The sequence below is a fragment of the Salinibacterium sp. SWN248 genome, from assembly GCF_015864575.1.
Taxonomy (GTDB): Bacteria; Actinomycetota; Actinomycetes; order Actinomycetales; family Microbacteriaceae; genus Rhodoglobus.
The window spans coordinates 576,143-633,813 of record NZ_JADYWW010000002.1; the positions used below are offsets into that span (position 1 = coordinate 576,143).

Annotated in this window: 50 protein-coding genes and 3 tRNA genes (2 of these 53 running past the window's edge); 18 read left to right on the forward strand and 35 right to left on the reverse strand. The window is 61.2% G+C overall.

The genetic code is table 11. The features are described 5' to 3' along the window. The 11 genes from I6E73_RS12610 to I6E73_RS12660 form a co-directional block, all read right to left on the reverse strand. Positions 1-936, reverse strand: partial view of a polysaccharide pyruvyl transferase family protein gene (locus I6E73_RS12610; RefSeq protein WP_307784309.1) — the 5' portion only. The gene continues 300 nt to the left of window position 1, outside the view; only the first 936 of its 1,236 coding nucleotides appear in the window; it begins with the start codon at positions 934-936; the stop codon falls past the left edge of the window. Beyond that, positions 933-1,913 (reverse strand): glycosyltransferase family 2 protein, encoded by a 981-nt coding sequence (locus tag I6E73_RS12615; RefSeq protein WP_197108150.1) that lies wholly within the window; start codon positions 1,911-1,913, stop codon positions 933-935. The genes I6E73_RS12610 and I6E73_RS12615 overlap by 4 nt, the downstream gene beginning before the upstream one ends. Positions 1,914-1,995: 82 nt before the next feature. After that, entirely contained in the window at positions 1,996-2,979 is a 984-nt protein-coding gene (locus tag I6E73_RS12620) for a lysylphosphatidylglycerol synthase domain-containing protein (RefSeq protein ID WP_197126034.1), read from the reverse strand. After that, a complete protein-coding gene (locus tag I6E73_RS12625) occupies positions 2,976-4,058 on the reverse strand; it encodes a nitroreductase family protein (RefSeq protein WP_197126036.1) in 1,083 nt (360 codons plus the stop codon). Before I6E73_RS12625 ends, I6E73_RS12620 begins: the two co-directional genes overlap by 4 nt. 76 nt (positions 4,059-4,134) lie before the next feature. Beyond that, complete coding sequence (locus I6E73_RS12630; protein WP_197126038.1) at positions 4,135-5,607, reverse strand: hypothetical protein; 1,473 nt, start codon at positions 5,605-5,607, stop codon at positions 4,135-4,137. Continuing rightward, on the reverse strand, positions 5,604-6,188 hold the full coding sequence (locus I6E73_RS12635) for a hypothetical protein (RefSeq protein WP_197126040.1): 585 nt from the start codon (positions 6,186-6,188) through the stop codon (positions 5,604-5,606). Before I6E73_RS12635 ends, I6E73_RS12630 begins: the two co-directional genes overlap by 4 nt. A 30-nt stretch (positions 6,189-6,218) precedes the next feature. Beyond that, positions 6,219-7,985, reverse strand: coding sequence for an ABC transporter ATP-binding protein (locus tag I6E73_RS12640; protein WP_197126042.1), 1,767 nt, complete (start codon positions 7,983-7,985; stop codon positions 6,219-6,221). Beyond that, a complete protein-coding gene (locus I6E73_RS12645; protein WP_197126043.1) occupies positions 7,982-8,779 on the reverse strand; it encodes an ABC transporter permease in 798 nt (265 codons plus the stop codon). The genes I6E73_RS12640 and I6E73_RS12645 overlap by 4 nt, the downstream gene beginning before the upstream one ends. After that, positions 8,776-9,771: an ABC transporter permease gene (locus tag I6E73_RS12650; RefSeq protein ID WP_197126045.1), complete on the reverse strand. Its 996-nt coding sequence runs from the start codon at positions 9,769-9,771 to the stop codon at positions 8,776-8,778. Before I6E73_RS12650 ends, I6E73_RS12645 begins: the two co-directional genes overlap by 4 nt. A 41-nt stretch (positions 9,772-9,812) precedes the next feature. Next, positions 9,813-11,399 (reverse strand): ABC transporter substrate-binding protein, encoded by a 1,587-nt coding sequence (locus I6E73_RS12655; protein ID WP_197126048.1) that lies wholly within the window; start codon positions 11,397-11,399, stop codon positions 9,813-9,815. Between the two features lie 165 nt (positions 11,400-11,564). Beyond that, positions 11,565-12,797 carry an amidohydrolase family protein gene (locus tag I6E73_RS12660; protein ID WP_197126049.1) on the reverse strand — a complete coding sequence of 411 codons (1,233 nt, stop codon included), beginning with the start codon at positions 12,795-12,797 and terminating at the stop codon, positions 11,565-11,567. A gap of 158 nt (positions 12,798-12,955) precedes the next feature. Between I6E73_RS12660 and tdh the strand changes: the two genes are divergently transcribed. The 4 genes from tdh (at position 12,956) to I6E73_RS12680 (ending at position 17,127) form a co-directional block, all read left to right on the forward strand. Beyond that, positions 12,956-13,981, forward strand: a complete 1,026-nt coding sequence (gene tdh / locus I6E73_RS12665; protein WP_197126051.1) for an L-threonine 3-dehydrogenase — start codon at positions 12,956-12,958, stop codon at positions 13,979-13,981. Positions 13,982-14,033: 52 nt separating this feature from the next. Next, complete coding sequence (locus I6E73_RS12670) at positions 14,034-15,215, forward strand: glycine C-acetyltransferase (protein ID WP_197126053.1); 1,182 nt, start codon at positions 14,034-14,036, stop codon at positions 15,213-15,215. A gap of 8 nt (positions 15,216-15,223) precedes the next feature. Then, complete coding sequence (locus I6E73_RS12675; protein WP_197126055.1) at positions 15,224-16,000, forward strand: GntR family transcriptional regulator; 777 nt, start codon at positions 15,224-15,226, stop codon at positions 15,998-16,000. Positions 16,001-16,095: 95 nt separating this feature from the next. Continuing rightward, positions 16,096-17,127, forward strand: coding sequence for an NADPH:quinone reductase (locus I6E73_RS12680; protein WP_197126057.1), 1,032 nt, complete (start codon positions 16,096-16,098; stop codon positions 17,125-17,127). Between the two features lie 24 nt (positions 17,128-17,151). Here I6E73_RS12680 and I6E73_RS12685 read toward each other — a convergent pair whose 3' ends face one another. The 4 genes from I6E73_RS12685 to I6E73_RS12700 all read right to left on the reverse strand — a co-directional run bounded on the left by I6E73_RS12685 (position 17,152) and on the right by I6E73_RS12700 (position 23,012). Continuing rightward, complete coding sequence (locus tag I6E73_RS12685) at positions 17,152-19,107, reverse strand: glycoside hydrolase family 13 protein (protein ID WP_197126059.1); 1,956 nt, start codon at positions 19,105-19,107, stop codon at positions 17,152-17,154. Then, positions 19,107-20,033: a sugar ABC transporter permease gene (locus I6E73_RS12690; RefSeq protein WP_197126061.1), complete on the reverse strand. Its 927-nt coding sequence runs from the start codon at positions 20,031-20,033 to the stop codon at positions 19,107-19,109. The genes I6E73_RS12685 and I6E73_RS12690 overlap by 1 nt, the downstream gene beginning before the upstream one ends. A 1-nt stretch (position 20,034) precedes the next feature. After that, complete coding sequence (locus tag I6E73_RS12695; protein ID WP_197126063.1) at positions 20,035-21,648, reverse strand: ABC transporter permease subunit; 1,614 nt, start codon at positions 21,646-21,648, stop codon at positions 20,035-20,037. A 131-nt stretch (positions 21,649-21,779) separates the two neighbouring features. Further along, a complete protein-coding gene (locus I6E73_RS12700; protein WP_197126065.1) occupies positions 21,780-23,012 on the reverse strand; it encodes a maltose ABC transporter substrate-binding protein in 1,233 nt (410 codons plus the stop codon). Positions 23,013-23,190: 178 nt separating this feature from the next. On the opposite strand from I6E73_RS12700, the gene I6E73_RS12705 reads away from it, so the two are divergent. The 3 genes from I6E73_RS12705 to I6E73_RS12715 all read left to right on the forward strand — a co-directional run bounded on the left by I6E73_RS12705 (position 23,191) and on the right by I6E73_RS12715 (position 27,040). Beyond that, on the forward strand, positions 23,191-24,861 hold the full coding sequence (locus I6E73_RS12705; protein WP_231600919.1) for a glycoside hydrolase family 13 protein: 1,671 nt from the start codon (positions 23,191-23,193) through the stop codon (positions 24,859-24,861). A 111-nt stretch (positions 24,862-24,972) separates the two neighbouring features. Then, positions 24,973-25,989 (forward strand): LacI family DNA-binding transcriptional regulator, encoded by a 1,017-nt coding sequence (locus I6E73_RS12710; RefSeq protein WP_197108197.1) that lies wholly within the window; start codon positions 24,973-24,975, stop codon positions 25,987-25,989. A 127-nt stretch (positions 25,990-26,116) separates the two neighbouring features. After that, on the forward strand, positions 26,117-27,040 hold the full coding sequence (locus tag I6E73_RS12715) for an ECF transporter S component (RefSeq protein WP_197126067.1): 924 nt from the start codon (positions 26,117-26,119) through the stop codon (positions 27,038-27,040). Here the strand turns inward: I6E73_RS12715 and I6E73_RS12720 are convergent. After that, positions 27,024-27,743, reverse strand: a complete 720-nt coding sequence (locus I6E73_RS12720; protein ID WP_197126068.1) for a hypothetical protein — start codon at positions 27,741-27,743, stop codon at positions 27,024-27,026. The two genes, I6E73_RS12715 and I6E73_RS12720, sit on opposite strands and share 17 nt — an antisense overlap. 127 nt (positions 27,744-27,870) lie before the next feature. Next, positions 27,871-28,461, reverse strand: a complete 591-nt coding sequence (locus I6E73_RS12725; protein WP_231600920.1) for a TetR/AcrR family transcriptional regulator — start codon at positions 28,459-28,461, stop codon at positions 27,871-27,873. Positions 28,462-28,602: 141 nt separating this feature from the next. Between I6E73_RS12725 and I6E73_RS12730 the strand changes: the two genes are divergently transcribed. Then, the gene (locus I6E73_RS12730) at positions 28,603-29,307 is read left to right on the forward strand and encodes a type 1 glutamine amidotransferase domain-containing protein (RefSeq protein ID WP_197126072.1); all 705 of its coding nucleotides are present in this window, start codon (positions 28,603-28,605) and stop codon (positions 29,305-29,307) included. 48 nt (positions 29,308-29,355) lie between these two features. Next, complete coding sequence (locus I6E73_RS12735; RefSeq protein WP_197126073.1) at positions 29,356-30,360, forward strand: NADP-dependent oxidoreductase; 1,005 nt, start codon at positions 29,356-29,358, stop codon at positions 30,358-30,360. 104 nt (positions 30,361-30,464) lie between these two features. Here I6E73_RS12735 and I6E73_RS12740 read toward each other — a convergent pair whose 3' ends face one another. The 7 genes from I6E73_RS12740 to I6E73_RS12770 all read right to left on the reverse strand — a co-directional run bounded on the left by I6E73_RS12740 (position 30,465) and on the right by I6E73_RS12770 (position 38,045). Beyond that, entirely contained in the window at positions 30,465-31,706 is a 1,242-nt protein-coding gene (locus tag I6E73_RS12740; protein ID WP_197126075.1) for a leucine-rich repeat protein, read from the reverse strand. Between the two features lie 154 nt (positions 31,707-31,860). Next, entirely contained in the window at positions 31,861-32,664 is an 804-nt protein-coding gene (gene heR, locus I6E73_RS12745; protein WP_197126083.1) for a heliorhodopsin HeR, read from the reverse strand. A gap of 83 nt (positions 32,665-32,747) precedes the next feature. Next, on the reverse strand, positions 32,748-33,311 hold the full coding sequence (locus I6E73_RS12750; RefSeq protein ID WP_197108220.1) for a GNAT family N-acetyltransferase: 564 nt from the start codon (positions 33,309-33,311) through the stop codon (positions 32,748-32,750). A 117-nt stretch (positions 33,312-33,428) separates the two neighbouring features. Then, on the reverse strand, positions 33,429-34,673 hold the full coding sequence (locus I6E73_RS12755) for an ROK family protein (protein ID WP_307783961.1): 1,245 nt from the start codon (positions 34,671-34,673) through the stop codon (positions 33,429-33,431). A gap of 28 nt (positions 34,674-34,701) precedes the next feature. Continuing rightward, the gene (locus tag I6E73_RS12760) at positions 34,702-35,703 is read right to left on the reverse strand and encodes a sugar phosphate isomerase/epimerase (RefSeq protein WP_197108222.1); all 1,002 of its coding nucleotides are present in this window, start codon (positions 35,701-35,703) and stop codon (positions 34,702-34,704) included. Positions 35,704-35,720: 17 nt separating this feature from the next. Then, positions 35,721-36,890 (reverse strand): Gfo/Idh/MocA family protein, encoded by a 1,170-nt coding sequence (locus I6E73_RS12765; protein ID WP_231600921.1) that lies wholly within the window; start codon positions 36,888-36,890, stop codon positions 35,721-35,723. Positions 36,891-37,001: 111 nt separating this feature from the next. Further along, positions 37,002-38,045, reverse strand: coding sequence for a substrate-binding domain-containing protein (locus I6E73_RS12770; protein ID WP_197108224.1), 1,044 nt, complete (start codon positions 38,043-38,045; stop codon positions 37,002-37,004). Between the two features lie 302 nt (positions 38,046-38,347). Between I6E73_RS12770 and I6E73_RS12775 the strand changes: the two genes are divergently transcribed. From I6E73_RS12775 to xylA, 3 genes are read left to right on the forward strand one after another with little or no spacing between them, the layout of a single operon-like run. After that, positions 38,348-39,868, forward strand: coding sequence for a sugar ABC transporter ATP-binding protein (locus tag I6E73_RS12775; protein WP_197126086.1), 1,521 nt, complete (start codon positions 38,348-38,350; stop codon positions 39,866-39,868). Next, complete coding sequence (locus I6E73_RS12780) at positions 39,865-40,917, forward strand: ABC transporter permease (RefSeq protein WP_307784310.1); 1,053 nt, start codon at positions 39,865-39,867, stop codon at positions 40,915-40,917. Before I6E73_RS12775 ends, I6E73_RS12780 begins: the two co-directional genes overlap by 4 nt. A 47-nt stretch (positions 40,918-40,964) precedes the next feature. Further along, the gene (gene xylA, locus I6E73_RS12785; protein WP_197126088.1) at positions 40,965-42,161 is read left to right on the forward strand and encodes a xylose isomerase; all 1,197 of its coding nucleotides are present in this window, start codon (positions 40,965-40,967) and stop codon (positions 42,159-42,161) included. Between the two features lie 96 nt (positions 42,162-42,257). Here xylA and I6E73_RS12790 read toward each other — a convergent pair whose 3' ends face one another. After that, the gene (locus I6E73_RS12790) at positions 42,258-42,782 is read right to left on the reverse strand and encodes a GNAT family N-acetyltransferase (RefSeq protein WP_231600922.1); all 525 of its coding nucleotides are present in this window, start codon (positions 42,780-42,782) and stop codon (positions 42,258-42,260) included. Between the two features lie 377 nt (positions 42,783-43,159). Beyond that, positions 43,160-43,303 carry a GPGG-motif small membrane protein gene (locus I6E73_RS12795; RefSeq protein WP_197108232.1) on the reverse strand — a complete coding sequence of 48 codons (144 nt, stop codon included), beginning with the start codon at positions 43,301-43,303 and terminating at the stop codon, positions 43,160-43,162. Between the two features lie 236 nt (positions 43,304-43,539). On the opposite strand from I6E73_RS12795, the gene I6E73_RS12800 reads away from it, so the two are divergent. From I6E73_RS12800 to I6E73_RS12810, 3 genes are all read left to right on the forward strand, one after another. Next, positions 43,540-43,752 carry a hypothetical protein gene (locus tag I6E73_RS12800; RefSeq protein ID WP_197126092.1) on the forward strand — a complete coding sequence of 71 codons (213 nt, stop codon included), beginning with the start codon at positions 43,540-43,542 and terminating at the stop codon, positions 43,750-43,752. Positions 43,753-43,862: 110 nt separating this feature from the next. Next, on the forward strand, positions 43,863-44,936 hold the full coding sequence (locus tag I6E73_RS12805; protein WP_197126094.1) for a replication initiator: 1,074 nt from the start codon (positions 43,863-43,865) through the stop codon (positions 44,934-44,936). 368 nt (positions 44,937-45,304) lie between these two features. After that, positions 45,305-45,982, forward strand: a complete 678-nt coding sequence (locus I6E73_RS12810; protein ID WP_197126096.1) for a hypothetical protein — start codon at positions 45,305-45,307, stop codon at positions 45,980-45,982. 833 nt (positions 45,983-46,815) lie between these two features. Here the strand turns inward: I6E73_RS12810 and rhuM are convergent. From rhuM to I6E73_RS12845, 7 genes are all read right to left on the reverse strand, one after another. Further along, positions 46,816-47,775: a RhuM family protein gene (gene rhuM, locus I6E73_RS12815; protein ID WP_197126107.1), complete on the reverse strand. Its 960-nt coding sequence runs from the start codon at positions 47,773-47,775 to the stop codon at positions 46,816-46,818. 192 nt (positions 47,776-47,967) lie between these two features. Continuing rightward, positions 47,968-48,041, reverse strand: a tRNA-Met gene (locus tag I6E73_RS12820). A gap of 25 nt (positions 48,042-48,066) precedes the next feature. Continuing rightward, a tRNA-Thr gene (locus tag I6E73_RS12825) sits at positions 48,067-48,138 on the reverse strand. Positions 48,139-48,237: 99 nt separating this feature from the next. After that, positions 48,238-49,845 (reverse strand): peptidoglycan DD-metalloendopeptidase family protein, encoded by a 1,608-nt coding sequence (locus I6E73_RS12830; protein WP_307784311.1) that lies wholly within the window; start codon positions 49,843-49,845, stop codon positions 48,238-48,240. Between the two features lie 134 nt (positions 49,846-49,979). Further along, positions 49,980-50,780 carry an inositol monophosphatase family protein gene (locus I6E73_RS12835; protein ID WP_197126109.1) on the reverse strand — a complete coding sequence of 267 codons (801 nt, stop codon included), beginning with the start codon at positions 50,778-50,780 and terminating at the stop codon, positions 49,980-49,982. An 87-nt stretch (positions 50,781-50,867) separates the two neighbouring features. Next, positions 50,868-51,983 carry an ion transporter gene (locus I6E73_RS12840; RefSeq protein ID WP_307784312.1) on the reverse strand — a complete coding sequence of 372 codons (1,116 nt, stop codon included), beginning with the start codon at positions 51,981-51,983 and terminating at the stop codon, positions 50,868-50,870. Between the two features lie 58 nt (positions 51,984-52,041). Next, a tRNA-Tyr gene (locus I6E73_RS12845) sits at positions 52,042-52,123 on the reverse strand. A 134-nt stretch (positions 52,124-52,257) separates the two neighbouring features. Here I6E73_RS12845 and I6E73_RS12850 point away from each other — a divergent pair. Genes I6E73_RS12850 through cls form a run of 3 tightly spaced genes read left to right on the forward strand, consistent with a single transcriptional unit; the run spans position 52,258 to position 55,493 of the window. Continuing rightward, positions 52,258-52,746 (forward strand): YajQ family cyclic di-GMP-binding protein, encoded by a 489-nt coding sequence (locus tag I6E73_RS12850; RefSeq protein ID WP_197108252.1) that lies wholly within the window; start codon positions 52,258-52,260, stop codon positions 52,744-52,746. Positions 52,747-52,758: 12 nt separating this feature from the next. Continuing rightward, positions 52,759-53,958 carry a sodium:proton antiporter gene (locus I6E73_RS12855; RefSeq protein ID WP_197126111.1) on the forward strand — a complete coding sequence of 400 codons (1,200 nt, stop codon included), beginning with the start codon at positions 52,759-52,761 and terminating at the stop codon, positions 53,956-53,958. A 59-nt stretch (positions 53,959-54,017) separates the two neighbouring features. Further along, the gene (gene cls / locus I6E73_RS12860) at positions 54,018-55,493 is read left to right on the forward strand and encodes a cardiolipin synthase (protein WP_197126112.1); all 1,476 of its coding nucleotides are present in this window, start codon (positions 54,018-54,020) and stop codon (positions 55,491-55,493) included. Between the two features lie 56 nt (positions 55,494-55,549). Here the strand turns inward: cls and I6E73_RS12865 are convergent, their stop codons facing one another. Continuing rightward, positions 55,550-56,908, reverse strand: a complete 1,359-nt coding sequence (locus I6E73_RS12865; RefSeq protein WP_197126113.1) for an FAD-dependent oxidoreductase — start codon at positions 56,906-56,908, stop codon at positions 55,550-55,552. Positions 56,909-56,964: 56 nt separating this feature from the next. Next, on the reverse strand, positions 56,965-57,671 hold the 3' portion of the coding sequence (locus I6E73_RS12870; RefSeq protein WP_197126119.1) for a polyprenyl synthetase family protein. The gene runs 370 nt beyond the window's last position; only the last 707 of its 1,077 coding nucleotides appear in the window; the start codon falls outside the window, past its right edge — the gene reads right to left on this strand; the stop codon is at positions 56,965-56,967.

The following is a 57,671-nucleotide window of genomic DNA, read 5'->3' on the forward strand; positions in this document are numbered from 1 at the left end:
ACATTCGCCGATGATGTAGCGAAGTTGTTGCGACGGAAGCTCGTCATCCACAAACAGAAGGTTAGGGTTCGCGCCCACTCGTTCAAAGATCTCGCGGCACAGGGGCAGGTCGTTGTTATGCGTCTTAGACGCATCGTCGCGCGCGCTGTGCGGCAGCAGCGCAACCTTGCGGCCTGACTCTAGAAGATGACTGATGAAGGATGCGGTCTGACCGATGTAGTCACCGTCGCGAGCATCCACCTTCTTTTGCAACACCACGCTGGGCGATACGCCCACTACGGTGCCTGACTCGAAGAAGCTCATGTCGAATTTCTTCGCCACGGCGGCGGCTTCGGTGCCATCAAGTTGAAGGGAGAATGCGTAGTCTGCACCGGCGTACAGGTTCTTCAGGCCAAGGCCCTCGGCGAACTCATGCGTCTTTGCACCACGCGTAACGATCGTATTGACCCTGGGCAAGAAGAAGCGAGCAGCCCGACGGTTGATGGGGTTCTTGAATGGCCCAATTGCTTGGGCACATTTGAACACCGGCGTCTTCACGAACATCGCCGGAAGGATCGACGCCACGTTGTAGAGCAAGAACTTCTCGCGGCCGTCTGTGAACGTGATGCCGCCCTGATCGAGCAGCACCTGCGAGCGAACCAAGGCACCGATTGCTTTGGAGTTCTTGCGAATCACCGGGCGGAGCGGGGGAAGGATGCGGTAGAGCAGTGCGAGCGAGTTGATCGCGACGCCCAGCTGCGCCGGCTTCGCGGCAACAATCTCAAGGTTCTTGTAGGTGTTTTGAGCGCGATCCTCTTCGGGATACATGCTCAAGAGAGTGAAGGTAACTCCGGGCAGCCGCGGTTCCAGAGTCTGGATCGCGCTCTCCAGCATTGCCGAAGCGCCCTTGTTGCCCGCTAGTGCGGACCCAATGATGGTGACGTGGGGAGCGGTCACTTTCCAGCCTCTCGCTTCAGTTTGGCTTGGGTATAGCCCGGGCCAAATTCAATTCGTTTCGTGCGCTCCATAGAGTCCTCAAGCAGGATGCGGTTGATTCGCATCAGGTCGGCGAGCAAGCCAAGGGCGAAGGCCAATAGTCCACCAACGAGGAGCGCCGCTCCCAAAATGAGCGACTGGATATGGTCGCCAGCCGTGCCAGACAACCAGAGAATCAGATAGCGCACGAAGGGGATGAGCGACGCAACGGTGAGCCCGGTGCCCAGCGGCAGGAAGAACGCCAAAGGACGGAACATCAGGTAGCTGCGAATGATGGCTCGCGCAGATTCGCCCACGTGCTGCCACATCGACGAGAACAAACGCGATTCGCGTGTCTTGGCGTTCGTCTCAACCGGAACGCTTGCGAGCCGCATGCGCTTGTGGCCGGCCTGGATGATCGTTTCCATGCAGTAGCTGAACTCGGTGACGACGTTGAGTCGAAGGAGCGATTCACGCGAGTAAGCGCGGAATCCGCTCGCGGCATCCGGAACATCGGTGCCTGCAGCCATGTTGACCACGCGGCTTCCGAAACGCTGAAGAAGGCGCTTGAACGGTGAGAAGTGCGCGATGGTTGCCGTTTGACGGTCACCGATCGCAATGTCTGCGGTTCCATTCATCAAGGGAGCGATGAGATCGGGGATGCGGTTCTGGGGGTACTGGTTGTCACCGTCGGTGTTCACCACGATGTCGGCACCCTGAGCGAGCGCATAGCTGACGCCATCGGAGAACGACCGGGCCAAGCCACGGTTGCCGGGATGACGCACAAAGTGAGTGACCCCGTGCTCTTTCGCCACCTCAATGGTGCGATCAGTCGAGCCGTCGTCAATCACCAAGATGTGTAGCTCGTCTACTCCGTCGATGTGTTTCGGAATCGACTCGAGAACGAGAGGCAACGTGTGCTCTTCATTCAGGCAAGGGATTTGAACGAAAACTTTCACGAGAAAATCATCTCCAAGTGCGAAAAGGCCACAAGACGGACCTTAGGTTGAGGCGGCAAAGCAGAAAGTTGGTGAGGGAACATTAAGAACCCTGAATGAGTTTAGGCGGTAAACGCTTAAGGGACAGCGTGAGCGCCGCATAGAACAGCGCAACAAAGGCGTCAGCGATGGTGCTGAGCAGACGGGAAAGAAGTGCAAGGATGACCGCTTGCGCTGGGGTCATGTACTGCAGAGCGAAGAGGAAGATAACGGCTTCGCGAACGCCAAGCCCACTAGGCACGAAGACCGCCAGGATGCCGATCGCGCCCGCGAGAACGTACGTTGCCCCCAGAGGAAGCCACGAGGCGGGCGTGAGATCGAGGAACGATGCGGCAACCAAGACGAAGCCGACCCCGTTGATGATGCGCGGCGCTACGAACGCAACGAGATACCCGCCGACTGCGCGTGGCGGGAGGAAGTACTCGCGAGGAAGATCTTGCTTGAGCACTCGACGCGCGCCGAAGTTGAGCACGGGATGAAAGAGCCTGCGGTCAAGAACCACGAGCAGCGGGATAAGGGCGAGCATCGGAAGAAGAAGCGTGACCGGGTTGTCTTGAAAGATCACCAGCCCGACGCTGACAAGCAAGATCGCGGCACTCGGAACGATTGACGAAACCTGAAGGAACACGTTCTCGTAAATGAACGAGATCACCATGATGCTGCGGCTGATGCCCCGCTTCTTTCCCCAAATCACCTTGTTCAGAAGGGAACCGACCTGGCCGGGAACATATTTGAGGAGCCACGACGCCGAATGCACGGCCATCGCTTCCCGCGGAGTCACGGTTGCCGACGCGCTCATCCGATTGACAATCGCACCCCAGAGCAACCCTGAAACCGGCACGGCAACCGCAAACAGGACAACCGCGGCAACCATCAGCCAGTTGAACTGGAGGTTTTGCGCTTGAACCTCGGCCCAATTGTCGGCCAGCGCGCGCCAAAAGAGAACGGCGACGAGCGCGAGCACAATAACGGTGAGCCCATACCGCAGAAGGCGTTTGGGCAAGCGCGAGGGAACGGGCGTTGTCATCGCAACTGGTTGTACGAGCGGAACGTATCGAGTTCCTTCTTTTGCGAGTACGGCACGAGACCCTCGGGGTGCGCATAGCCGACCGCGATCAGCATGATCACACGATCAGTGACATCAAGCCCAAGAGTCTTTTGCATTGTGGCTTCAAGCGGTTCGAAGTCGGGCCAGTTGATCACGCTCGAGCTGAGACCAAGAGTTTCGAGGCCATACATGAACGACATCGCTGCCAATGAGGAATCGATGTAAATCGCGTGGCGGTCTCTGGGGCTGAAGTAGCTCTCGAGTTTGCCAACAACGACGATGATCGTGGGAATGTTTTGCGCATAACCCGCGGAGCCGAAGGGCAACCCGGCGACCGTCTTCACCATTTCTGGGTCATCAAAGATTCGGAATTCATAGGGAAGGCGGTTACAGGCAGTCGGGGACTGGCGCCCGATTACTAATGCCTTGTCAACAAGTTCGCGCGGAACCGGCTTCTCGTCGAACCAGCGCACCGAACGTCGCTGCATCGCGAGCTCATGCAACTGCTCGTAGCTGACGCTGGAGAGGTTCTTCTTGACGTACGGAATCTTGTCGCTGGTCTGCGGCTGGTAAGCCAACTGCGCAAAACGGGCGCGCGCGGCATCCACAACAGGGTCACTGCCGGTGCTGGCCCGGAAGTACTCCGCCAAGACATTGTGGGCCCACTCCATTTCGCTCGACTCCATCGTGCTGGTGTCGGTTGCGCATTGCTGGGCCGCGAGCTCATAGAACTCGACCGTCTCGGTGATGTAGTCACGCGCGAAGATATCGCGCCGTGGTCTCATGACGAGACCCTTTTCGAGGCGGTGGATGTTGCGGCGCAGCTCTACACGGGAGGTGCGGTCTTGGTTCTTGTTGCGGTAGTAGTTGCGACGCCCCCGGAGCACGCCGGCCTGCTCGCGGTTGAAAGCAAGAAAGCCGAACATATAGAAGAAGTGCGCAAGGATGCGGCTCGAGCCGAAGGTCTCCAAGAAGACGCGATTGACGACCTCATAGGTCTTTCGAATCCACGTGATCGCCAACAAATTGGTAGCGATGGTCTTGAGTTTCTTCAGCAAGTTCTCTCCGCACTCCGGAACGTAAAAAGGCGTCGTGCCCGCTCACCTGAGCGCGGGCACGTGAACGCCACAGCAACTATATCTGCTGAGTATCTACGGGGGCTGACGCAGGGGCTTGCACCGCGGGAGCGGAACGTCGGCGCGACGTGCCCAATCCGATCGCGAGGAGCACGTAGAACAAGGCAACCGCGATGAGCTGAATCCACATGCGGTTGAGGGAGTCGCCATCCCCTACGCGATAAGCGGCATCACGAAGGTATGCCAAGAGGAAGCCCAGCGGGATAAAGCTCGTCAGCGGAAAGCGCAGGTTGACGCGGTTGGGCACAGCGATGAACGACGCCAGCACGAGCAGAGCAATCATGAAGATGAGCGAGAAGCCCCACGAACCAGCGCCCAGGATGGCGTTCTCGAAAGTCGCTGTGAGGCTTTCTTTGAGAATCTGTGGTTCGCGAAGAGCGAGCACGGCGAGCGCCAGCCAGAGCCCGACCTCGGCGAGCACCAACAGAAGACGGCCTCGCTTCATCAGCGCGTTCCACCTGAGCAATGGAATCACCGCGAGGATCGCTACGCCGAAGGCCAACAACCCCCAAATTTCGAAGGCGATCGAGAGACCCTGTGCGAGATAGATAGCAGCCATAAACGACTGCCACGCGATTGTGGCAACGCCAAGAACGGCCAAAAGAATCGACTTGTGGATTCTGCTTACCGAACCGTCGACAATGATCGGCAAGAGCATCAAAACGATAAGAATCGAGGATTCTGCTCGAACAAAAACAAGTGCGCCCACCGCGAGGGTCATTGCTGTGACCAGCGCCGCCCTGTTGACGGCGTCGGTTGAGACGAGCATCCATCCTCCGCCGACAACGACGAGCATGAACAGAGCGAAAAGCAAGTGGCCGTTGAGGTAGAAGGCGTGGAAAACGAAGCGGTTCATCGAGATAAGAAACAGCAGTCCTCCTCCGATAAGGAGAAGTAGGGCACGCTTGCTGAGTCGCGGCGACAGGGATTCCCAGAGCATCCAACCGAGCAGTGCAAGCACGAGCACCGAGATCAGTGGTGTGATCGACTGTATGTAGTATTCGCCGCCAAGATTCGCGACAGCGTGCAGTTCGGGAACACCGATCAATCGCTTCGGAAGGAGCGAAGTCGAGGCAATCGTGATGTTGTTGCTGGCAATCAGGGAGCCATTGAGCAGGTACTGGAGGCTGTCGTTCGACCACGCGACCTGAGGCATGGCGCGGAAGAACGCGACCGCCGCGACAACTCCAGCCACGATGATGCCGGCCCACAGGGGACGGATGGGCAGATCGGCGCCTTGAGAGCGTCGCCACAACCAGAGCGCACTCGGAACGCCGACCGTGAGACTCATTGTGAGCACCGGTGAACTCGTGATCGGCGTCAACACCTGCACTGCACCTATGCAGAGATAGAGCGCGAGACCGGCGACCGCGCCAAGAATGGGAACGCCTAGCCCGCGCGCGCCAGCAACGTGGATGAGGGCAGCACCGCCCAGAATCATCGAAAGAATGTAAACGACTTCAATAATCATTCGCTCAGCCCGCCGTTCGGCACAAGGCAACTATCGACAACGACGAGCGCCAAGCCTGTGTCGCTCTGTGTTTCAGCCGCAGTCTCAGCGTCGAGGGGAACATGGCCGACGGCTAGTTCAGGCGCGGAATCATCGGAGCATTCGCCACGGATGTAGAACCAGTCTTCGAGGCGATGGCCGTGGCCGTCACCCAGAAACTTTTGTACAGACGCGTTTGCCGGATTGGCCCGGAGTTCCTCAAGAGTTGTCAGCTCGTCGAGCGAATCAGAAGCGAGCGAAACGGTGCTGGCCTTGCCAAACCCCAAAATGAAGGCTCTCAAACCGATGAACGCAGTGTCGTCGTCTGCCGAGATCAGCACCTTTGCGCCAGGCTGCTGCTCTGAGATCGCCCACGACAGCCCGTAAGCCCGGTCGACCGCAGCATTGCGCTGTGCGATTTCGACGATATCGGAGCTCGGTTTGCGGCTGATCGCTTCGTAGTTATCGGGGGCGACTTCATCGATCCCCAAGAACTGGACGGTGTTCAGCACAATTGCGATCGCGAGCACACCGATCATCGCTAGCCGTGCAGTACCCATCACGGGTTAAGTATATAGAGGGCGTTGTGGAGCCTAGACCGCGCGCTGGCCCGGAATCGCCTCGAGCAGTTCCCGCGTGTACTCATGCTGCGGGTTCGACATCACATCGTGGGCGGTGCCCGCTTCGAGCACCTTGCCCGAGCGCATCACGGCAATGTGGTCAGAGATCTGGCGGATGACTCCGAGGTCGTGCGAGATAAAGAGGTAGCTGAGCCCGAATTGCACCTGAAGGTCGACTAACAGTTGCAGGATTTGCTCTTGCACCGAGACATCCAGAGCGGAGACGGGCTCATCGAGCACGATCAGTTCGGGGCCGATAGCGAGCGAACGCGCGATGGCGACGCGCTGACGCTGGCCGCCCGAGAGTTCGGTGGGGCGACGCTGTGCGAGTGAGGGGCTGAGACTCACGTGTTCCAGAAGTTCCCGCGCCATCTCAGCGCGGTGCGTGCGGTCGCCCACTCGGAACGCGCGCAAGGGCTCGGCGATAATCCGCTCAATCGACATCTTGGGGTCGAGCGAGCCGAACGGGTTTTGGTAGACGACCTGCACGCGGCGACGCAGTTGACGCAAAGCTTCGCCCGAGAGCGAAGTGACATCGGTGCCGTCGAAGCTGACGGTGCCCGAATCGGCCGACGCGATACGAGCCGCGATGCGGGCGGTCGTCGTCTTGCCCGAACCCGACTCGCCCACGATCGAGAAAGTCGAGCCGCGAGGAACCACGAACGAGACATCGTCCACGGCGCGCAACACTTGCGAGCCACCACCTTGGCGGCGCAGAGCGAAGGTCTTGACCAGGTTCGAGACCTCAAGAATGTTGGTGGCTCCAGCGGCATCCGCCCCGCTGTGTGCAGGGACGGCTCCGGATGCCGTGGCTGAGCCCGCAGGCTGCGCCGGGCGGGTGTGGGTGAATAGCCTTCCCGCGCTCGATTGCTGTTGTTCGCCGAGAGCCGTCAATGACGGGGTGAGGCGTCTGCTCGCCAGCCCCGGAGCGGATTCCACAAGTTTCTTCGTGTACTCGTGGGTAGGGGCCGACAGCACCTGTGCGGTGGTGCCCTGTTCGACAATTTCGCCATTGCTCATGACGGCGACGTAGTCAGCACGGTCGGCGGCGACGGCAAGGTCGTGCGTGACCAGAACGACGGAGGTGTTGTGGCGGCGCACGAGTTCGTCGATGTTGTCGAGCACGTGGCGTTGCACGGTCACGTCGAGGGCGCTCGTCGGCTCGTCCGCGATAACGAGTTGCGGGTTGCACGCCCACGCGATTCCGATGAGCACTCGTTGGCGCATGCCGCCCGAGAGTTCGTGCGGAAACTGGGTGGCGCGAGCATCCGGATCGGGCAGTCCGACCTCGGCAAGAATGCGCACAGCTTCGGCAGCCGCGGCTGTCTTGTCGAGCTTGAGGTGCAGTCGCAGTGCTTCGGCGATCTGGTCGCCGACGCGCATGAGCGGGTTAAGAGACTTGCTGGGGTCTTGCGGCACGAAGCCGATGCGGCCACCGCGAATGGAACGCAGCTCGCGCTCCGACATCGGGCCGAGATTGCGCCCTTCGAACTCGATCGAGCCACTGTCGATACTGCCACCGGATGCCAGCCGCCGAATCAGCGCCTGCGAGGTCGTGCTTTTTCCCGAGCCCGATTCGCCGACGATCGCGACGATCTTGCCGCGCGGAACGACGAAGCTGATGCCGCGCACGGCCGCCACCGAGCCGGAGCGCGTTGCGTACGAGACGTGCAGGTCACGCACGACGAGAATGTTGTCGTCCGCTGCCGTGTCGTCGCCGAAAGTCTTCTGCTCGATCATTCATCGCCTCCGATCGATCGCGCTACCCGGTTTACGGCAAGCACAACCACAAGAATTACGGCACCCGGAATGATACTGAGGCCGGGGTTGGTTGCCACATAGTCGCGGCCCGCCGCGACGAGCGCACCCCACTCGGGAGCGGGCGGCGGAGCACCGAAGCCCAAGAAGGTCAGAGCCGAGACCGAGAGAATCGCGGTACCCATTTCGAGCGCCGCCATCGCGATCACGGGGCGTGCCGCGTTGGGCAGCACGTGCTGCACGAGAATTGCTGGCGAGCGAACGCCAAGCGTGCGAGCCGCTTCGACATACTCTTCGCTGCGGATGCGCAGCACTTGCGATCGCATCACACGAGCAAAGCTGCCGGCCGCTCCAAGTCCAACACCGAGAGCGAGCGAGACCGGGCCGAAACCGAGACTGGCGACGACGATCAGGGCGAGCAGAACTCCGGGAACGGCAATCAGCACATCCACGAAGCGCATGATGATGAAGTCGGTGCGGCCGCCGACGAAGCCCGAGATGAGACCGACAACGGCACCCACGACAACACCGACGACGACAGCGAGGGATGCCGAGAGCAGCGAGAGGGCGGCTCCATAGATAACGCGGGAGTAGAGATCGCGGCCCAAGTTGTCGGTGCCGAACAGGTACTGAGCGCTCGGCGGCAGCAGCCGGTCGGTCGCGACCGACTCGAAGGGGTCGTGGGTCGCAAGCAACTGAGGCGCCAGAGAGGCCACGATCGCCAACGCAATAATGATGAGCCCCAGAACGAAGCCGGGCTTGCGCAGATTGGTCACTTCTTAGCCCCCAGTCGAGCGCGCGAGGGAACCCCGCCACCGATGCGCGTTCGCGGGTCGATGAAGCCGTAGGCAACATCCACGAGCAGGTTGACGAGCGCATAGATCGCGCCCACCACCAGCACGACGCCCTGGATGACGTTGATGTCGCGAGCAAGCACGGCATTGACGGTCATGCGGCCAATTCCGTCGCGCGAGAAGACGGTCTCGACAACAGCGGTTCCGCCCGCCAAGTACCCGATGAGTAATCCGAGAATGGTGATGGAGGGCAGCATCGCGTTGCGCAGCAAGTGCTTCGTGAAGATGCGGCGCGGCGGCACACCCTTCGCGACGGCCGTAAAGACATAGGGACTGTTCTGGGCTTCGAGCACGGCAGAAGAGAAGACCTGAAAGAAGAGGGCGCCAACGGGCAGGGCGAGCGTGATCGCGGGCAGGATGGCGGCGTCGAAGCTGCGAGCGCCGGCGGAGGGCAACCAGCCGAGAGCGAAAGCGAAGACGCTGATCAGCAGCAGACCGCTCAAGAAGGCGGGAACCGCGATCCCGAATGGTGGAATCTGCAGCAGCAGTTGGCGTAGCCACGGCCACGGTGCGGCGTAGGCCAAGAAAGTGATGAGAACGGCGGAGGTGACGCCGAAAAGTAGCGCGAGCGAGGCGATCTGCACGCTGAAGGGGAAGGCCCGGGCGATCATTTCGGTTACGGGAACACCGGTGGAGATGGAGACACCCAGGTCACCCTGTGCCGCCGCGATGAGGTGGCCGAAGTACTGCTGCCAGAGTGTTCCGTCGAGCCCATACTGCACGCGCAAGGCGTCGAGCTCAGCCGGATCGATGACCGTTGATGCGCCGCCCTTTGCTGCAAGGGCGGCGATCAACGGGTCACCGGGCAGGAAATGGACCAGTACGAAAACGAGCGTGTAGGTAGCCACAACAACGAACAGGAACTGTCCGAGTTTGGGCAGCAAGTAGCCTGCCCAGGCTTTCACCTGTGTCACGACTGACGCTCTTTCATGCTGGTCACATCACCTAGTGAGAGTTATTCCGAGACGCTGACGTCGTACATGATCAGTCGCGACGACGAGTCGAAGGTCAGACCAGAAACGTTGGCGGTTGAGGCGTGCACCTGAGCTACTTCGAGAAGCGGGATCAGGTACGCACGGTCAATAATCATCTCCTGAATTTCGGCGATGAGTGCCGTGCGCTCGGTGGTGTCTGCCGTAGTGGCCTGCTCGGTGAGGAGCGACTCCAGTTCAGCGTCATCGATGATGGCCCACTTCGAGACGGCATCCTTCGAGAACGTGACCCGCAAAACGTCGGGGTCAGTGCGGGTGAGGCTGGCGCTCAAGAAGTCGTACTCACCGGTCGCGATGGCTCCGAAGAAGTCTCCGGCGGTCACGATGTTGAGCTGCAGGTCGATGCCGACCTTGGCGAGCTGAATCTGAGTTGCTTCAAGAACATCCTGGCCGTAGAAGGCGGTAACGCTCATGGTGAGACGCTGGCCGTCCTTCTCGCGGATGCCGTCAGTACCGACTACCCAACCGTTGTCGTCGAGAAGTGCCTCGGCGGCATCCGGGTCATACGCCATAGCGTCTGCCTGGCTGCTGTAGCCGGGGGTGGCGGAGCTGAGTGCGCTCGATGCGGGCTGCGACTGTGAAGAACCGGTCAGTGCGGTGATCTCTTCGCGGTCGGTGGCGAGCAGCATTGCCTTGCGCACGATCTCGTCGCTGACGACAGGACGTGTGGTGTTGGGCACGAGGCTCGTGGGCATTCCGGGGTTTCCGCGAGAGTAGATGGTGTAGTCCGCGGTGTCGAAGCGGGTCTCGTCTACGGCAGGAAGATCCTGAATGATGTCGAATTCGCCGGTCTGGAGTCCACCGGTGCGCACGCCTGCCTCAGGCGTGATCGGGAACGTGACGGTGTCAACGAGTGCTTCACCGCTGTGGCCGCGAAGTTCGGATGCCCAGTCGTAACCGACACGCTTGGCGATCACGACGGAGTCGTTAGCCACGTAGGAGTCGATCGTGAATGGGCCGGTGCCGACGACAGTCTGGCAGCGGTCTTCGGGGCTGAGCTCGGTGGTGGCGTCAGAGACGAGGCCGAGCGTGATGGTGCTGGCACCCTGCAAGAACTGAGCGTTCGACGACCCGAAGTTCACGGTCACCGTGTTCTCGTCGACAGCGGTGCTGCCTTCGTAACCGGCGAGGTACTGCGAGGCGAGGGATGCGGTGGAACCCATCTCAAAGAGAGCATCGAGGTTCTTGACCACGGTGTCTGCCGTCAGCGCGGTCTCATCGCTGAAGGTGACGTCATCACGCAGTTCGAAAGTGAACTCGGTGAGGTCATCGTTGGTTTCCCAGCTCTCTGCGAGCCACGGCACCAGTTCGCCGGTTTCGGCATCCTGATCAATGAGCGAGTCAACAACCTGGCGGCCAATGTTGAGCGCGGTGGTGAGGGTGACCTGCTGAGGGTCGAGGCACACGGGGTCGCCCGTGACTGCCATCGTGATATCCGTCTTGGGCGAAGCGGCTGGCCCTGCCGCGCAAGAGGCCAACAGGCCCAGTGCGGCAAGCGCTCCGATGGGGGCAATGCCCCAGCGAAGTACTCGGTTTTTCGGGGAGTTCATACTCGGTCCTTTCAGTGCTGTCGACGCAACGTGGTGAGCGTTGCGGTGGTACTGCGGAATGTGATGCGGATGCTGCAAGTGGTGCTGGTGCTGCACTTACTACTGGAGGTAGTCGTACTGGTAACGCGGGTGGTGCGGGTGATGCGGGTGATGCTGGTGACGTGATTACTGCGGGAGCTCTCCGAACACGACGACACCGCGCGAGACAACCGCGACGATGTTTTCGGTTCGAAGTTGAGTGATGTCTTCCCACGGACGACCCTTGAGCACGACAAAGTCAGCGCCCCATCCGGTCGCGAGGGTTCCTACCTTGTCTGCCAGGCCGATCGCGTCGGCGGCATCCGAGGTCGCGGACTGCAGCGCACGTTCGGCGCTCCATCCAAACATCTCGGCCATCAGACGCACTTCTTCCATCTGATCGCCGAATTTTACGAAGATGCCATTGGCATCGGTGCCGAGCACGAAGCGCACCCCGGCGCGACCTGCGGCAGCAAAGTTGGTGTTGCGCTCGATCACGACGGCCTGCGCTTTTTCTTGCGCTTCGGCCGAGACCGGGATGCGGGCTTCGGCGATCACGTCGTTGATCATGAGTGTGGGAGCGACCGAGATGTTGCGCTCGAGCAGCATTGGCCACTGCTCTTCGGTAATCCCAGTGCCGTGTTCGAGGGAGTCGACTCCGGCATCCAGAGCAATCTGGTTGCCCTCGGTGGAGTGACTGTGCGCGGCAACCTTGAGGCCGAGAGCGTGGGCTTCATCGAGGGTTGTCTCGATTTCGGCGGTGGTCTGGTTACGCCAGCCGACCTTGTCGCCGGTCGAAAGAACGCCGCCGCTCGTGAAGATCTTGATGCCGTCAACACCGGCGCGAGCGTATTCGCGCACGAGTTTGCGGCACTCGTCTGGGCTGTCGGCGGTGGGCGTACGGTGCGGGTAGTGCGGCGGGATGAAGAGATCGCCGTGGCCCGCGGTCATACCGACGGGGCCGTGCACAAGAATGCGCGGCCCCTGCTGAATGCCCTGATCGAAGGCGCGCTTGACGGCCAGTTGACGTCCGTCGCCGGCCAGATCGCGCAGCGTGGTCACGCCGTTGCGGGCTGCCTGGTGGGCGTTCGCCGCGATGTGGAAGACCTGCTCTTCCCACGGCGTCATGAGCGGCCACGAAACCCAGTCGACCGTGTTCGGACCGGCGTAGCCGCCGAGGTGAACGTGAGTGTCGATGAGGCCCGGGATCACGCTGTATTCGGATGTCGTGGTTGCGGCATCCGAATCGGTGGCGGTGCTGTCGGCGACGGTTTCTACCGCGTCGATCCGGTCACCTGTCCAGCTGAGGGAGCCAATGCCGCGTGTGGCCGTTCCATCCCATAGCGATATTCCCTCGATGCGCTGGGATATTTCGGTCACGAATGGCTCCTTCAACTTATGATTTGTACGACGCTAGCAGAAGAGTGGCACTTGTAAACAAGTGACAGTACCCTGAAACACAGCAGCGGACACGTCAAATGAGGCGCGCCACAAGCGCGACCATGCGCCGGTGTCGCGCCGCCTGAGAGGAATCAACGATGAAGGCCCTCTATAAGGACAAGGCCGGACCCGGCCTCATATTGGCCGAACGCCCCGAGCCGACCCCCGGTCGCGGTGAGGTAAAAATCAGGGTCGCCCGCACCGGAATTTGCGGCACTGACCTGCATATTGAGTCGTGGGATGCGTGGGCCGCCGGCGCCATCAACGCTCCCCTGATTCCTGGCCACGAGTTCTCTGGCCACGTCGTGGAGCTCGGCGAAGGAGTCACTTCGGTCGAGATCGGCGCGCTCGTCTCGGGCGAAGGTCACGTCGTCTGCGGCCACTGTCGCAACTGCCGTGCCGGCCGTCGTCATCTCTGCAAATTCACTTCAAGCATTGGTGTAAACCGCGACGGTGCCTTTGCCGAATTCGTCGTCATTCCCGAACAGAATGTCTGGGCGCATCCCACCGATATCGACCCCGAGCTTGCTGCCATCTTTGACCCTCTCGGCAACGCCGTGCACACCGCACTGTCGTTCCCGATGGTTGGCGAAGACGTGCTCATTACCGGTGCCGGCCCCATCGGACTCATGGCCGCCAAGGTCGCGCGCCACATCGGCGCTCGCAACATTGTGATGACCGACGTGAATGAAGAACGCCTGCAGCTCGCCCGCGACATGGGTGTGGATCTCGCGATCAACGTCTCGACGACCCGCATCGCTGAAGCCCAAGAACAGCTCGGCATGAAAGAGGGCTTCGATATCGGACTCGAAATGAGCGGTCACCCCACCGCCCTGCCCGAGATGATCAGCAACATGAACCAGGGCGGCCGCATCGCGATGCTCGGCCTGCCCGCCGAACCGATCGGCATCGACTGGGCCACCGTCGTGACCCACATGATCACCATCAAGGGCATCTACGGTCGTGAAATGTTCGAGACCTGGTACGCCATGAATGCCATGGTGCACACCGGTTTGGATGTCTCCGCCGTCGTCACCGACCGCTTCCCCGCCGAACAGTGGGAAGAAGCATTCGCGACCGCTCGCCGCGGAAATGGCGGCAAGGTCATCATCGACTGGTCGTAGCGCCTGTCGCTCTCGCTACCGGCACCACCCCACATTTTTTTAGGAGAACACCATGTACGGAACAGTTCGCGAACAACTCACCGAGACCCTGAGCGAGATCCGCTCCGCTGGCCTCTACAAGACCGAACGCCAACTCGACACGGCGCAAGCTGCCCACGTTGAATCGGGCGGAAAGCCGGTGCTCAACTTCTGCGCCAACAACTACCTCGGTCTGGCCAACCACCCGCGCCTCGTCGCTGCCGCGAAGGATGCCCTCGACGAGTGGGGCTTCGGGATGGCGAGCGTGCGCTTCATCTGCGGCACCCAGACCCAGCACGTTGAGCTCGAGAACCGGCTTTCGGCACTGCTGAGCATGGAGGCGACCATCCTGTTCCCCTCGTGCTTCGACGCCAATGGCGGCATCTTTGAGGTGCTGCTCGGCGCTGAGGATGCCGTAATTTCGGACGAGCTGAACCACGCCTCGATCATCGACGGCATCCGCCTCTCGAAGGCCGCCCGCTACCGTTACAAGAACCGCGACATGGCCGACCTCGAAGCGCAGTTGATTGCCGCGAAGGATGCCCGCCGCCGCCTCATCGTCACCGACGGTGTCTTCTCGATGGACGGCTACCTCGCCCCGCTCGAAGCGATCTGCGACCTCGCCGAACAGTACGACGCGATGGTCATGGTCGACGACTCGCACGCTGTCGGCTTCGTCGGCGAGACCGGAGCGGGAACGCCCGAGCACTGCGGTGTCTCCGACCGCGTCGACATCATCTCGGGCACACTCGGCAAGGCGCTTGGCGGAGCATCCGGTGGTTACATCAGCGCTCACGCCGAAATCGTTGAACTGCTGCGCCAGCGCGCTCGCCCGTACCTGTTCTCCAACGCCGTCGCCCCCTCGGTTGTCGCCGGCTCGATCGAAGCGCTCAACCTCGTGGCCGAAGGGGCCGAGAGCCGCGCCAAGCTCACGGCGAACGCCGAACAGTTCCGCGCCGGAATGGCCGAGGCCGGGTTCACGCTGCTTCCGGGCGAGCATCCGATCATTCCGGTCATGTTCAGCGACGAGCACGAAGCAGTAGCGATGGCGGATGCCCTGCTCGCGCTCGGCGTCTACGTGATCGCCTTCTCGTTCCCCGTCGTGCCGCTGGGAAAAGCTCGTATTCGCGTACAGTTGTCGGCTGGACACTCAAGCGAGGACATCAGCCGTTGCGTTGAGGCTTTTGTGGCCGCACGAGAGTCGATCGCCGCATAGGAGCGCACATGGAAATTACGGTCCCCGAAGGCCGCATCGTCACCGGGTCACTCACGGAGGATGAGCGCATCCTCAGTGGAGTGCTTCGTCATGTGCGGGAAGCGGCCCACGACTCCAACTTTCTGCTGCCCGGCGAACTCAAACTCGCCGAGTGGTTGGACTGCAGCCGCCCGCAGGTTCGGGTGGCGCTCGCGCAGTTGGAGCGTCAGGGAATTGTGATTCGCAGCCAGGGCGCGGCCACCGTCGTCGACCCGGTTGCGCTGCGATTGAGCGCACGCTTCGAGGCGAGCGTCTCCTATGGCGAGGTGCTCGCGCGCATGGGCTACACGCCCTCGGTCGAAATCTTGACGGCCGAAACGGTCGAGCTTCCCGCCGATCTTGCTCCCCTCCTGTCACCGCTCAGCACCAACCGTGCGGTGAAGATCGTGCTGCGCTGGTACGCCGACGAGCAGGCCGCGATGGTCGCCGAATACACGATCCCGCTGCCCGCCGGGGAACACGACGCGATCGACCCGACCGACCCCGTCTACGAATCCGCAAAGAACCTGTGGGGCGAAGGCATTGCGTGGGAAATCGTGACCGCCGGTGTTGCGCTGCTCGACGACAAGTACGCCGACCTTCTGCAACTCGAGAAAGGCACTGAAGCGAAGATGTGGGAGACCATCGGCGTCACCCTCAGCGGCGAGCGCATCTTCTACGCCCTCGAACACCACCACCCCACCCTCGTGATGTACTCCTTCGTACGCACGATGCGGGCACCGTGGAGTGCGATCCCCGGGCACTAGCGCGATTCGTGTGCCACAACCAGCGGCGGGCGGAATTCGGATGCTGATCTCCTGAGTTTCGGAATTACCTGCAGCGGCAACCCGTTGACCTCCACATGAGAGCAATTGTTTACCGCGAGACCGGCGACCCCTCCGTATTGAACCTCGTCGAGCGACCCGTGCTCGAACCCGGGCCCGACGAAGTGCGCGTGCGCATTGTCGTGAGCGGGGTGAACCCCACCGATTGGAAGTCACGCCGTGGTGCGGCATCCGGTCAGGCCTTGCCTTTTGATGAGGTTGTACCCGGCCAGGACGGTGCCGGCATCGTTGAAGCGATCGGCTCTGACGTGCAGCATGTCCGCGTCGGTGACCGCGTGTGGCTTGCCCTCGCCGCGTACCAGCGCTCGAACAGCGGCTCGAGCCAAGAGCAGGCCGTGCTGCCCGCCGAACGTGTTTTCGCGCTGCCCGCGAGCGCAAGCTTTGACCAGGGCGCCAGCATGGGGGTTCCCGCGATCACCGCGTACCGCGCGCTGACCGTGGCTGAAGACGGCCCCGACGAACTGCATCCGACCGCTCTCAGCGGCAAGGTCGTACTCGTCGCCGGTGGAGCCGGTGCCGTAGGTCATGCCGCGATTCAGCTTGCTCGCTGGGCTGACGCGACCGTAATCACAACCGTAAGCGGACCGGCGAAAGCGGCCCTCGCTACCGCCGCCGGCGCTCACCACGTTCTCACCTACACCGACGCCGACATTGTCGAGCAGATCCGCGCGATTGCTCCCGAGGGCGTCGACCAAATCGTTGAAGTCGCGCCCGCCCAGAATGCTGACCTCGACCTTGCGGTCATTCGCAATCGAGGCTCGATCTCTGTCTACGCCAACAACGGCGGCGACGAGATGACCCTCGATGTGCGCCGCCACTTCGCCCTCAACGTGCGCTACCAATTTGTGTTGCTCTACACCGTGGGCATTGATGCGATTTGTGCCGCGGCCGACGCCATCAACCGCGCCATCGACGACGGAGCGCTCGGCATCGGCGAAGAGACCGGCCTGCCGCTGCACCGCTTCGACCTTGCTCACACCGCGGATGCTCACGCTCTTGTTGAGAGCGGTGCCGTCGGCAAAGTACTGATCGACGTTACGGCGCCTTAGCCCCAACGCCTGTGCTTGCGCACCTCAGCGCGCAGCGGGGTGCGCGACCCCTGGCAGAGTCCAGATAGCGCAGGTGCGACCGGCCGCCGAGAGCGTGAGCCCGGCGGCGGAGGATGCCAGAGTCGCGTCGCCGGAGAGGAACGCGGGGCTCGCAACATCCGCCCCCAGCTCAACACCGAGCACAGTGGCCGGCAGCGTCACGGTCAGCGGCGAGCGCGCAACAACCACCAGAACGGTGGCGGCGGCATCCTCGCGTACGAAGACGAGCGCGTCATCGGCAACGTGTAGCCAGCGCAGGCCGCCGTGCGAGAGCGTGGGCAGCTCACGCCGCAGCGCGATCAGCTGGCGGTACACGTCGAGCGTGGGCGCCACGGCGGGGTCGGTTTCGGTTCCCCACGGGATCGGCGTGCGCGACATTTCGCCATCGTCGCCGCTGAGACCGAACTCGTCGCCCGCGAAGACGACGGGCACTCCCGGCAGCGTCACCGAGAGTGCGAGAGCGAGCGGCACGTTCTCGGCGGGCGCATGCGTGCGGAACCGCGCGGTGTCGTGAGTGTCGAGCGCGTTCATGTTGCCGAGCCGGATGCGCCACGGAATGCTGGCCGTGAACCGCACCGTCATCTCCGCAAAGTCGCGTGCGCTGTAGTTCGGGATGCCGCCGATGGGCTGCCCAAAGAACCACGCCTCGGGGTCGATCGAGCCATCCGCGGTGACGTGCGAGGTGTCACCGGGTTCGGTGAGCCAGCCCCACACCGGCCTCGTGAACGACGGGTACGTCATCGCCCCGTGCCACGCATCACCCTGCAGATCGCTCGCGGCATCGTTCGTCGACTCCGCCAACAGCACCGTGTCCGGGTTCACGTCTTCCATGGTGCGACGGATGATCTGCCGCACCTTCTCGTTGAGATCCTCCGCGCCCATGCGCCCGGTCATGTTCGCGACATCCACGCGCCAACCGTCGAAGTTGTAGGGCTCTTTCAACCAGTGCGCGACCACCGAATCGTCGCCCTCGATAAACCGCCGACGCAGCTCGGTCGAGTTCCAGTTGAACTTCGGCAGGCTGGGAGTGCCCAACCAGCCCACGTACTCGGTGTGCTCGTCGTTCGTGAAGTAGTAGAAGTCGCCCTCGGGCGCGTCCGGCTTTCCGAGCGCGGCCTGGAACCATTCATGCGCAGAGCCCGAGTGGTTCGTCGTGAGGTCGCCAATGACTTTGAGACCGCGAGCGTGGGCATTGTCGACCAAACGGATCAGCGCTTCGCGCCCGCCCAACAGCTCATCGACATCCACGAAACTCGACGCGTCATAGCGATGGTTCGAGCGGGCCGGGAAGATCGGCGTGAGATACAGCATCGTCACGCCGAGCGAGGTCAGGTGATCGAGGTGCTCGGTGATGCCATCGAGGTCTCCCCCATAGAACTGCTGCGAGCGGCCGGGCAGCACCGGATCAACCGGCTCGTCCCAGCGCGCGGCAATCGCCCACTCGGGCTTGGCGTGAGCGTCGGCGGCGGATGACCGGGCAAAGCGATCGGGGAACACCTGGTACATCACCGTCTCCGCCAACCACTCGGGAGCAGCCGGAGTCGCGAGCAGCGCGAAGTCTTCGGAGTCGAGCGTCTCGATCGAGTGCAGCCCGCTCTGGTTGAGCCACTCGATACGGCCTGCGTTGCCGTGGCCTGCTGGCGCTGCCGCTGCATCAGAAGCCCCAGCCGCTCCCTCGTGCACGAGCAACCACCGATAGCCATGCCGCGGATTCTCGACCACGATGTCGGCCTGCCACCAGTCCCAGCCTGCCGCGGTTCCGGTGAGGCGGGCATCCGTCCAGCGTGGTTCGTGGTCGGGATTCTCGCGCACCCGCACCGCCTTCAGCGGGCCGTAGCCGACCGGCACTCGAAGACGCAGAGTGACGGCGTCGCCGAGAGCGGGAGTCTGAGTCGAGACGTGTAGCGCCGAGCCATCGTGGTGCGGGAGAAGGGCATCCATTACTTCACGCTTCCTGCGGTCAGCCCGCCGACGATGTATTTCTGCAGGAACAAGAACAGGGTCATCACCGGGATCGCGGCGAGCACGGCGCCGGCGGCGAAGATGCTCCAGTTGCGCGAGAACTCTTGAGAGACGAATTGGTAGAGACCCACCGCGAGGGTCTGCTTATCAGGATCAATCAAAACGATGCTCGCGATCACGAACTCGCTGGTCGTGCCGACAAACGACAGCAGGCCCACGACCGCCAAGATCGGGGCAACGAGGCGCAGGATGATCGTGAAGAAGATGCGCGCATGACCGGCGCCATCGATCTTCGCCGCCTCATCAATGGATGACGGAACCGTGTTGAAGAACCCGTACATCAGGTAGGTGTTCACTCCGAGCGCGCCACCGAGGTAGACCATGATGAGCCCGATTTGGCTGTTGAGCCCGATTGCCGGGAAGATTTCGGAGATTCCGGAGAGCAACAAGAAGATGGCGACGACCGCGAGCAACTGCGGAAACATTTGCACGAGCAGCAGCGTGAGCAGCCCCACCCGGCGGCCGATGAACCGCATGCGCGAAAAGGCATATGCCGCGAGAGCCCCGAGGAAGACGGTGCCGAGCGAGGAGATACCGCCGATCAGCAGAGTGTTGCCGAACCACGCCGCGTAAGGCTGTTGCGGACGGTTGAAGAGATCGACGTAGCTCTCGAAGCTGAAGTTCGAGAAGAGCGAGTTGGCGGTCACGAGGGTGCCGCCGGGGTTCAGCGACGCACTAAACACGTAGAGCAGCGGGAACGCCGCGAAGATCGACATGACGATTCCGATGAGGTGACGCCAGCCGGTCTCGCGGAAATAGCGCTTGAAGGGCCGCTTCGGGTGACCGACGACTACGTCCGAGCGCACGGCGGCATCCGGGTTCTGCTTCTGAGTTGTTGCAGCCATCTCAGTTCAACTCCTCAAGCGACTTCGTGCGACGGAAACTGATGATGGCGATGCCCGCCACCAGAATGAAGATGATGATCGCGAACGCGCTCGCGAGGCCGTAATCGCGGTTGGCTCCCACGAAGGCGACCTTGTAGACCATCGAAATCAGGATGTCCGTGGCACCAACATTCACCCCCGCGGAGACATCGCGCGGCCCACCGTTGGTGAGCATGTAAATGAGGTTGAAATTGTTGAAGTTGAACGCAAACGACGAGATCAACAGCGGCGCAACCGAGACCAACAACAGGGGCAGCTTGACGAATCTAAAGATGGCCCACGGCTTAGCGCCATCCACTGTCGCAGCTTCGGTGAGCTCTTCAGGGATTGCCTGCAGCGCCCCCGTCGTCACCAAGAACATGTACGGAAAACCGAGCCACAGGTTCACGAACAGTATCGAGCCTTTGGCCAGCCACTCGTTCGTGAGCCACGGCACTTCGGCTCCGCCGAGCAGCACCACATTGATGAAGCCGAACTCCTGGTTCATCATTCCGGCCCACACCAGTGCCGACAGGAAGCCAGGGAAGGCGTACGGCAAGATCATGATGATGCGGTAGTACTTGCGACTCTTCATCCGCTTGTCATTGAACACAATCGCCAAGAACAGTCCGAGCGCGAAGGTCGTGAAGACCGAGAGGAACGCGAACGCGAAGGTCCATACCGTCACGCTAATCAGCGGACCACGGATGGAGTCCTCGCTGAACGCGCGAACGAAGTTGTCGAGTCCGACCTCGATTTTCCATCCCGGCAGCAGCTCTTGGCCGGCATCCGAGGTGAAGGCGCCGGTGCCGATGTCGGAGTACGTAATGCCGGAATTCTTGTCGCGCATGGTGCCGGCGGCTTCGTCGTAGTCGAGTGACGAGGTGTAGAGGAAGGCGCTCGACCCGTCGGGGGTGCGCAGCATGCCGTCGTTGGGATCGTCGGTCAGTGGGACGCTGATGGCGGCGATTTCGGTCTGCTTGCCGAGGATGTCTTGGAAGCCAAGACTCGTATACCCGTCGAGTCCAACCGCGACACCTCCCTCAAGCTGGGCGTTCTGCACCTCTTTGAGTGGCCGTTCGTTGCCACCGATGCTCACACTGCCGTCGGGTTCGGTGACGAGGAAGGAGATTTCGCCCAATTGCTCGAGCACCGTGAGACGGTAGTTTGGCGAATCGGCGACGCGGTTCTGCGATGACAGCAGCAGCGAATTGACGGCATCCGCTTTCGTGGAATTGTGGCCGGTTCCGTAGTTCGTGAACGCGATGTAGCCCGAGTAGAGCAGCACAAAGATTTGGAAGATCGCGAGAAAGATCAGGCCCGGCGCGAGGTACTTGGCGGGCAGCTTTCCGCGGGAGAAGTAGATCCAGTTGACGAGCAACGTGACCGCAACGACGAGTCCAGCCACGAGCCACGATTCGCTGCGCACGAGCACGAACAGCGCATAGATCGCGATGGCGTCGACGACACCGAGACCCAGAATCTTGACGGCGACAATTTTCCAGCCACCGGCTGCGGCATCCGCAATTCTGGTCGCACGTTTCGCGCGGGCAGACTGCCGGATGGGGCCGGGATCAGTCTCGGGGGTTGTCGTCACGGGGATTCTCCATTGAAGGCGTGCAGGTCAGTCGAGCGGTGCGAACCGGGACTGCGTTCTGAGAACGCAGTGCCCGGCTCGGTGGTGCAGCGGAAGTGGCCGCTCGCATGCAGACGGGCGGCCACCGTGAGCTATCCGGCGATAGCGGTTTCGATGTCGCCTGACATCTTCTGCCAGAGCGACGTTGCGTCGCCGCCGTTGATGATGGCGGCTTCGGTGACACCCCAGAACTCCCAGACGGCTCCCATAGCGGGGATCGACGGCATGGGAACAGCGTTTTCTCCGACGGAACCGAATCCGGCAACGATCGGGTCGGCGCTTGCTGCTTCGAAGGATGCCGTGAGCGCTGGTGCGCGTCCGCCAACTTCGAACAGTGCGGTCTGCACTTCTTCGCTGCCCATGTAGTTCACGATGAACTCGTTTGCGGCGAGCGCATTCTCGCTCTTAGAACTGACGAAGAAGCCCTGCACTCCCACGAATGGTTGTGCGGTTTCGCCACCGGCGGAGGGGATCGGGTCGATCGCAACGTCGATGCCTGCTTCGACGGCGGCGGGCACGTTCCATGGTCCGGTCAGGTAGAAGGGCGATTCTCCGGCGATGAACTTCTCCTTGGCGAGGTCGCCAGTGATGTTGGTGTTGAGTACGCCTGCGGCGCCCTGTTCACCGAGCCAGGCCGCGAACTTATCGCCACCGTTGTTGCCGATTTCGAGAGCGTCGGCGTCGTAGCTTCCGTCAGCGGCGGTGCCGAAGACGGGTGCACCGAACGAGGTCTGGAAGGGGTACAGGTGGTACGGGTCGGCCGCTTCAGGGTCGAGCCCTACCAAGAACGGGTATTCGGTTCCGGCGGCTTCGCCCATCGTGACCATCTCGTCGAAGGTCGCTGGGGTGCTCGGCGCGAGGGCCGTGTTGCGCACGAGAGCGATGTTTTCGATCGAGTAAGGAACGCCGTAGACCTGGCCTTCGTAGCTCATGGCGGTGATTCCGACGTCTTGGAAGGCATCCGCTTTGTCTCCGAGTTCGACGGGAGCAACGACACCGTTGGTCACGAAGGTTCCGAGCCAGTCGTGGGCGCCGATGACAACGTCGGGGCCCTTTCCGGTGGGCACTTGCGCGATGAACTGGTCGCGAATGTCACCGAATTCTTTTTGTACAAGCTTCACTTCGACACCGGTCTCGGCAGTGAAGTCTGCTGCGGCGTCTTTGAGCACGGCCGCGCGGTCGGCGTCGACCCACACGGTGAGTGCTTCGCCGGTTCCGGCGCTGTTATCTGCTGTGTCGGATGCTGCTGTGCATCCGGTTAGTACTAGCGATGCAGTAACTGTGAGTGCGCCTACGGCCCACAGTCCTTTGTTGTTCACCCTCATTGGTGCTGCCTTTCGTCAGTGAAAGCATTGCAAACTGCAAGCGCTTCCATGTATACCTCCTATAGGCAGGGTTCGGCAACAGTCGTTCACAAAATTTTCAGCATTTACGGCAAGAGGAATGAGAAGAACAATGTGGAAGCGCTTAGCTTTTAGTGCCGATGGCGATAGTGTGGCGGCTATGACTTCCGTGCTTCAGGACACCGAATGGTGGCGCTCCGCCGTTATTTACCAGATCTACCCGCGGTCATTTGCCGACGCAAACGGCGATGGGATGGGCGATTTGCTCGGCATCCGCGACCGCCTTCCCGAGTTAGCTGAGCTCGGCATCGACGCCGTCTGGCTTTCGCCGTTTTACACCTCACCGCAGCGCGATGCCGGCTACGACGTTGCTGACTACTGCGACGTCGACCCCCTGTTCGGCACGCTCGATGACTTCGACTCGATGACGAGTCGCGCCCACGAGCTTGGACTGCGGGTCATCGTCGACCTCGTGCCCAATCACTCCTCAAGCGACCACCGATGGTTCCAGGCCGCGCTTGCCGCCGAGCCCGGTAGCCCCGAGCGCGACCGCTACATGTTCCGCGATGGCCTGGGCGAGAACGGTGAGCTGCCACCCAATAACTGGCAGTCGGTGTTCGGTGGCGACGCCTGGACGCGCACAACGAACCACGATGGCACGCTCGGTCAGTGGTACCTGCACCTCTTCGACACCACCCAACCCGATTTCAACTGGGAGAACCGCTGGGTGCGCGACCAGTTCGCCGACATCCTTCGCTTCTGGCTCGACCGTGACGTGGACGGCTTCCGGGTGGATGTCGCCCACGGCATGATCAAAGCCGACGGCCTGCCCGACTGGACTCCCCCGGTCGCCGGCGGCAGCATGGGCGGGGCCGGCACGACTGACGCCGAGCTTGCCGCATCCCGCGCACCGTTCTGGGCTCAAGATGGCGTGCACGAGATTTACCGCGAGTGGCGCGAGATTCTGAACAGCTACGACGGCGAGCGCATTTTGGCTGCCGAAGCGTGGGTCGATCCGCTCACCGAGATGGCCAATTGGGTGCGTCCGGATGAGATGCACCAGGCCTTCAACTTCCCTTACCTCGAGACACCGTGGGCTGCTGGCCCGCTGCGCTCCGTGATCGACGCCTCGATCAGTGCGTTCTCTGCCGTAGAAGCACCCAGCACGTGGGTGCTTTCGAACCACGATGTTGTTCGTCACGCGTCGCGCCTCGCGCTGACCGCCGAGAACCCGCAGGGTCACGGCATCGGACCGAAGTCTGCCGGCCTCCCGATTCCCGAGCTGGGTCTTCGTCGCGCCCGCGCCGCGACCGCCCTCATGCTCGCCCTGCCGGGTAGTGCCTACCTCTATCAGGGCGAAGAACTCGGCCTGCCCGAAGTAATCGACCTCCCCGATGAGGCTCGCCAGGACCCGACGTGGTTCCGCACCAATGGTGAGCGCTACGGCCGCGACGGCTGCCGCGTTCCGATCCCGTGGGAGGCGAACTCCCCCTCCTACGGCTTCGGCCCCACGGATGCCTCGTGGTTGCCGCAACCCGAAGAATGGGCAACTCTCGCCCGCGACGCCCAACGCGACGACAGCACCTCGACACTCTCGCTGTACCGCAACGCTCTCGCCCTTCGCCGCGCTCACGAGTTGGCAACCAACGAGCTCGAATGGCTCGACACCGGCACCGACACCGTGCTCGGTTTCCGCACCGGCGACGTGCGTGTCTTTGCCAACACCGGCGACACCGGCGTGGCGTTGCCGGCCGGCGACGTGCTGCTGTCGAGCGGCCCCTTGGTCGACGATCAACTGCCGGCAGACACGACAGTGTGGCTGAGGGCATAGACCAACGCGGCACCGAATTCTCGCGAATGGATGCCGGTCGATAGAATCAGCAGCGGCGCGACCGCTGTAGGGCGGCATCCATTCTCGTCAGAATCCAACGGAGGGCAACTGATGGCTAGCATCGAAGATGTTGCTCAGCGCGCTGGTGTGTCCACTGCGACCGTATCTCGGGCGCTCAGCGGCAATGGCCCCGTATCGGCGGCTGCGCGTCTCAAAGTGACGGAGGCTGCGGCCGCTCTCGACTACGTTGTCTCGTCGAGCGCGTCGAGTTTGGCATCGGGCCGCACCAAAAACGTCGGACTGATGGTGCCGTATTTGACCCGCTGGTTCTTCACGTCCGTGGTGGAAGGCGCCCAGCAAGCGCTGATGCGCCACGGCTATGACGTCACTCTCTACAACCTTTCGGGCAGCGTCGCCGAACGCGAGAAGGTCTTCGACGTCTTTCTGCAACGCAAGCGCATCGACGGCATCATTACTGTTTCCCTCAAGCTCTCTCCCACTGAAGTGCAGCGACTGCATGCCCTCGACCGGCCAGCAGTCGGAGTCGGTGGCCCCATTGACGGAGTGCGCACTCTGACCTTGGATGACGACGCCGTGTCGAGCCTCGCCACCGGCCATCTTTTGGCGCTCGGCCACACCAAGATCGCTCACATCGGTGGCTCTGAAGACTACGATCTCGAATTTCACATCCCCACGAATCGGCGCCACGGCTACGAAGCTGCTCTGCGCGAAGCGGGAATTGAGCCACGACCAGAGTTCTTTGCCACCGCCGACTTCACCATTCAGGGTGGCTATCACGCCGCTAAGCAGCTGCTTGGCAACCCGCTACTGCGCCCGACGGCAATCTTCGCCTCATCGGATGAGATGGCCATCGGCTGCATTTTGGCCGCCAGAGACCTTGGCCTCGTAGTGCCGCGCGATATTTCCATCATGGGAATCGACGGCCACGAACTCTCCGAGTTCTTCGGGCTCACCACGGTGTCGCAGTCCCCGCAGGCTCAGGGCGAGCATGCCGTCGAGATCCTGATGAACCTGCTCGTGCCTGGCAAGCATCCCGAGATCCCCGAAAACTCACCGATCGACTACGAGCTCATCGTGCGGTCGAGCACGAGCCGTCCACCCGAGTAGCCCCACCCAGTTCGGGTTACCTCGGGCTGTTCTCTCGTTTCGCTGTGGCACAATCAGAATCGAATGGGCCTATTGCAGGCGTCGAGAGTCTGGGGCAGACGTGAGCACTGGGAGAGATCACTCGTCTTTGCCTGCCGACTCTCTCGATCAGATAGCGGATGACCTGCAACGACTGCGGATCGCCGCCGGAGAAGTGTCCTACTCCGAGCTTGCATCGCGCATCGCTCATCGCCGTGAGGAAAACGGCGTCAATCCTGCCGCTGCGCGCGTTGCCCGTTCGACGGTCTTCGACATCTTCCGCACCGGACGAAGCCGTATCAATGCCGAGCTTGTGGCCGAAATTGTCATCGCCCTTGGCCGCGACGACCGTGAGGCAGAAGCCTGGCGAACTCGCTGTCTTGCGGTTCGTGTAACGGCGAAAGCGCAGACCCCGAACGCGCCGCTGAACCCGACCCCGAACTCCGATTCACGGCTCGCTTTTGTCGTCGTTTTGATGGTCGCGGCTGTCGGCCTCAACCTATTCGGCGGCAGCGTTGTCTCAAAGTTTGAGTTGCCCATCTTTCTCGACATGATCGGAACCGCGGTCGTCGCGATCGTGCTTGGGCCTTGGCAGGGAGCCCTCGTCGGGCTCTCGACCAACGTCGTCGGGGTTTTTTCTACGGTGCCCGCGACCCTCGCCTACGCGATCGTCAATGTTGTGGGGGCGCTCGTCTGGGGTTACGGGGCGCGACTCTGGCACCTCGATAAGACCCGGCTACGTTTTTTGTTGCTCAACGTCTTAGTGGCGCTCGCCTGCACGATCACCGCTGTCCCCATCACCGTGCTGGTGTTTGGAGGCGTTGCCGGTCACGCCGGTGACGACTTTATTGCGACGCTGCGGGCGATTGGCGACGGCCTGTGGGCGTCGGTCTTTACCGTCAACATCTCGATCTCACTCGCCGACAAGCTCATCACCGGTTACGCGGCTCTCGCGATCATTCACCTGCTCGGCAGGCTTGGCCTGTCCGAAATCAGCCGCCGCGACGGCCCAGCACTCAACACGCGACGCTGAGCCCCGGAGAGGTCGCCGACCGTTCGTCGTGCGATCGCTCGCTCCCGAACTGCCGCGCGAACCGACGATCGGCCCAGCGCTGCGCGTCCTGATGGCGCGTCGCGAGTTCTGACGCTCGTTGCGCTGGTTCGAGCGACTCGAGATAGAGAGCGTCGGCGCGCGCGCAGAGGCCTGTCGCGCTCGACCACATCGTTTGTCGCGCCTGCGCGGGGGTCGTGCCTAGCTTCTCCCGCAGCTCTGCCTCGGGACCTTCGAAGGCGTGGGACAGCATTTCGGCGCGTTCCCCAAGGCGAGCGCTCCACACCGATCGCATGGCGAACGTTCCGACAAGAATGACGAGCGAGAAGACCATCGCGAACGGAACGACGAAGAATCCGCCCACCGCAAGAGCCACAAGCAGGCCCTGAGCGAGCATCCGTCCACGATCGTGGTTCTTCAGGTGTCGCGCTTTCTCCGCTACCTCGAGCGCGATCGTATGGTGGTTCGCGTTGTAGGCGGTGAGCGCTCGGCGCAGCTCAGAGGTGACGGCAGCGAATTCCAGTTTGCTGATTCCCTTGAGGCGAGTGACATCGGTGCGTTCGATGATCGCGACCAGGTCGGGCGCAACGCATGATGCGGTAACGAGCCGGCTATCCGCCTGCATCATCACCTCGCTGAGGATGGCGGAAATAGCTCGTTTATCGTCGCTGGTGTGTATTGTCATGCCGCCCCTGTCGGTACTCACGGGTCTAGTCGTCTGGGTCCAGTACACCCCCTGCGAGCACTGCACCCGTGCGATTTGGATGATCCCGAACGAACCCGGACACCCCACGGATGCCGTCGCCGGGCTACTAGGAGTGGGGCTCTACGAGCCGGCGGGCGGCTTCGCGCACGGAGTCGCAGCGGGCTTTCTCGCTGCCCGCGAACTCGGGGCATCCGATGGAGCGCAGTTCTGCTGGTGCGCGCTCCCAGTTGCTGGCAACGGACAGCAGCAGAGCGAGCAGCTCTTCGGGCTTCCACGAGGAATCGACGACCCCTCGTTGCTGGGCGTCGGCGATCACTTCGAGCTTGTGTTTGTAGCCCTCGACGCGCCCTTCAGAGAATGATCCGAGCGTTTCGGCATCGTGCAGCCAGGCCCACATGGTGACCCGTTGCGCGCTCTGGTCGTTGACGAAGTAGTTGTGCAGTCGCACGGTGTATTCCACGAGATCAGCATCGATCGGCACAGCATGAGCGAGGCGGTCAAGCCCGGTCTGCATGACGTGATCGAAGAGAGCATCTTTGTCGCCAAACCAGGCGTAAATACGTTCCTTGCTCGCCTTCGCTGTTTCCGCGATGCGGTTTATGCGCGCACCAGCAACGCCGTACTCCGCAAATTCGGCTGCTGCAGCCTCAATTACGCGCTGTTTTGTTTCGCGGCCACGGAGTTGATCACGCGGCATTTCTGTCGAAACCACCAAACACCCCCTAATCGAACCGGTTGGTTTGACTTAGCCTACACGCCGACGTACTGTCGAACCAATTGGTTTGATAAGAAACCAACGGGCTCGGAAACGAGCACCATGGTTGTGTAAGGAGTCAGCATGACAAACGTATTGATGGTCCTCTCGGCAGCGTCCTACCTGACGCTCGCTGACGAAACGCAGCACCCCACTGGCGTCTGGGCAGAAGAGTTCCTTGAGCCATACCGCATCTTCACCGAAGCTGGCTGGAAGGTTCAGGTAGCCAGCCCCGCAGGAGTTGCCCCCACTTTTGATGCGATCAGCCTCAGCGAAGGTGGCGTCGGTTCCGCCGAGCGCCTTGCTGACTTTGAGACCCGCATCGTCGACCTCCAGTCTGTGCTGCAGCATCCGCTCCGCTTGGATGCCGTCAACGCCAGTGATTATGACGTGATCTTCTACCCCGGAGGCCACGGCCCCATGGAAGACCTCGCCGTCGACGACAACTCCGGCCAGCTCATTGTTGAAGCCGTGAAATCGAACACGACACTCGGTGTGCTCTGCCACGCTCCGGCAGCACTGCTCGCCGCGAACGACAAGGCAACCGGCGAATGGGCCCTCAAGGGTCGCAAGATGACGGGCTTCGCGAACACCGAAGAAGAACTCGGTGGTCTCGCCGACAAGGTCAAGTGGCTCGTCGAAACCCGCCTCGTTGAGCTGGGTGCCGACTACTCGAAGGCAGCAGAACCTTTCGCCCCATACGTCGTCGTTGATGGCGCGCTGTACACCGGTCAGAACCCCGCATCATCCGTCGCCGTTGCCGAGCGCATCGTCGCCGACAAGTCATAACCACACACTTCCCACTTTTCACACTTCATCAATTTCAAGGAGATTTTCATGACAACTGTTACAAGCACCCAGTGGCAGCTCGCCTCACGCCCCACCGGCGTTCCGACCACCGACAACGTAGTGAAGGTTCAGATCGAGCTCCCCGAGCTCGCTGACGGCGATGTTCGCGTACGCAACACCTTCCTCTCCGTTGACCCCTACATGCGTGGTCGCATGAACGAAGGGCGCTCGTACGTTGCTCCCTTCAACCTCGGCGAGACCATGGGCGGCGCAGCCGTTGGTGAAGTCATCGAGTCGAACGATGCATCACTGCCTGTTGGAACTCTTGTTCAGCACCAGCTCGGATGGCGCGACATCGCGCAGGCTCCTGCTGGCCAGTTCACGGCGCTCCCGAACGTTCCCGGCATCTCGCCTTCGCTGTTCCTCAGCGTTCTCGGCATCACTGGAATTACCGCCTGGACCGGCCTTACCCAGATCGCACACATCAAGGAAGGCGACACCGTCTTCGTTTCTGGTGCAGCAGGTGGAGTCGGCACCATGGTTGGCCAGATCGCCCGCCTCCTCGGTGCAGCACGCGTCGTCGGCTCAGCCGGCACCGACGAGAAGGTTGCGCTCCTCACCAGCAAGTACGGCTACGACGCCGCTTTCAACTACAAGAATGGCGACGTTGCTGGCCAGCTGGATGCTGCAGCACCCGACGGCATCGACGTCTACTTCGACAACGTGGGTGGCGAGCACCTCTCGGCAGCACTCGGCGCGTTCAAGGACGGCGGCCGCGTGGCAGTCTGCGGCGTCATGTCATTGATCAACGGCAAGGATGAGGGCATCAAGAACAGTGCAAACATCGTGACCCGTGGTTTGACCATCAAGGGCTTCACCATGGGGAGCTACTTCCACCTCGCCCCCGAGTTCGGTGCGGCAATGCAGGGATGGCTCTCCGAAGGAAAGATCGCCTATGACGAAACCATCACCGATGGCATCGACAATGCGCTCGACGCCTTCAACGGCATGATGAACGGTGCAAACACCGGCAAGGCGATCGTTCGCCTCTAACCGTTTCGTGACGGCCGACCCGAACGGCACACACCACACACCTCGCGTGAAATAGAAATGCCCCGCAGCTGACACTGCGGGGCATTTCTTAACTAACGCGCAAGTCAGGCCATCCGACGTCGCAACACAATTCCGGCGGCGAGAAGCAACGCTGCCAGTGCACCGATCGGCAGAAGCGGAGCTGAGCTGCCCGTCGCCGCGAGCATCGGCTCGGCATCCGCAGCAGCGACCGCACTCCAACCGGCGAACAGCGCGGTGTCGGCAGTGATCAGCGTGGAGAAATCGGCAAGAGTCGTCAGCGCAGCATCCGTGTACCAGCCCTCGAATGTATAGCCGGCTGCTGTGGGCGCAGTCGGGGCCGAAATGGCGGTGCGGAACACTGCTTCTTTCGGTGCTATCGCGACGCCACGGCCGGAGAGGTCAAAAGTCACGATGGGGTTCGGGACGGCGTTGTAGCCCTGCCAGGTGGGGGTAGTGAATCCCGCTGCAGCTGCAGGATCAGCGAAGGCACTGCCGTAGTGCACAAGGGTTGGCGAAGACGCACCTAAGGCCCCGTTTAGACCCGCCGGAACGAACATTGTGGGAGCCGCGCCAAGAAATACAACGTCGGACAGCGAATCGTTGCCCTCAAACGCGCCAGCCCCGATGGCCGCGATAGACGCGGGAAAAGTGATTGAGGTGAGCAGATTGTCCTCAAAAGCAGACTCTTCGATCGTTACGAGGGAACTGCCCAATGTCACCGACGTGAGGGAGTTCTCGTAAAACGCGTACTCGCCGATCGTGGTGACAGAATCCGGAATCACCACCGTCCCTAGATCATTGTCCTCAAACGCGTCATCTCCGATAGTTTCTACCGAATTCCCGATAGTCACGGTTGTCAATCTGTTGTAGTTGAAAGCAGAATCGCCGATAGACGTCACCGAGTTGGGGATCACTGCAGAATCTAAGAAGTTGGCTTCGAACGCGGAGTTGCCGATGACTTTAACACTGCTCGGAATAACGACCGACGTGAGCCCTTCATCCCGGAACGCGGCGTAACCAATAGCAACCACGGGGTAAGTGTCGCCAGAGATCGTGACTGACGAAGGGATATCGGCATCGGTGCCGCCGCTTGCGGCCGTGGGGTTGTAGGCGGTGACGGTTGCACCAGCAGCCGGGTCAAAGTCGTCGCCCTCAAACGTCATCCCATCCTGAGTGATCAAGACGGCGAAGGCATAGGCCGGGGTCGCGGCGATAGCGGAACCAGCCGCAACCAGAGCAGACGCGACGAGGACTGCGGCGATTCGCCCCATCCTGTTCGCGGGCCGGCCGGCAATCGGCGCGGGGCTAGAGGCAGCACTATTCATCGTCAGATCCACAATCAGTTCAGGTCACACGCACGTGGTTGAAATCGTCGACGCAGAGCGTGAGTAGAACCGACCCGACTAACCCTATCGGCCCAGCGCGATCAGCGTTATTGCCCCACCAAGTGGTCTAACTAATCTGGAGGCCTTCTGCCCGCTAACTCGTGAGTGCCGGGATGATGGCGCCCGAGAACACTTGCCACGCGAGCGCAGTCTTCGCGACCAAGCTGAGCGTGATGTAGGTGCGCTCCCCCTGCAGATAGCTCTTCCACTTTCCCACTTGCTTGTATTGCAGCCACTGGTTGAGCGCGAACGTGTTGAAGAACACGAAGAGCGAAATCACGATGCCGACGACGAAGCTGGGGGCCGCTACTTCATTCGCACTGCCCGGTCGCAAGAAGTAGATGAGGATAAGAATCCACGGCACGACGCCGACCATTGATCCGAAAATAAAGGGCAGCATCCCGCCCGATCCTGGCTTCTCGTACTTCTCTTGCAGAGCACCAAACAGAATCATCGCGGCGTTGACGGCGAAGACCGCGAATAGTGCGGCGATATCGGTGACGCCGTTGATCGCGAGAATGAGCCAGATCATGATCGAGGAGCTCAGCGAGTACTCGGTCCAACGGAAGTAGTTGCGGCTCTCGAGAAGGCCGTTCTTGTAGCGCCCGAAGAACCACGGGCTCGAAACCAGAAAGTGGAAGAACGCGCTGAGCGCGAGAAAAGCCACAACGCCGACGCCGATATTGACCTCAAAAACGGTCACCCGCTCGGGCGGAATGGGCGCTCCGGGAGGGCCAGCCAGGTAGTCGGCCGTAACGGCGAACAGCACTTGAGTGCTGAGCATTGTGAGAACAATCGCAAAGCCGATTGCCTGCAGCAGGTGCAAGCTGCCCGCCACAACGTTGTAGACGCGCAGTCGGTCGACTTGTTGTTCCGGTGAATAGGTCTTCTTTGACACGGGATATTCCCTTCGACGGTGGCTGCCACGTTAGCACCGGCCGCACCAGCGAACGAGCCCTCTAGCGCGGTCGCTCCCTCCCCTCACGGTAGCGCGGCGAGGGGCCCATTCCTGCCGACAAATACCGTGCGATCGGCGGTGCCCGGCAAAGGGTGAAGGTGCAGTTTGTGAGCGAGCGCAACCGAAGCAGCATTGGCGGGGTGCACGACCGCCACGAGCAGTAACGCCTCAATGGTGGTTCTCATATAGGCGAGCAGGGGACGCATCGCTTCGTACGCGATTCCTTGGCCCTGATACGCGGGATGAACAATCCAGCTCACCTCAAGACACCGCGCAGCGGCCGTGAGCGACCGCAACTGCAGGGTGATCTCGCCCACCAGCTCGCCGTCGTGTTCAATGGCCAACGCCAGCACGTCATCCACGCGGCGCATCTGCGTTTGCCGTGTTCTCAATTTCAGCTGCCGCAAGGAGGATCGCGCGGTGCGCTGCGGCCACGTCGTGTACTGGCGCACGTGCGGGCTTGACTGGATTTCGTGCCACCGTTCGGCGTCTGCCAACCGATGCGGGCGTAGTACCAATCGCTCGGTGCGCATGCTCGGAACACGCAGAGGCGACTCGAGCGTGGGCCGAGCATCATTTCTGGGCATGAACCTACCGAACCGATGTATCCGTCGAGCGTGCCAACCATGGTGTTCGCAGAAGTCTGACACAACCACTGACACGAATTAGTCGCGGGGATTCCGGCCCTGTAAACAGGAGGTAAATTACGCCGGATGCGCTTCCGCGTCGGGCAGAGAGCGCTCGACTGTGGGCCGCATGGTCGCCGCTGGGTCCGCAATGAGGTGCGAGAAGACGAGCTCAGCGGCACCGAGCGTGAGGATTTCGTCGCCGAAGGTCGCCGGCGCAAAACGCACTGCGAGTCCTGGTTCCTCCAACGCTGACCGTCGCATTTGCCGGGTCAGAGACTCTTCGGCCACCGCAAGCAACGACGCCAAAAACCCGCCGAGCACGATGACTTCAGGGTTGAAAATATTCACGACATTGGCGAGCGCACGGGCAAGGAAACTGATCTGGTAGTCGACAACTGCGACAACTGCTGGGTCGCCGGCGACGTAGCGCTCTTTGAGCAGGGCATCCAGCTGGTCGGGCTGCGAGAGGTCGAGACCGACCGCCTCAAGAAGCGGCTCTTGGCGCACCTCGGTTTCGAGGCATCCGATGGCCCCACAGTGGCAATCAAGACCGTTGGTGTTGACGAGAGTGTGACCGATTTCTCCGGCGTAGCCCGTGGTACCGGTCATCAGCGCACCGCCCGTGATGACGCCTCCACCGATACCACTCGCGCCACCGTTGAGATAGATCAGCTCTTGACCATCTACGCCGGCACCACGCACCGACTCGGCTACGGCACCGAGACTCGCATCGTTGGCAACATAAACGGGGTAGCCGGTCGCTTCGCGCATCATGTCGGCAATGGGTTCGTCGATCCAGCCCAGGTGTGGGGCCAGCGCCAGCACTCCATCGCTCTCCCGCACCAGGGCAGGAGCGGCGATACCGATCCCTACGGTGCGGTAGTTCGAATCGAGCTCACCCTTCATCCCGGCGATGACGGCGGCAGAAATGTTTACTGCTTCGCGTGCGCTGAGAAGGCGCCCGGTGTCGTAGCGAACTTGGCGGATGACGCGACCACCGAGCCCTACGAGCCCGATCGTGACGGCATCCACCTCCGGGTTCACGGTGATGGCGACGATGTGTTCGCTCGGAACGATGACAGAGCTGGGCCGCCCGACCAGACTGGTCTGGTCGGGACCGGCTTCAACGACGAGCCCCAGTTGCACAAGTTCGGCAACCAGGTCGGCGATTGTTGAGCGGTTGAGCCCTGTCTCGTGGGTCATCTTGGCGCGGGAGATACCCCCGAGCGCATGCACTCGGCCGAGAAGGATGGAGAGGTTGCGGCGACGAACAACATCGAAGTTGTTCCCTCGGAGCTCAGCTCGTACGTCCGCGTTCACTCACGTTCCTTTCGACAGTTCAGCATAGTTACTTCGAGCTGAAGGCTGCGTCAAACGCCGCTGCTGGCGGGTCGAAAGCGAGACGGCGCACGAACTCGAGAGCTTCTGGTGCTCCGATCAGGCGGTCCATTCCAGCGTCTTCCCACTCCACCGAAATGGGGCCTTCATAGCCGATCTGGTTGAGCATGCGGAAGCTACTCTCCCACGGCACGTCTCCGTGACCCGTGGAGATGAAGTCCCAACCGCGACGGCCATCAGCCCAGGCAAGAAGCGAGCCGAGCCGACCGTTCTTGCCGTTGTCCATCCGCTTCTTCGTGTCTTTGCAGTCCACGTGGTAGATGCGGTCTTTGAAGTCCCAGAGAAAGCTCACGGGGTCGAGGTCTTGCCACACGAAGTGGCTGGGGTCCCAGTTGAGACCGAAGGCTTCGCGGTGGCCAATGGCTTCGAGGGTGCGCACTGTTGTCCAGTAGTCGAACGCGATCTCGGAGGGGTGCACTTCGTGAGCGAACCGCACACCGACCTCATCGAAGACGTCGAGGATGGGGTTCCAGCGGTCGGCAAAGTCTTGGTAGCCGGCATCAATTGCTTCTTGGCTCACGGGCGGGAACATCGCGACATACTTCCAGATGCTCGAGCCGGTGAACCCAATCACGGTCTTCACGCCGAGTTTCGCGGCAAGGCGAGCCGTGTTCTTCATGGCTTCGGCGGCACGCTGGCGCACACCTTCGGCATCCCCGTCGCCCCAGATTGCCGGCGGCAGGATGTCTTCGTGGCGCTGGTCAATGGGGTCGTCGCAGACCGCCTGTCCCTGCAGGTGGTTAGAGATGGCCCACACCTTGAGGCCGTGCTTTTCGAGAAGGTCGAGCTTGCCTTGAACGTAAGCGGCGTCATCCCAGCGGCTGGGGTCCAGGTGGTCACCCCAACAGGCGATTTCTAGTCCGTCGTAACCCCACCCTGCGGCGAGCTCAACAACTTCTTCGAAAGGGAGGTCAGCCCACTGGCCGGTAAAGAGGGTAATTGGTCGAGTCATGGTTTTCTCCAGTTCTGCTAGATGGTTGTCCACGCGCTGCGGGCGTTGGAGCTTTCTTCGACGGCGGCGAGCACGCGTTGCACGTGAACTCCGTCATCGAAGGAGGGCGATGCGGGAGTGCCGCTGGTCACGGCGTCAATGAAGTCTTTGGCTTGGTGGCTGAACGCGTGTTCGTAGCCGAGCATGTGCCCGGCGGGCCACCAGGCTGCGATGTACGGATGCTCGGGCTCGGTCACCAGAATGGTGGTGAAGCCTTGCGTCTCTGTGGGCGCTATCGCGTCGAAGAACTGCAGTTCGTTGAGGCGTTCGAGGTCGAAGCTGATGGCGCCAAGGGATCCGAAGATTTCGATGCGCAGACCGTTTTTGCGGCCGGTCGCGAAGCGAGTGGCTTCGAAGGATCCAAGCACTCCGCTGTCGTAGCGGCCGGTGAAGAGTGCGACGTCGTCGACGGTGACGTCGCCCATTTCGGTTCCGCCGGTGCCGCCGAGCCCGGCCGTGCTTTCGAGCACGGGGCGCTGTTTGATGATCGTTTCCATCGTTCCGGAGACCTCAACGAGGTGGGTTCCGGTGATGTATTCCGAGAGGTCGATGATGTGGGCGCCGATATCGCCGAGCGATCCTGAGCCCGCGAGGTCCTTTTGGAGGCGCCAGACGAGCGGCGTCTCGGGGTCGGTGAGCCAGTCCTGCAGGTAGCAAGCCCGCACCTGATGAATCTCACCGATCTTGCCCGCGGCCACGAGATCCCTGGCCAGCGTTGTTGCCGGAAGGCGACGGTAGGTGTGCCCCAGCATGGAGATCACCCCGTTCGTGGCCGCAGCGTTCGCGGCCGCCGCCATCAGCTCTGCTTCTTCTACCGAGTTTGCGAGCGGCTTTTCGCACAGCACGTGTTTACCAGCGTTGAGAGCGGCAATCGCGATTTCAGCGTGCGATCCACCCGGGGTCACGATGTCTACGATGTCGATGTCGTCGCGAGCGATAACTTCGCGCCAGTCGGTGGCGGTTTCTGCCCAGCCCCACTTAGTTGCGGCATCCGCCACTGCTTCGGCATTGCGTCCGACCAGCACCTGCATGTCTGGCTGGGCATCCAGATCAAAGAATCGGGGCGCAACCCTCCAGCCTTGTGAATGAGCGGCTCCCATGAAGCCGTAACCGATCATTGCAACCTTCAAGTGGCGCTTATCTGACATCGTGCGTGACCCTTTCACTTCGTTGTGTGGTTCTTTGGTCAGCTATCGCGTGCGAGATACCGACCAGAGTGCCCGCCCAGAGTATCCGGGCGGGCACTCCATTCATGCGGTTTAGGACTCGAACGCGGTCGGCAGGTACTCGTCGACGTTGTCGCTCGTGACTACCGGTGCGTTGAGAACGATGCGCTTGGGCACCTCGACCTCAACGATGTCGCTCAGCGACTTTCCCTGAGCAATCAGGCGAGCAAGACGGATGCCGTCAGCAGCCTGCGTCGACGGGTAAATTACCGTCGCCTGCAGCACGCCATCGCCCGACTGGATCTCGCGCATTGCGTTTGCGGATCCGGCGCCACCGACCATGAAGAACTCATCGCGGTCTGCGGCAGCAATGGCAGCGAGGACGCCAATTCCCTGGTCGTCATCGTGGTTCCAGATCGCGTCGATCTGAGGGGCCGCGGAGAGCAACTGCGAGGTCACTGCTTCGCCGCCCTGGATGGTGAAGTCGGCAGCAACGCGGTTAGAAACCTCGAGGCCACAGGTGTCGAGTGCAGTGGCGAATCCTTCGCTGCGCGCCTGAGTAAGAGGAAGCGAGTCGATGCCGGCGATTTCTGCGATCACGGCGTCGGGGTTGTCGCCGAGCTGCTCACAAATGTAGGTTCCGGCGCTGACGCCCATGCCGTAGTTGTCACCGAGGATGGTGACGCGAGCGGCGAACGTGCTGGAGAACTCGCGGTCAACGTTGATCACGGGGATTCCGGCTTCCATCGCCTTGATGGCGACCTCGGTCAGCGCTGCGCCGTCGGTGGGCAGCAGAACGATTGCATCAACACCGTCGTTGATGAAGGTCTCGACCTGGCTGATCTGCAGGTTGGCGTCGTTGGTGCCTTCGGCAACAACGAGGTTGATGTCTTCGTACTTTTCCGCTTCTGAGATCGCGGCTGAGTTGATGGCGCCGAGCCAGCCGTGGTCGGCGGCGGGGCCAGAGAAGCCGATGGTGATGGTGTCACCGGCGGCTTCGTTTTCTTCGCTACTGGTTCCACCGGTTGTGGTGTTGTTTTCTGCGGTGCCAGCCGTGCAGCCTCCGAGTAGGCCTGCGACGGCGATCGATGCCCCCGCGGTGATGAGCAGCTTGCGGCTCATGCGAGTTGCCAACATGTACGTCCTCCTAGGTAAGTGAAATGCAGTGGTGTTCGCCAACGGGAGGTGCGTTAGCTAAACCGGATCTCACGAGGAGGGGTTTGGCTGTGTCCACATTGACGTTTGGAACAACATAACAGAGATGCTTCCCGCGTCAACAGGTATTTTGGTGGGCGAGTGACCCGCAATTTCCCCCGCAGTGCTCGCAACTTCGTCCGATAAAGATGACCCGTAGGGAATGACGAATTCCCGGCATTCCGGGGCGCTACATCTGCGAAATTCCCATTCCCCGCGGCTCCAACGTCTGATATGTTGCCACCATGATCAAAGTCGACCATGAGCCCGCATTGCTCGAGGTGCGCGGCGCCACCAAACGCTTCGGTGCGGTGCGCGCCCTCAAAGGCGTAGACATTTCCATTGCTCCCGGCGAAGTGCACGTCATCCTGGGCCAAAACGGTGCGGGCAAATCCACCCTCATCAAAATGCTCGCCGGCGTGCACACTCCCGACGAAGGCACGCTGCGCTGGCACGGTGAGCTCGTCACCATCAGCAACCCTGTTGCCGCCCTCGAACTCGGCATCGCCACGATGTACCAAGAGCTGGATGTCGTCGATGGCCTCACCATCGCCGAAAACATCTACCTCGGCCACGAGATGGCTACCGGTGGGTTCTCCCAACGCTCCCGCGCTAACAAGAGCGCCACCGAGCTGCTCGATCGGCTCGGTCATGGAAACCTCTCCCCCAGCCGCGAGGTGGGATCACTCTCCCCCGCGAACAAACAGATCGTGAGCATGGCCCGCGCCCTGTCTCGCAACGCTCAACTCATCGTCATGGATGAACCATCGGCGGTGCTCGACTCTGAGGAAGTCAAGAACCTTTTCCGGGTCGTGAATGAACTCACGGCATCCGGCGTTGCTGTCGTCTACATCTCTCACCGCCTCGAGGAGATTCGCGAAATTGGTGACCGCATCACCGTCATTAAGGATGGCCGCAGCACCGCCAATGGCCTCCCCGTCGCCGATACGTCAACGAGCGAACTCATTCGCCTGATGACGGGGCGCGACATCGACAACGTGTTCCCGGCGCGAGTGCCCGTGCCCGCCGACTCCCCTGAAGTGCTCACGGTCGAGAACCTTTCGCTGAAAGGCGTCTTCGATCGCGTCGACCTGAGCGTGCGCGCGGGCGAGATTCTGGGCATCGCTGGCCTCGTGGGATCGGGCCGCTCTGAGATCCTCGAAACTATCTACGGCGCCCGCAAGCCCAGCACCGGCACCGTGCGGGTCAGCGGTTCACAACTCTCCCCCGGCTCCGTTACAGATGCGGTCGAGCATGGCGTTGGGCTCTCCCCCGAAGAACGCAAGAGCCAGGGCCTGCTCCTCGACCAGCCCATCTTCACCAACGTGACCCTCTCCTCGTTTGCCCGCTTTGCTCGCTTCGGGTTCCTCAATGAGAACGCCGAACGGGCTGCCGCTGTCGAACAAATTGAGGCACTCGAACTGCGCCCGGCCGACCCCGACAATCCTGCAGGCAGCCTCTCTGGCGGTAACCAGCAAAAGATTCTGCTGGCCCGCTGGCTTGTTCACGGAACCTCCGTGCTGCTCCTCGACGAACCCACCCGAGGAGTGGATGCCGGAGCCCGCGCCGAAATCTACGCCCTCATTCGTCGCCTGGCCGCCGCCGGCACCGCCATCATCGTCGTCTCCAGCGAGATCGAGGAAGTCCTCGGTCTCGCCGACCGCGTGCTCGTCATTGCCGACGGTCACGTACTCACCACAACAGAAGCCACCCAGATCGACGAGCACGGAGTGCTCGATCTCGTGATGAAAGGAAGTGCCGCGTGAGCGAGCAGCCCACCGTTCCCTCAGCCGAGCACCCCAACCCGGCCACGGAATCCACCGACATCGTGACCCCGAGCAGCCGCAGTTGGTTCTCGCGCGTCATGTCCAGCAGCGCCGGCCGCAACCTCGGGCTCGTTATCGCGCTACTCGTGCTGTTCGCGATTGGGGCCCTCACCGCTGGCGAACGGTTCACCAACTTTGAGAACATTCTCACCATCATCCGGTTCGCCTCGATCATCGGTGTGCTCAGCATCGGCATGACCTTCGTGATCATCGGTGGCGGCATCGACCTTTCGGTGGGTTCCGTTATGGGGCTTGCGAGCGTGATTTCGACGCTCTCGGTGATCCAGACCTTCGCCGAGCAGACGTCGTGGATCGTGATGGTTATCGTCGCCATTCTGGTCGGCACCCTCGCCGGAATCGTCAACGGAATCGTGATCTCTTATGGCAACGTTGTCGCCTTCATGGCGACTCTCGCCATGCTCGTTGCTGCGCGTGGGTTTGCGGAGATCTTCTCCAACCGTTCAACTCAGATCGTGCGATCGCAGGAATTCATTGAAGTCTTCCGTGCCGACTTTCTGGGCATCCCCATCCTGATTTGGATCTTCATCGTGGTTGCCGCACTCGGCTGGATCCTGCTCAACCGCACCACGTTCGGGCGCCGCACGATCGCGATCGGTGGCAACCGTGAAGCAGCTCGCCTCGCCGGCCTCAAGGTCAAGCGCCACACCGTCTACCTGTATGCGATTGCTGGCATGACCGCAGGCATCGCGGCCGTCATGATTCTCGGACGCACGACCGCCGGCACCTCAACGCACGGCACTCTGTATGAACTCGACGCTATTGCTGCCGTCGTTGTCGGAGGCACACTGCTCATCGGTGGTCGCGGAACGATTGTTGGCACCGTATTCGGCGTCCTGATTTTCGCGACCCTCACTAACGTGTTCACCCAGAACAACCTCAACACGTCGGTTCAGGCCGTCGCCAAGGGCGTCATCATCGTGCTGGCAGTTCTCCTGCAGCAACGCTTCGCCGCCCGCAATAAGCGCTAACCACGCCCCCGTTCTTTCCACTCGTCACCACTATTCAAGGAGTAACCATGTCCGTACCCACCCCCACTCGCGACGATAAGTTCTCGTTCGGTCTGTGGACCTTCGGATGGGCCGCAGCCGACCCCTTTGGTGGCCCGACGCGCGCGCCTGTCGACACCGTCTTCGCGGTCAACAAGCTCTCGGACCTCGGCGCCTGGGGCATGACATTCCACGACGACGACCTGTTTCCGTTCGAAGCAACGGACGCCGAACGCCAGCACGAGATCGACCGCCTTCAGAAGGCCATGGCTGACACCGGCATCGTGATTCCCATGGTGACGACCAACCTCTTCAGCCACCCCGTCTTCAAAGATGGCGGCTTCACCTCCAACGACCGTGGCGTTCGCCGGTTCGCGCTCCGCAAGGTCATGCGCAACCTCGACCTCGCCGCCGAACTCGGAGCAAAAACCTTCGTTATGTGGGGTGGCCGCGAAGGCAGCGAGTACGACTCCGCTAAGGACATCGGTGCCGCACTCGACCGCTACCGCGAAGCCGTGAACCTACTCGGTGACTATGTCACCGACAAGGGATACGACATCAAGTTCGCGATCGAGCCCAAGCCGAACGAGCCTCGCGGCGACATCCTGCTCCCGACTCTTGGTCACGCGATGGCCTTCATCGCCACCCTCGAACGCCCCGAGCTGGTCGGCGTGAACCCTGAGACGGGTCACGAGCAGATGGCTGGACTCAACTTTACCCACGGCATCGCCCAAGCGCTGCACGCCAACAAGCTGTTCCACATTGACCTCAACGGTCAGCGCGGAATCAAGTACGACCAAGACCTCGTTTTCGGTCACGGCGATCTGCAGAATGCGTTCTCGCTCGTCGACCTGCTCGAAAACGGTGGCCCCGGCGGCATCCCTTCCTATGACGGCCCCCGTCACTTCGACTTCAAGCCCTCGCGCACCGAAGACAGCACGGGCGTGTGGGAATCAGTTAAGGCCAATATGAGCATGTACTTGATGCTCAAGGAGCGCGCTGCGGCTTTCCGTGCTGATTCAGAGGTGCAGGAAGCTCTGGCTGCGGCAAAGGTTGCTGAGCTCAGGGTTCCCACGCTCGGTGAAGGCGAGTCGTACGATGACTTCCTCGCAGACCGCGCATCATTCGAAGACTTCAAGCCTGAACGCTTCTTCGATGGCGAAGGCTTCGGCTTCGTTCGCCTCCAGCAACTCGCGATGGAGCACCTGATGGGTGCCCGCGGCTAGTACTGCGCAGCACAGACGAATGCCGTCTAGTTTGCTCCGAAGGGAGTGAGCTAGGCGGCTTTCTCGTTAGCTAGGGTGTGGCCCACCCGCGCGAGCCTATTCCCGCAAGCTGCCGGCCACGAACGACAGATCGTTGCCGTCGCGGGACATTGCGCGGAAGCCAAGGCGTTTCGCAAGGGCGATCGATGCTTCGTTGCTTTCGTCAATAACGGCGACGAGCCATTGGATATTCACCCCGGTGAAGGCGAATTCCATGATCGCTTCAGCAGCCTCGCGGGCATAGCCCTGGCCGTACGCATCCGGATGCAAGATCCAACTGATTTCAGCTGTCCGGCTCGAGAGCGAGACCGACCGAAGATGAAGTGCTACATCGCCAATGAGCTGCCCTTCGCGCTCGATGCCGAGGGCTAGAAAGTCGTTCGCCTGTCGCAACGTCACATGCTTTGTGCGGTGAAGCAGGTGCGCATAAGACTCCGCGCGATCGCGCTGGGGCCACGACGTGAACTTGTGTACGTCAGGCGATGACTGAATTTCATACCACCGCGTGGAGTCATCAGCGCGGTGTGGACGCAGGGCGAGACGGTCGGTGACCAGCGTCGGCGCGTTAATGGTTCGGTCCATTGACGGACCGCGCACGAAGCGTGGGCGAAGGCTCAGCTTCATCAAGCGATTTCCTCATTCGGTCGGGGTGGGTTGGCTCTCGGTGAGAACCCGCTGAATGTCGACTGCAGGTTCATTCCGATAGAAAACCACAGCTTTCTATGAAACAGCCAAGAGAACGCCCCTAAAGTTGAAGGTGTTTCACTTAACGACGCGTAAACCTGTCCGATCGAGGGGTTCGGCGTAAGCGCCCCAGTGGGCATTGAGTGCAGCAAAGAGAAAGCGGCAAACAGACAACCCTCGACGCACCACACAGCCAACGCAGCTGCTACTGCCCCACGCCCCCGCTCGGGAACCAGAGGACTCGGCGTGCGCTCCATACCGCGCTGGCCGCGACCTTAGGTGAAGAGACTCACACCACCTGGACCAACCAGCAGTCCCACGACGATGAGAACAATGCCCCAGAGTAGCTGGCGGCGAACGAGCGCGACAATGCCAGAAATAACGAGCACTGCCGCAATGATCCAGAGAAGTGTTGCCATGGTGTTGCTCCCTTTCGTTACGCTTCGACGACTTCAGCCCTAAAGCCAGATCGAGTCTGGTGAAGAAACTGTACCCCCCATTCGGGATTTGAGCACTGTATTTCATCCACGTTGTCGCGGTGGTAACCGCGAAGGGAAGGGCGCCACGACCGATCTCGCGGTCCAGGGATGCCAATCGAGAAGACTTGGGAAACCGCGGGACGCGCTCCGGCCACGGATCTAGCTCGAACTATCTCGTGACCGCGCTCGCTATCAGCTCATTCAACCTGCGCTCGACAGCCACATTCTTCCTGAAGTTCAGAGGCTGGGCCATCGAGAAGCCCATCCGGGCACGCCGCCGAAAAGACGAGAACAAGCGACCTCTGGCTCGAACAGTATCCGCGACCAAAAGAGCAGTCCCGATGGACGGCGAAGAGACAGATCTCATCGAGATCTTCGCGCTCAAGTAATCGAATGAAGAAAGCGGTTTCACAGAATGAAACCGCCAGTGGTAGCTGAGGCGGGATTCGAACCCGCGACCTCACGATTATGAGACGTGTATCCGTTGTAGCCGCTCGTTATGCGAGCAGACACTTCCACCACCGAAACCGGCGCAGCTGAGGTTATCGCGCGCGGCTGCGTGCGCCCCATCAAGACCTCCACGGGCATCTGGGTGCGTTGCGGTTCTCGCATCAAAAGCAGTTGCGGCTCGTGCGCGGAACTGTACCGGGGCGACTGGGCATCCATCGCTCGCTCCGGCGTTTTCGACGGCCCGGTACAGAACTACCGCTTCTACTTATTGACGCTGACAGCGCCTTCCTTCGGTGCCGTCCACCGTGTGCCGCGTAGCGAGAAGAAGGCCGCGCCGGTGTGCGGTTGTGGCGTGCAGCACTCGGTGCAAGATGCTGGCTTGCGCGGTGTGCCGCTTCGCCCGTCAACCTACGACTACGCGGGGCAGACTGCTTGGAACCGTGACGCGGGGCTGTTGTGGGATCGCACGCGGCGGCGGTTGCGGGATCGCTGGGACTCGGTGGAGTACTTCATCGTGCGGGAGTGGCAAGACCGGGGCGTGCTGCACGTTCACGTACTGGTGCGCATCGAACGCTCCGAAGCTCCCAACGCTGCCGTCTTGCGTGACGCTGCGCGCTCAGCTGTCGCCTTCTCCAAGATCGACGGGGCGCGGGTCGAGTGGGGCGCACAAGCGAAGTGTGACGCGTTCCGGGCTGACGGTGACGGCGCGAAAACGATCTGGTATCTCTCCAAAGCGCTGAACTACGTCATGAAGGATGTCGTGCACCAGGGCGAGACGGTGCACCCTCGCGTCTGGTCGCATCTGCTCGCACTCGAGCAAGCAGCGCGGGCCATGCGTTGCGCGCCGGACTGTGAGCCGGAGTTCTGTCGTGGGCGCGTGCACGAGCGGTACGGCGCACGCTCTCAAGTGGTGAGCGCGTCCCGACGCACGAAGCACCGCCCCGGCTGGTCATTCACTGGCCTTACTCGCACGGTGCAGCGGCGGCTGCGGCTCGAGTGGTTTCTAGCGAACGTCGAATCATCGGCAGCTGCGGCACATCCAACGGAGCAAGTGGAGGCCGTCGAGGGCCGCTCGCTGCGTATCCGACGAGAACTAGCCCCCTGTGCGGCGGCGGTTCCGTGAGCGGGAAGGGAGGTGATGAGAATGGCTGAACCTGATTGCCAAATCTGCGCAATGATGGGCCTTCGCGCATGTGATGCGTGCGGAAACCCCACCCCGCCGAAAGAAGAACGTGACGCGTTTGGGCGCGAGTTGTGCGCGTACTGCGTCTGACTGGTGGATGTAGCCGGCTATGAAGGTGGCGGGCTGGGCGGGTGTCGCGCGTGGTAGCCCCGGAGGGGCGAACGCGCGGCCCCGCACGGCCACCCGCCTGCATGCCGGGCCATCAACCCGGCCACGCCGGGAAGCCAGCCACGAATCCAAGGGCAACCGTAGCGCGAAGCGCGAAGGGCGGCAGCAGCATAGGCGGTGAAGTGGTGCAGAATGTCACGATGGACGACATCTTGCAACTGATATCGACGCTCGCAGCATTGACAGCACTTACGTTTGCCGCTGTGACAGCGTTCGGCACGTTAGCCACCGCCGCTTTTACTGGCCTACTTTGGTGGGTAGCCAAGCGAGCGCTCGGCGGCACCAACACGCAACTACGGCTCCTGCGCGAACAAGCGGAGCGCGATGGTCGCCCGTACGTGACTGCGGATGTTGTGCCAGGGGTTCAAGGCGCGGGAACATGGGATCTTGTTCTTACGAATTCTGGTCGAAGCGTGGCGCTTGCAGTGAAGTTTTCGTTCGAAGACTGGGTGGCTAATGGCGAAGATGACTACATCACTGAGAATCTGATCCGGTTCCTCAAAGAACCCCAAACCTTAATGCCGGGCGCTCACAAACGAGTTATGTGGCGGGCTGACGCTGTAAAAGCCGCTAAGGCTTCATATCCACCGATCGGCGCCCCCGAGAATGGGAAGTTCTTGCTGACATACTCCGATGAGCTTGAGAAAGAGTACCGCTCAGAAATCAGCTTCAGCTTGAGTATCGTCGGCGCAGCTACGCCACTCCCTCAAGAAGGTTCAACGTCGAGTGACTCAGCTCCTGACGAGAAGAAGAGTCTCGCAGACATCAACCATGCGCTGCGAGCTCTAAATATTCATGTCGGACAACTCAGGCGGTAACGTCCGCATGGGCGTGGTTCACCAGAGTGCGATCCGCCCTTTCCTGCGCCGACCACGCCAGTCGACCCACTCGGTCTTGGCCCATTTATCGACCATATGTCTGGCGTCTGGTGACGGCGTATCAGTTCTCACCCACATGCCTGGTTCGTCAGGTGAAGGCACGAACAAGTCAACCACGAAGGGATTTGATTGCTGCACGCTCAGCGCTGGAACTGACGTGCGTTCCGCAATGACACCGGGAATGTGCACTGTGGCCGTCCGATGTTCCGCAGCTGCCATCGGCCTCGTTATTGTGATCCGCAGTTCCGAGGCGGATGACCCGCCTGAGTTATATACGCTGACCAGATCTTGCGCCCGCCGCGGATGGACAATGGTGAAGTTCGCAGGCAACGGGGCAGTCCTCGCAAGGTGCGCCGTGATCGCCTGCCACCCCGCGAAAGCGAGCGCCACTACGGATACTGCCAACGCGACGATGGATATGGTCACGGCCGTAGGGTCAGTCACGGCGTTTAGAGTTGGGTCCACAACATCATCTTCTCAGAGGCGGTCGATGTGGCCCAGGACTCGCCTTGATCTTGTATAGAAGATTTCGGGAGAACTCCGAATAGTTCGAATGACAGTGCTTGTGTCACAGGCTGTAGTCGCGAATTACGAAACTACGGGGCGAGGACTAAAAGGCCGATTTTCGATCTGAGCACATTTCGAGGGTCTGCTGAACCTTCAGCAGGCCCAAGCTTTCTACGCGTTACCGTTGCGAATCCGCACAAGTTCGTCAAAGGGCGCGGACTCCGCCCCGTCCGGACAGTGCTCGATGATCAACTCGTTAATGCTGCTCACCGTGCAGGCTCCGACAGCATGCGCACGACCAGCGCGACCATGAGCTCTTTCTCTTTGGGGTCGCTCATGGCAACCAGAAGAGTGATCGCGGCTAAGGCGTTATTCGAAATGCGGGGCAGGCCGTCAGAATCCAACAGAATTCCGTTGCGGCTGAGGAACGTGACGAAGAGAGCCGCCGCGCTGCGCTTATTGCCGTCAGACAGCGGGTGGTCCTTGATCACCAGGTACAACAAGTTTGCGGCTTTCAACTGCACCGTCGGGTAAAGCTCCTGACCGGCAAACCCTTGGTAGATCGACGCGATCACGCCTTCTAGCGATTGGCCGCGCTCGTAGCCGAACAGGTTGTCTTCAGTGAACTCTGCGCGAACCTCGGCGATCACCGATCGCGCTTCGTTAATAGTGAGCGTCCAGCCGGGCTTGGAGCCGGGCCCAGCATCGAGCTGTCCCGCGTCATAGTCACGGAGAAGTTGAAAGCTCGGAAGATAACCGGCCAGCACATCCGCGACCCCGGCAATTAGCTCGTCAGACGACCGCGCCAGAATACGCACGATCGATCCGACCTGTTCGAGACGCTGCTGGTTAAGCGCTACGCCGTCAACTACGTATCGAGTGAGTACATCACTTGCCCACCGGCGAAAGTGGATGCCCTCAGCCGACTTGACTCGATACCCCACAGACAGCACCATATCGAGATTGAAATGCTCGACTTTTCGTTCAACAACCCGGTCACCCTCGTGTTGAACTGTCGCAAATTTTGCGACAGTTGAAATATCAGCAAGCTCCTCGCTGCGGGCGTTGCCAATGTGCTTGCCAATCGTCTTCGCATCTCGCCCAAACAATTCGGCCATCTGTTGCCGCGTCATCCAGACGGTGTCACTGCCCGTTCGTACTTCCAAAGAAACGGAGCCATCCCGCGAACGATAGAGCTTAACTTCGCCAGCCGACTCGTCATTCATGACACAGTCCCTTCCAGATCGATCACGATCGCATCGATCGGTGCTCTCTCACAGGCTACCGGTGACCACCCGCATCAGGGCGAAGCTCTCCCCGAAGCAGAGGATTATCGAGTGCGTGACGTGGCACATCGTGAGCGTGACGCAGAGAGGCAGAACGCGGCAAATCTGCGGATTCTCGGGCATCTTTAGTTGTAGCTGAGGCGGGATTCGAACCCGCGACCTCACGATTATGAGTCGTGCGCTCTCACCAACTGAGCTACTCAGCCGCATCATCCAATTACTGGATAAGCGAGCCCCCTGTGGGAATCGGACCCACTACCTCTTCCTTACCAAGGAAGTGCTCTACCAATGAGCTAAGGGGGCACACAAAAGCGCTGAACGCGCAATTGGCACCGTAAGAGACTAGCACCCGTTTAGGGCCTCTAAGTACGCTTTTGGGCCAAAATCAACCCTGCAAGAAGATTAGTCGACAGCATTCGTCGTGAGCCACGCATAGGGGTCAACGGGAACACCATCGAGGTGCACTTCAAAGTGCAAGTGTGCGCCGTAAGCGATACCAGTTTCACCAACGAGACCGATGAAATCGCCGGCCTTAATCTCTTGTCCAACCACAAGCGGGCTGGAGTCGGTGATCATGTGGGCGTAGAGGCTTTCGACCTGCTGCCCGTTGATGACGTGACTAATGATCGCGTGATATCCGTAGCCCGACCAGTCGGCCTGAATGAGGTCAACGGTGCCGTCTGCGATTGCATAGATGGGTGTACCGGATGCGGCCGCAAAGTCTGTTCCCTTGTGGAAGCCGCCGACGCGATCGCCGAAACCATCAGTGATGGGGACCGTATAGGGGAACGGCCAGCGCACAGCACCGACAGTCGCGTTGTAGTCGTAGTCGACTCCCGCATACTGCAGCGCCAGAACTTCGGCGTAGGAGATGACCTTGATGCTGTCGTGGGCAGCGAGTTCGCTTTCGACTTCGCCCGACACCGCCAAGGACTGCGAGGGGCGAACGTTGTTGCTGAGGGCCGCGAGATCTGCTTCCGGAGCAATAGCCGCCGTGATTGCAGCGTCGCCATCCACGAACGCGTTCGAGGGCACCGAGACGCCAACCAGGATCGCTCCAGCAAAAAGCATGGCGACGAAGGAGAAGGCTTTGGATGCGGCCGCCTTCGTGCGGCGGCGGGGCGTTCCGCTTGGCGCGAATGCTGCACTCGAAACCCAGACGCGCTTCGACTTCACGGCGGAGCCACGTAGCGCGCGGGCAGCCGGAGCTGTGGCAACCTTCGTTGGCTTCGGCACACGAGCATTCTTGGCGGCTTTGCCCGACTTCGCCCGCTTCTTTCTCGGCAGATCTTGAGCAACGTGCGCAGCTGGGGCGACAGCCACAGAAGTGGATGCGATAGCCGGATCTGGGGTGATGCCAAAAATGCTGAGCGGCTCGTCGGACGAAGCCCGTTCAGCCACCAGATCCGACGCAACCGACGCGGTGGATGCGGGCACCGTCGTGATCGGCGCGGTGAAGAGTCGTTCTGAAACGGTTGGGGCTCCCGCTGCTGGCGCAGTGGCGCCGAGCACCGACGCCGAAACCGAGGCGGGCGCTGTGGGGATCGCCGGAACTGCCGCTGCGTTGGCCTGCTGCGCACGCAAAGAGCGTCGGCTGGGCAGCGAAGCTTCGACCACCGGGGCCGTAGTGATAACCGGAGCCGCTTCGACGACAACAGCCACGTCAATGGCGGGTGCCTGCTCAACCACTACCGGCGCGTGGTCGGCAGAGGGCTCATCCATCGAGTGCGGCGTAAACAGATCAGCGAGCACGGGAATAGTCGGCGCCTCCACCGACGGGGTAGCAGCGGACTGCTTCGTGCTGCGCTGCTTAGTGCCGTGCTTCTGCTTAGCGTCAAGCTGAGCGACACGTTCGAGCTCGCGCAGTTGCTTTCGAGTGAGCGGGGCGTTGCCCGCGGTTCCCGGTTGCTGTGGGAACAGGTGGTCCTGGCTCATAGAGCGAGACCGGCGTGACGGGAGGAGAGAGTCGCTGCGGCGCTGGCGCTCGTCAGTGACATTCTTCTCCTCCACGCGATTCACCTGCTAGGTGTGAATGCATAATTCGGGTATGAACCTACGCGCGTACGGGTTGCACGCAGGTAACAGATTCATAAAGGCTAGCGCTCAAGTGGTCTAGTTGCCACACCTTTTTAAAGTGGTCTAGTTCACGCGTCTAGCTGCGTTAATACTGCCTCAAGTTTCTGGGCAACTGCTGGTTCCGCAGCCAAGATAAAGTCCTTGCCTTCAGCCTGCGTTCCCCGGCCTTTCACCGTAGCGCCAGCCTCGCGCGCAATGAGCGCACCGGCCGCATGGTCCCACGGGTTCAGGCTTTCTTCGTAATACGCATTCACGCGCCCCGATGCCACCATGCAGAGGTCCAAGGATGCGGTGCCCATTCTGCGAATGTCGCGAACCTGGGGAAGCAGCCCTGCAACCACTCGCCCTTGTTTCACTCGCAGCTCTTGCAAATAGGAGAACCCCGTCGCTACCAAAGCCTGTGAGAGGTCTACCGCTTCGGCCACCTGAAGTCGTTCGCCGTTGAGGAACGCACCGCCGCCGGCCGTGGCGGTATAGGTCTCCTGAGCGCCAAGATTCACGACAGCCCCGGCGAGCGCGCGCCAGGTCGAAGGGTCGGGGTCGCCTTCGACAACGGCAACGCTGATGGCGTAGTGCGGGATGCCGTAGAGGTAGTTCACGGTGCCGTCAATGGGATCAACAACCCAGGTCAGTCCGCTCGTGCCCGTATTCGCTTCGCCTTCTTCGCCCAAGAATCCATCGTTGGGGCGCGCGGCGGCAATCAAGCTGCGTATGAGTTCTTCGCTTTCGCGGTCGGCGAAGGTCACGACATCCACTGACGATGTCTTGCGATCGGCAACGGCGACACCTTCGATGCGGCGCCGAGCGGCGAGCTCTGCCGCCTGCGTGGCAACGCTGCGGGCAAGGTCGAGGAGTTCGTCATGAGGCATGACTTAAGCCTAGGGCTCAGCGGAGGATGCGCGACCCGCACCATAAGAGCCCCGGCAACAGTGCCGGACCTACTCGGCGGAAGAATGTCATCCGATCGCGGGTGAAGTCAGCGCACCGTGCGCATTGATCCGAGCGCGAATTGAACGAGAGAGAGCGAGGGCAGCCTGATCGTCGGCGGCGCGCTGTTCAGCCGCCCCATCAGAGAGCCCCCTAATCAGTGCCATATCGGCGGCGAACAACGTTCGCGCCCAGTCTGCGTGCGACAGTTCTTTGTCACCGGCGAGCGCCTCGTGCAGTCGCTGCGCTTCCTCTTTCAACGCTGCGGAAGTTTCGATACCCCACACCTGAAGAACTTCGTGCGGAGCAGAGTCTGTCGCCGACAACCGAGCTAGGCCGGTGGATAGCAGGGCGAGCTCGTCGTCGTCCAATTCCAAGGCCAGGCGCGGACTCTCTTTTTCCGCCTCAGCGCCTGCTGCCTCTTCGCGCTCCACGCGCAGCGATTGCATGGTGTCGACGATGACGGCAATAAAGAGGTTGAGTGTGATGAAGGCGGCGATCAGGATGAACGGCACAAAGAAGAGCCACGCTAACGGCATCACTTCCATGATGGGGCGCACGATTCCCATCGACCAGCTTTCCAGCGTCATGATCTGGAACAGCGAGTAGGTTGACTTTCCGATATCACCGAACCACTCGGGGAAGGCCTCCCCAAACAGTTCAGTTGACATGACGGATGCCACGAAGAAGACGAGCGACATCAACAGCGCGATAGCGCCGATACCGGGGAATGAACGCAGCAACGCTTCCACGACCATCCGCACTTGAGGCAGGAATTTCACCACTCGCAGGATCCGCAGCACCCGCAGTGCACGAAGCACCGAAAGTGGCCCAGAACTCGGAACTAGCGCGATCGCGACCACGATGAAGTCGAAAACGGTCCAGCCATCGGTGAAGAAGCGTTTCGGGCCGTAGGAGACGAGCTTGAGCAGCAGCTCGATAACGAACACCACGAGCGCAATGCTGTCGAGGGCATGAAGCACGTTGTAGGTGGTCGTTCCCTCCTCGGCCGCGGTAGCGAGGGCAATCACCACGGCGTTCGCGATGATAACGGCGAGTACGAAGTTCTGCACTGCGGCTGAGTCAACGAACTGCGCTAACCGATGACGAAAAGACGGGCTCTCGGGAGATGAAGTTAGAGTCACGCGCCTATTATTCACGAAAGGCCCCACACTGTGCGCGCGGGGCCTTTCGGTATCTCGGTGGCGAGTGGGGGATTCGAACCCTCGAATGCGATGCAGTCTGATTTACAGTCAGATCCCTTTGGCCACTTGGGTAACTCGCCGAGACGCCTCCGGCCACATGTATTCATCTGACCGAACGCGCTGAACCAGAATACAAGGAATCCGAGCTTCACGTGACCACTTCGCCAAAACTCGCCTGTGGGAGTTCCGGGCTGACCCCGGGTAGCATGGGCGCATGGCTGATTCTTCGTTTGACATTGTGAGCAAAGTTGACCAAATGGAGGCGGAAAACGCCGTCAACCAGGCGCAAAAAGAGCTTGCTCAGCGTTACGACTTCAAGGGCGTAGGCGCCTCGGTGGAGTGGACTGGCGAGAGCCTCCTCCTCAAGGCGAGCGCTGAAGAGCGCGTGAAAGCGGTTCTTGAGGTGCTCGAGGCCAAGTTCATCAAGCGCGGTATCTCGCTTCGCAGCCTCGACGCGGGCGAGCCTTTCCCCAGCGGCAAGGAATACCGCATCGAGATCAGCCTCAAGAACGGCATCTCGTCAGAAGACGCCAAGAAGATTTCGAAGATCATCCGCGACGAAGCTCCCAAGAGCGTCAAGTCGCAGATTCAGGGCGACGAACTGCGCGTGCAGTCGAAGAGCCGCGACGACCTTCAGGCCACGATGGCACTACTGAAGGGCAAAGACATCGAAGTCGCTCTCCAGTTTGTGAACTTCCGCTAAGACTCCCCCAGCATGGATGTTTTCCTGCTGATCTTTGCTGCGACCCTGCTGGTTGCGGTGCTGTTCTCTGCGCTCGCGGGGCGAACAGTACTGTCGGCCGCTGTGCTGTTTTTGGTTGTCGGCTTTGTGATCGGCTCGGAGACAACGGGCATCCTCGATATCGATTCGTCGTCGACCGAGGTCTCGACAATCGCCGAGATCGCACTCTTTGTAGTGCTGTTCACTGATGGCATGAAGATGGGCTGGGGTGACCTGCGCAAGGCGTGGCGACTTCCCGGTCGCGCTCTCGGGTGGGGTTTGCCTCTCACTCTCGGCATCACAGCGGTATTGGCGCATTTCATGCTGGGACTGGATTGGCCTGAAGCGTTACTGATCGGCGCGATCCTTGCCCCCACAGACCCGGTGTTCGCGGCCGCCCTTGTCGGCAACAAACAGGTGCCGGAGCGGTTGCGTCAGCTGCTGAATGTGGAGTCGGGCGTCAACGACGGTTTAGCGCTGCCCTTTGTGGTCGTGTTCTTGGCTGTCAGCTCGGGCTCAGAAGATTTGCACTTGGGCGAGCTGGGAATAGAACTTCTCGCGGGCACCGCCATCGGTATTGCGGTGCCGTGGATCGTCATCAAGGCCCTCCACACTCGGCTGTTTGCTGCTGCCGGCGTCTTCGAGCCGATCGTGCCGATCGCTATCGGCCTCTTGGTGTTCGCACTGGCAAGCTATACCCACGCGAACCTCTTCTTGGCTGCGTTTGCCGCTGGTGTGATGGTGGCAACGGTGGGACAGAAGGAGCGCGAAGCCTTCGAGGAGTTCGGCGAGATCATTTCCGAGCTTCTGAAACTCTTGGCGCTCATGGTCTTTGGCGCTCTCTTGTCGTTCAAGTTCTTGGGCGAAATCGCGTGGACGGGCTGGCTCTTCGCCGTGCTCGCGCTGATCGCTGCTCGCCCGATCGCGTTGTACTTCTCGTTCCTAGGCTCTGGCCTCTCCATGCGTGAACAGGTCGCCGCCATGTGGTTCGGGCCCAAGGGCTTCGCCTCAGTGGTGTACGTGCTTGTCGTGGTCTCGGCCGACATCCCTGCTGGCGACCTTATTTTCCACATCGTGGCGCTCACGATTGCGATGTCGATCATCGCCCATTCGTCGACGGATGTCGTGGTGGCTCGATCGTTTGTCGAGCCCGATGAGACCCCGGCTTGGCAGGGCCCTCCCCCGCGCTGGTAGCCGCCGCGTCACCGCGACCAGGCAGTCGGTTACTGGCGAGAACTCGGTAGACTTCGCCCATGGACCTGAGCGGCATCGACTTCAGCTTTACAGCGGTACTAGCTGCCTTTCTTGTGCTTCTCGACTTCGTGATTCGGGTGCTGTCGCTCATCTACGTTCCGCGCAATCGGCGACCGCAAACCGCCATGGCGTGGCTGCTGGCTATCTTCTTCATTCCCTATGTCGGCATCCTGTTGTTCTTGATTTTCGGCAGCCGCAAGCTCCCCAAGGGGCGACGCGATAAGCAGTCCGAAATCAACCAGTTCATCGTCGAGTCCACGGAGGGCATGGACCAGGTCAAACAGGATCAACCATGGCCGCCATGGCTTGCTCCCGTGGTGGAGCTCAATCGCACGCTTGGCGCGATGCCTCTCGTGGGCGGCAACTCTGCAACGCTCTACTCCGACTATCAAGAATCGTTGGAGGCGATGACTGCAGCGGTCAACGATGCCAACAACTACGTTCATGTTGAGTTCTACATTCTGAGTCTCGACCCCACCACTGCGCCATTCTTTGACGCGTTGGAAGCTGCCCACAACCGCGGTGTTCGGGTGCGCGTTCTGCTCGATCATCTGGCGTCGCTTCGCGCTCCCGGATACCTCACCACCATCCGTCGCCTCAAGAAAATCGGTTTGCAGTGGGAGGTCATGCTCCCCCTCCAGCCGCTCAAGTGGAAGTTTCAGCGCCCTGATCTGCGCAATCACCGCAAGCTGCTCGTCATCGACAACAAGCTTGCGTTCACGGGTTCTCAGAACATGGTCGATTCCACCTACAACAAGCGTGTGAACAAAAAGCGCGGATTGCAGTGGAAAGACCTCATGGTGCGTTTTGAGGGACCGATCGTTGCGGGAATCCATGCCCTCTTCATCACCGACTGGTACAGCGAAACCAACGAACTCTTAGTGCGTGAGGCGTCGCTGGCACCTCCCACCGCATCCACAGCGAGCCTCGATGCTCAGGTTGTGCCGAGCGGCCCTGGCTTCGAAGGAGAGAACAACCTGCGGCTGTTCAACTCGTTGCTCTATGCCGCTCAAGAGCGCGTGATCATCACGAGCCCGTACTTTGTGCCCGACGATTCGATGCTCTACGCCATCACTACTGCCGCGCAGAGCGGTCTCGATGTGCAGCTCTTCGTCTCGGAGGTGGGCGACCAGGCTTTGGTTTATCACGCGCAACGCAGCTACTACGAGACGCTGCTTCGTGCCGGGGTAAGAATCTGGCTCTACCCCACCCCAACGGTGTTGCACGCCAAGCACTTCACCATCGACGATCAAGTCGCGGTGATTGGCTCGAGCAACATGGACATGCGCTCGTTCAGCCTCAACCTTGAAATCTCGGTGATGGTTCGCGGGCCGGAGTTCATCGCTGAGATGCGCGAGCTCGAGTCCGAGTATCGCGGTGTCAGCCGCGAACTCACCCTTGAGGAGTGGATGAAACGACCACGACGGTCCAAGGTGCTCGATAACCTCGCGCGGCTCACCGCCGCCGTTCAGTAACGACAGCGGCACGTCACGCCGCATTCGGCTTTCCGTGGGCGATCGGCCCTGAACTGCTATTCCGAGTTAGTGGCTCTGGATGCCGCGATCATCTCGTCGCGGTCGACGAGCTTGATGCGCGCGCGGCCCTCAGGCTCACCGAGAGCGATCTCGTGGGCATCCAGCGACTGCCACCCCTGCAGGTTCGTGTACTCGACACCACGGCTCGTGAGGAGGTCGATGACCGACTGCTCATCGGGATGCTCGGGAGCCGACCAGTTGGCCTGATCATTCATGACGTGGCTGATGGTTTCCATCGCGTCAGACTTGGTGTGGCCGATGAGACCGACTGGCCCACGCTTGATCCACCCGGTCGCATAAACGCCATTGACCTGTTCGTCGTTGTCGTCGATGACTTGACCCTCGCGGTTGGGGATCACTCCGCGGCGGTCGTCGAACGGGATGCCGTCAAGCGGTGATCCGAAGTAGCCGACAGCGCGATACAGGCTCTGAACCGCAACCTCACGGAACTCGCCGGTGCCGACCACTCCGCCTTCACCATCGGGCTTCGTGCGTTCGTAACGGAAGCCTTCAACGCGATCGGTGCCGAGCACCTCAACGGGGCCAGCGTAGAAGTGCAAGTGCAAGCGGCGGGATGCCGTGCCCTTTTCTTCGCCACGCCACTTCGTGAAGATGCGGTCGAGCACCATGATCTGTTTGTTGGATTCGATGGCCGCTTTCGAGGCAGCGTCGTAGTCGAAGTCTTCTTCGTACACGACGAGGTCGACGTCGTTGAGTTCGCCGAGTTCGCGCAGTTCGAGCGGCGTGAACTTCACTTGCATCGGTCCACGGCGGCCGAAGACGTGCACGTCGGTCACGGGGCTCGATTTAAGGCCCTCGTAGACGTTGGCGGGGATCTCTGTCGGCAGCAGGTCATCCGCGTGCTTAGCGAGCATTCTGGCGACGTCAAGGGCGACGTTTCCATTGCCGATGACGGCGGTCTCTTTCGCGTCGAGGGTCCACTCGCGCGGAACGTCGGGGTGACCGTCGTACCAGCTGACGAAGTCGGCGGCACCGTGGCTGCCTGGCAGCTCGATTCCGGGAATCGGCAGCGGGGCATCCCGCACAGCACCGGTCGAGAAGATCACGGCGTTGTAGTGCTTCTTGAGGTCGTCGAGCGTGATGTCGCGACCGTACGTGACATTGCCGAAGAGGCGGATGTTGCCGGTGTCGAGCACGTCGCGCAGCGCATTCACAATGCCTTTGATGCGCGGATGATCGGGCGCGACACCGTAGCGCACAAGACCGTATGGTGCCGGCAGTTGCTCGAACAGGTCAATCGACACTTCGAACTGTCGCTCCGCCTTCAGCAGGATGTCGGCAGCATAGATTCCGGCGGGGCCAGCACCAACAATGGCGAGTCGCAGTTTGCTCATCAGTTGTCGTTTCCGTTCATCTCGGGGCGCCCGGGGCGCGGGCGAGTATGGAGTAGTTAGTTCGAGCGTTCGACGACGTTTTCGGCGAAGCGCGTGAGTGCCTTCTTGACGGGACCATCGGGCAGCGGCGCAAGAGCGTCAACAGCTTCGCGACCCCAACGACGGGCTTCGTCCAACGTTTTCTTCGTGACGGGATGCTCGCGGAGCTCGGTCACGGCGGCATCGAGAGCTTCGTCGTCGCCTTCACCATAGAAGTTGGCATTCACGTCGCGCTCAATGCGGGTCAACAACTCGGCAGCATCGCTGTTGGTGACGGCGAGCTCGCGCAGGTACAGCAACGGCAGCGTGGCAACGCCACTGCGCAGATCGGTTCCCGCCTGCTTGCCCGTCTTGCCGGTCTCATCAGACAGATCAATCACGTCATCGATGAGCTGGAAGGCGATGCCGACCTTTTCGCCGAACTCGCGAACCGGCTTCGTGTACTCCACCGGCGCATTCGAGAACATCACGCCAACCTCGGCGGCGGTCGCAATGAGCGACCCCGTCTTGTCGGCCAGTACCTGCAAGTAGTGCTCAACAGGGTTCTCGCCCGGCTTCGGGCCGAGAGTTTCGTGCAACTGCCCGAGACACAACCGCTCAAACGTATTCGCTTGCAACATCAGGGCCTCTTCGCCGAGACCCGCGACAAGCTTGCTGGCCCGGGCGAACAACAGATCGCCCGTGAGGATCGCCACGGAATTGCCCCACACACTCTGAGCGCTCG

Coding starts and splice junctions, on each gene's coding strand:
- I6E73_RS12740 (WP_197126075.1), bottom strand. CDS start 31,706: ATGAATAGTGCTGCCTCTAGCCCCGCGCCGATTGCCGGCCGGCCCGCG.
- I6E73_RS12730 (WP_197126072.1), top strand. CDS start 28,603: ATGACAAACGTATTGATGGTCCTCTCGGCAGCGTCCTACCTGACGCTC.
- I6E73_RS12630 (WP_197126038.1), bottom strand. CDS start 5,607: ATGATTATTGAAGTCGTTTACATTCTTTCGATGATTCTGGGCGGTGCT.
- I6E73_RS12850 (WP_197108252.1), top strand. CDS start 52,258: ATGGCTGATTCTTCGTTTGACATTGTGAGCAAAGTTGACCAAATGGAG.
- rhuM (WP_197126107.1), bottom strand. CDS start 47,775: ATGAATGACGAGTCGGCTGGCGAAGTTAAGCTCTATCGTTCGCGGGAT.
- I6E73_RS12760 (WP_197108222.1), bottom strand. CDS start 35,703: ATGACTCGACCAATTACCCTCTTTACCGGCCAGTGGGCTGACCTCCCT.
- tdh (WP_197126051.1), top strand. CDS start 12,956: ATGAAGGCCCTCTATAAGGACAAGGCCGGACCCGGCCTCATATTGGCC.
- I6E73_RS12735 (WP_197126073.1), top strand. CDS start 29,356: ATGACAACTGTTACAAGCACCCAGTGGCAGCTCGCCTCACGCCCCACC.
- I6E73_RS12795 (WP_197108232.1), bottom strand. CDS start 43,303: ATGGCAACACTTCTCTGGATCATTGCGGCAGTGCTCGTTATTTCTGGC.
- I6E73_RS12700 (WP_197126065.1), bottom strand. CDS start 23,012: ATGAGGGTGAACAACAAAGGACTGTGGGCCGTAGGCGCACTCACAGTT.
- I6E73_RS12640 (WP_197126042.1), bottom strand. CDS start 7,985: ATGATCGAGCAGAAGACTTTCGGCGACGACACGGCAGCGGACGACAAC.
- I6E73_RS12855 (WP_197126111.1), top strand. CDS start 52,759: ATGGATGTTTTCCTGCTGATCTTTGCTGCGACCCTGCTGGTTGCGGTG.
- I6E73_RS12805 (WP_197126094.1), top strand. CDS start 43,863: ATGCGAGCAGACACTTCCACCACCGAAACCGGCGCAGCTGAGGTTATC.
- I6E73_RS12775 (WP_197126086.1), top strand. CDS start 38,348: ATGATCAAAGTCGACCATGAGCCCGCATTGCTCGAGGTGCGCGGCGCC.
- I6E73_RS12675 (WP_197126055.1), top strand. CDS start 15,224: ATGGAAATTACGGTCCCCGAAGGCCGCATCGTCACCGGGTCACTCACG.
- I6E73_RS12620 (WP_197126034.1), bottom strand. CDS start 2,979: ATGACAACGCCCGTTCCCTCGCGCTTGCCCAAACGCCTTCTGCGGTAT.
- I6E73_RS12865 (WP_197126113.1), bottom strand. CDS start 56,908: ATGAGCAAACTGCGACTCGCCATTGTTGGTGCTGGCCCCGCCGGAATC.
- I6E73_RS12770 (WP_197108224.1), bottom strand. CDS start 38,045: ATGTTGGCAACTCGCATGAGCCGCAAGCTGCTCATCACCGCGGGGGCA.
- I6E73_RS12835 (WP_197126109.1), bottom strand. CDS start 50,780: ATGCCTCATGACGAACTCCTCGACCTTGCCCGCAGCGTTGCCACGCAG.
- I6E73_RS12655 (WP_197126048.1), bottom strand. CDS start 11,399: ATGAACTCCCCGAAAAACCGAGTACTTCGCTGGGGCATTGCCCCCATC.
- I6E73_RS12720 (WP_197126068.1), bottom strand. CDS start 27,743: ATGACAATACACACCAGCGACGATAAACGAGCTATTTCCGCCATCCTC.
- I6E73_RS12680 (WP_197126057.1), top strand. CDS start 16,096: ATGAGAGCAATTGTTTACCGCGAGACCGGCGACCCCTCCGTATTGAAC.
- cls (WP_197126112.1), top strand. CDS start 54,018: ATGGACCTGAGCGGCATCGACTTCAGCTTTACAGCGGTACTAGCTGCC.
- I6E73_RS12810 (WP_197126096.1), top strand. CDS start 45,305: ATGGACGACATCTTGCAACTGATATCGACGCTCGCAGCATTGACAGCA.
- I6E73_RS12670 (WP_197126053.1), top strand. CDS start 14,034: ATGTACGGAACAGTTCGCGAACAACTCACCGAGACCCTGAGCGAGATC.
- I6E73_RS12690 (WP_197126061.1), bottom strand. CDS start 20,033: ATGGCTGCAACAACTCAGAAGCAGAACCCGGATGCCGCCGTGCGCTCG.
- I6E73_RS12710 (WP_197108197.1), top strand. CDS start 24,973: ATGGCTAGCATCGAAGATGTTGCTCAGCGCGCTGGTGTGTCCACTGCG.
- I6E73_RS12725 (WP_231600920.1), bottom strand. CDS start 28,461: ATGCCGCGTGATCAACTCCGTGGCCGCGAAACAAAACAGCGCGTAATT.
- I6E73_RS12790 (WP_231600922.1), bottom strand. CDS start 42,782: ATGGACCGAACCATTAACGCGCCGACGCTGGTCACCGACCGTCTCGCC.
- I6E73_RS12705 (WP_231600919.1), top strand. CDS start 23,191: ATGACTTCCGTGCTTCAGGACACCGAATGGTGGCGCTCCGCCGTTATT.
- I6E73_RS12685 (WP_197126059.1), bottom strand. CDS start 19,107: ATGGATGCCCTTCTCCCGCACCACGATGGCTCGGCGCTACACGTCTCG.
- I6E73_RS12765 (WP_231600921.1), bottom strand. CDS start 36,890: ATGTCAGATAAGCGCCACTTGAAGGTTGCAATGATCGGTTACGGCTTC.
- I6E73_RS12750 (WP_197108220.1), bottom strand. CDS start 33,311: ATGCCCAGAAATGATGCTCGGCCCACGCTCGAGTCGCCTCTGCGTGTT.
- xylA (WP_197126088.1), top strand. CDS start 40,965: ATGTCCGTACCCACCCCCACTCGCGACGATAAGTTCTCGTTCGGTCTG.